The sequence below is a fragment of the Pinisolibacter sp. genome (genome assembly GCF_036782435.1).
In the GTDB taxonomy this organism is placed as follows: domain Bacteria; phylum Pseudomonadota; class Alphaproteobacteria; order Rhizobiales; family Ancalomicrobiaceae; genus CALBKH01.
The window spans coordinates 1-56383 of sequence record NZ_DAIPZB010000015.1; the positions used below are offsets into that span (position 1 = coordinate 1).

General features: G+C 68.4%; 49 protein-coding genes and 1 tRNA gene (1 of these 50 cut by a window edge). 13 read left to right on the forward strand and 37 right to left on the reverse strand.

The window, feature by feature from the left end; genetic code table 11:
- Positions 1–1072: 1072 nt before the first annotated feature.
- The 5 genes from guaA to V7Q42_RS08395 form a co-directional block, all read right to left on the reverse strand.
- Complete coding sequence (gene guaA, locus V7Q42_RS08375) at positions 1073–2638, reverse strand: glutamine-hydrolyzing GMP synthase (protein WP_333823522.1); 1566 nt, start codon at positions 2636–2638, stop codon at positions 1073–1075.
- 379 nt (positions 2639–3017) lie between these two features.
- Positions 3018–4331 carry an RsmB/NOP family class I SAM-dependent RNA methyltransferase gene (locus tag V7Q42_RS08380; RefSeq protein WP_333823523.1) on the reverse strand — a complete coding sequence of 438 codons (1314 nt, stop codon included), beginning with the start codon at positions 4329–4331 and terminating at the stop codon, positions 3018–3020.
- On the reverse strand, positions 4328–4864 hold the full coding sequence (locus V7Q42_RS08385; RefSeq protein ID WP_333823524.1) for a hypothetical protein: 537 nt from the start codon (positions 4862–4864) through the stop codon (positions 4328–4330). The genes V7Q42_RS08380 and V7Q42_RS08385 overlap by 4 nt, the downstream gene beginning before the upstream one ends.
- Before the next feature lie 302 nt (positions 4865–5166).
- Positions 5167–6669: an IMP dehydrogenase gene (guaB, locus tag V7Q42_RS08390; protein ID WP_333823525.1), complete on the reverse strand. Its 1503-nt coding sequence runs from the start codon at positions 6667–6669 to the stop codon at positions 5167–5169.
- Positions 6670–6885: 216 nt separating this feature from the next.
- The gene (locus V7Q42_RS08395; RefSeq protein ID WP_333823526.1) at positions 6886–7302 is read right to left on the reverse strand and encodes a bacteriohemerythrin; all 417 of its coding nucleotides are present in this window, start codon (positions 7300–7302) and stop codon (positions 6886–6888) included.
- A 229-nt stretch (positions 7303–7531) separates the two neighbouring features.
- Between V7Q42_RS08395 and V7Q42_RS08400 the strand changes: the two genes are divergently transcribed.
- Entirely contained in the window at positions 7532–7906 is a 375-nt protein-coding gene (locus tag V7Q42_RS08400) for a hypothetical protein (RefSeq protein ID WP_333823528.1), read from the forward strand.
- Between the two features lie 13 nt (positions 7907–7919).
- Here the strand turns inward: V7Q42_RS08400 and V7Q42_RS08405 are convergent, their stop codons facing one another.
- Positions 7920–8705, reverse strand: coding sequence for an RlmE family RNA methyltransferase (locus tag V7Q42_RS08405; protein ID WP_333823530.1), 786 nt, complete (start codon positions 8703–8705; stop codon positions 7920–7922).
- Positions 8702–10225: a Ppx/GppA phosphatase family protein gene (locus tag V7Q42_RS08410; protein WP_442958178.1), complete on the reverse strand. Its 1524-nt coding sequence runs from the start codon at positions 10223–10225 to the stop codon at positions 8702–8704. The genes V7Q42_RS08405 and V7Q42_RS08410 overlap by 4 nt, the downstream gene beginning before the upstream one ends.
- 346 nt (positions 10226–10571) lie before the next feature.
- Here V7Q42_RS08410 and V7Q42_RS08415 point away from each other — a divergent pair.
- Positions 10572–10645: transfer RNA gene (locus tag V7Q42_RS08415), tRNA-Gln, on the forward strand.
- Between the two features lie 66 nt (positions 10646–10711).
- Here the strand turns inward: V7Q42_RS08415 and V7Q42_RS08420 are convergent.
- Positions 10712–11395, reverse strand: a complete 684-nt coding sequence (locus tag V7Q42_RS08420) for a TetR/AcrR family transcriptional regulator (RefSeq protein ID WP_333823531.1) — start codon at positions 11393–11395, stop codon at positions 10712–10714.
- Between the two features lie 1060 nt (positions 11396–12455).
- Here V7Q42_RS08420 and V7Q42_RS08425 point away from each other — a divergent pair.
- Entirely contained in the window at positions 12456–13673 is a 1218-nt protein-coding gene (locus V7Q42_RS08425) for an HlyD family secretion protein (RefSeq protein WP_333823532.1), read from the forward strand.
- The gene (locus V7Q42_RS08430; protein ID WP_333823534.1) at positions 13670–15253 is read left to right on the forward strand and encodes a DHA2 family efflux MFS transporter permease subunit; all 1584 of its coding nucleotides are present in this window, start codon (positions 13670–13672) and stop codon (positions 15251–15253) included. Before V7Q42_RS08425 ends, V7Q42_RS08430 begins: the two co-directional genes overlap by 4 nt.
- 31 nt (positions 15254–15284) lie before the next feature.
- On the opposite strand, the gene V7Q42_RS08435 is transcribed toward V7Q42_RS08430, so the two are convergent.
- A complete protein-coding gene (locus tag V7Q42_RS08435; protein WP_333823536.1) occupies positions 15285–15686 on the reverse strand; it encodes a flagellar basal body rod protein FlgC in 402 nt (133 codons plus the stop codon).
- A gap of 234 nt (positions 15687–15920) precedes the next feature.
- On the opposite strand from V7Q42_RS08435, the gene serA reads away from it, so the two are divergent.
- A complete protein-coding gene (gene serA / locus V7Q42_RS08440; RefSeq protein ID WP_333823538.1) occupies positions 15921–17159 on the forward strand; it encodes a phosphoglycerate dehydrogenase in 1239 nt (412 codons plus the stop codon).
- Between the two features lie 65 nt (positions 17160–17224).
- Here the strand turns inward: serA and V7Q42_RS08445 are convergent, their stop codons facing one another.
- The 7 genes from V7Q42_RS08445 to ilvD all read right to left on the reverse strand — a co-directional run bounded on the left by V7Q42_RS08445 (position 17225) and on the right by ilvD (position 26333).
- Entirely contained in the window at positions 17225–19693 is a 2469-nt protein-coding gene (locus V7Q42_RS08445) for a glycosyl hydrolase 2 galactose-binding domain-containing protein (RefSeq protein WP_333823540.1), read from the reverse strand.
- Between the two features lie 331 nt (positions 19694–20024).
- Positions 20025–21011, reverse strand: coding sequence for a DUF1839 family protein (locus tag V7Q42_RS08450; RefSeq protein WP_333823541.1), 987 nt, complete (start codon positions 21009–21011; stop codon positions 20025–20027).
- A gap of 320 nt (positions 21012–21331) precedes the next feature.
- On the reverse strand, positions 21332–22282 hold the full coding sequence (locus V7Q42_RS08455; protein ID WP_333823542.1) for an amino acid--[acyl-carrier-protein] ligase: 951 nt from the start codon (positions 22280–22282) through the stop codon (positions 21332–21334).
- 7 nt (positions 22283–22289) lie between these two features.
- Complete coding sequence (locus V7Q42_RS08460) at positions 22290–23477, reverse strand: acyl-CoA dehydrogenase family protein (protein ID WP_333823544.1); 1188 nt, start codon at positions 23475–23477, stop codon at positions 22290–22292.
- Positions 23478–23481: 4 nt separating this feature from the next.
- Complete coding sequence (locus V7Q42_RS08465; RefSeq protein WP_333823545.1) at positions 23482–23727, reverse strand: acyl carrier protein; 246 nt, start codon at positions 23725–23727, stop codon at positions 23482–23484.
- A 239-nt stretch (positions 23728–23966) separates the two neighbouring features.
- Complete coding sequence (locus V7Q42_RS08470; protein WP_333823546.1) at positions 23967–24404, reverse strand: VOC family protein; 438 nt, start codon at positions 24402–24404, stop codon at positions 23967–23969.
- Between the two features lie 72 nt (positions 24405–24476).
- Positions 24477–26333: a dihydroxy-acid dehydratase gene (gene ilvD, locus V7Q42_RS08475; protein ID WP_333823547.1), complete on the reverse strand. Its 1857-nt coding sequence runs from the start codon at positions 26331–26333 to the stop codon at positions 24477–24479.
- A gap of 240 nt (positions 26334–26573) precedes the next feature.
- Here ilvD and V7Q42_RS08480 point away from each other — a divergent pair, with 240 nt between their 5' ends.
- From V7Q42_RS08480 to V7Q42_RS08490, 3 genes are all read left to right on the forward strand, one after another.
- Positions 26574–27518 carry an AEC family transporter gene (locus V7Q42_RS08480; protein WP_333823548.1) on the forward strand — a complete coding sequence of 315 codons (945 nt, stop codon included), beginning with the start codon at positions 26574–26576 and terminating at the stop codon, positions 27516–27518.
- Between the two features lie 95 nt (positions 27519–27613).
- On the forward strand, positions 27614–28720 hold the full coding sequence (locus V7Q42_RS08485; protein WP_333823549.1) for an ATP-dependent DNA helicase: 1107 nt from the start codon (positions 27614–27616) through the stop codon (positions 28718–28720).
- A gap of 255 nt (positions 28721–28975) precedes the next feature.
- The gene (locus V7Q42_RS08490; RefSeq protein WP_333823550.1) at positions 28976–30667 is read left to right on the forward strand and encodes a methyl-accepting chemotaxis protein; all 1692 of its coding nucleotides are present in this window, start codon (positions 28976–28978) and stop codon (positions 30665–30667) included.
- Between the two features lie 109 nt (positions 30668–30776).
- Here the strand turns inward: V7Q42_RS08490 and V7Q42_RS08495 are convergent, their stop codons facing one another.
- The 3 genes from V7Q42_RS08495 to V7Q42_RS08505 form a co-directional block, all read right to left on the reverse strand.
- Complete coding sequence (locus V7Q42_RS08495) at positions 30777–30941, reverse strand: Flp family type IVb pilin (protein WP_333823551.1); 165 nt, start codon at positions 30939–30941, stop codon at positions 30777–30779.
- Positions 30942–31100: 159 nt separating this feature from the next.
- Entirely contained in the window at positions 31101–32015 is a 915-nt protein-coding gene (gene puuE / locus V7Q42_RS08500; RefSeq protein ID WP_333823552.1) for an allantoinase PuuE, read from the reverse strand.
- A gap of 304 nt (positions 32016–32319) precedes the next feature.
- Entirely contained in the window at positions 32320–32745 is a 426-nt protein-coding gene (locus V7Q42_RS08505; RefSeq protein WP_333823553.1) for a hypothetical protein, read from the reverse strand.
- A 189-nt stretch (positions 32746–32934) separates the two neighbouring features.
- On the opposite strand from V7Q42_RS08505, the gene V7Q42_RS08510 reads away from it, so the two are divergent.
- Positions 32935–33180, forward strand: a complete 246-nt coding sequence (locus V7Q42_RS08510; RefSeq protein WP_333823554.1) for a hypothetical protein — start codon at positions 32935–32937, stop codon at positions 33178–33180.
- A 21-nt stretch (positions 33181–33201) separates the two neighbouring features.
- Here the strand turns inward: V7Q42_RS08510 and V7Q42_RS08515 are convergent, their stop codons facing one another.
- The 3 genes from V7Q42_RS08515 to V7Q42_RS08525 form a co-directional block, all read right to left on the reverse strand.
- Complete coding sequence (locus V7Q42_RS08515; RefSeq protein ID WP_333823555.1) at positions 33202–34044, reverse strand: CDP-alcohol phosphatidyltransferase family protein; 843 nt, start codon at positions 34042–34044, stop codon at positions 33202–33204.
- 28 nt (positions 34045–34072) lie between these two features.
- Positions 34073–34777: a phosphatidylserine decarboxylase gene (locus V7Q42_RS08520; RefSeq protein WP_333823556.1), complete on the reverse strand. Its 705-nt coding sequence runs from the start codon at positions 34775–34777 to the stop codon at positions 34073–34075.
- Between the two features lie 365 nt (positions 34778–35142).
- Positions 35143–37035 (reverse strand): ABCB family ABC transporter ATP-binding protein/permease, encoded by a 1893-nt coding sequence (locus tag V7Q42_RS08525; protein WP_333823557.1) that lies wholly within the window; start codon positions 37033–37035, stop codon positions 35143–35145.
- 295 nt (positions 37036–37330) lie between these two features.
- Here V7Q42_RS08525 and V7Q42_RS08530 point away from each other — a divergent pair, with 295 nt between their 5' ends.
- Entirely contained in the window at positions 37331–37936 is a 606-nt protein-coding gene (locus tag V7Q42_RS08530; protein ID WP_333823558.1) for a TIGR00730 family Rossman fold protein, read from the forward strand.
- An 11-nt stretch (positions 37937–37947) separates the two neighbouring features.
- Positions 37948–38793 carry an AraC family transcriptional regulator gene (locus tag V7Q42_RS08535; protein WP_333823559.1) on the forward strand — a complete coding sequence of 282 codons (846 nt, stop codon included), beginning with the start codon at positions 37948–37950 and terminating at the stop codon, positions 38791–38793.
- A 10-nt stretch (positions 38794–38803) separates the two neighbouring features.
- On the opposite strand, the gene V7Q42_RS08540 is transcribed toward V7Q42_RS08535, so the two are convergent.
- From V7Q42_RS08540 to V7Q42_RS08575, 8 genes are all read right to left on the reverse strand, one after another.
- On the reverse strand, positions 38804–39238 hold the full coding sequence (locus V7Q42_RS08540; protein WP_333823560.1) for a DUF2000 domain-containing protein: 435 nt from the start codon (positions 39236–39238) through the stop codon (positions 38804–38806).
- A 92-nt stretch (positions 39239–39330) separates the two neighbouring features.
- A complete protein-coding gene (gene cimA, locus V7Q42_RS08545) occupies positions 39331–40929 on the reverse strand; it encodes a citramalate synthase (RefSeq protein ID WP_333823608.1) in 1599 nt (532 codons plus the stop codon).
- An 83-nt stretch (positions 40930–41012) separates the two neighbouring features.
- Positions 41013–41483: a GFA family protein gene (locus V7Q42_RS08550; RefSeq protein WP_333823562.1), complete on the reverse strand. Its 471-nt coding sequence runs from the start codon at positions 41481–41483 to the stop codon at positions 41013–41015.
- Entirely contained in the window at positions 41480–42256 is a 777-nt protein-coding gene (locus V7Q42_RS08555) for an endonuclease domain-containing protein (RefSeq protein WP_333823563.1), read from the reverse strand. Before V7Q42_RS08555 ends, V7Q42_RS08550 begins: the two co-directional genes overlap by 4 nt.
- Positions 42257–42404: 148 nt before the next feature.
- Positions 42405–43799, reverse strand: coding sequence for a cysteine--tRNA ligase (cysS, locus tag V7Q42_RS08560; RefSeq protein WP_333823610.1), 1395 nt, complete (start codon positions 43797–43799; stop codon positions 42405–42407).
- A gap of 226 nt (positions 43800–44025) precedes the next feature.
- Positions 44026–44499, reverse strand: a complete 474-nt coding sequence (locus V7Q42_RS08565) for a type II toxin-antitoxin system VapC family toxin (RefSeq protein ID WP_333823564.1) — start codon at positions 44497–44499, stop codon at positions 44026–44028.
- A complete protein-coding gene (locus tag V7Q42_RS08570; protein WP_333823565.1) occupies positions 44496–44813 on the reverse strand; it encodes a FitA-like ribbon-helix-helix domain-containing protein in 318 nt (105 codons plus the stop codon). Before V7Q42_RS08570 ends, V7Q42_RS08565 begins: the two co-directional genes overlap by 4 nt.
- A gap of 81 nt (positions 44814–44894) precedes the next feature.
- Complete coding sequence (locus V7Q42_RS08575) at positions 44895–45410, reverse strand: CreA family protein (protein ID WP_333823566.1); 516 nt, start codon at positions 45408–45410, stop codon at positions 44895–44897.
- 206 nt (positions 45411–45616) lie between these two features.
- Between V7Q42_RS08575 and V7Q42_RS08580 the strand changes: the two genes are divergently transcribed.
- The gene (locus tag V7Q42_RS08580; protein WP_333823567.1) at positions 45617–46846 is read left to right on the forward strand and encodes a DUF2865 domain-containing protein; all 1230 of its coding nucleotides are present in this window, start codon (positions 45617–45619) and stop codon (positions 46844–46846) included.
- Here V7Q42_RS08580 and gltX read toward each other — a convergent pair.
- The 6 genes from gltX to V7Q42_RS08610 form a co-directional block, all read right to left on the reverse strand.
- Entirely contained in the window at positions 46809–48143 is a 1335-nt protein-coding gene (gene gltX / locus V7Q42_RS08585; protein ID WP_333823568.1) for a glutamate--tRNA ligase, read from the reverse strand. The two genes, V7Q42_RS08580 and gltX, sit on opposite strands and share 38 nt — an antisense overlap.
- 389 nt (positions 48144–48532) lie before the next feature.
- Positions 48533–50257, reverse strand: coding sequence for an NAD+ synthase (locus tag V7Q42_RS08590; RefSeq protein WP_333823569.1), 1725 nt, complete (start codon positions 50255–50257; stop codon positions 48533–48535).
- 64 nt (positions 50258–50321) lie between these two features.
- On the reverse strand, positions 50322–50765 hold the full coding sequence (locus V7Q42_RS08595) for a hypothetical protein (protein ID WP_333823570.1): 444 nt from the start codon (positions 50763–50765) through the stop codon (positions 50322–50324).
- Positions 50762–51541: a PAS domain-containing protein gene (locus tag V7Q42_RS08600; protein WP_333823571.1), complete on the reverse strand. Its 780-nt coding sequence runs from the start codon at positions 51539–51541 to the stop codon at positions 50762–50764. The genes V7Q42_RS08595 and V7Q42_RS08600 overlap by 4 nt, the downstream gene beginning before the upstream one ends.
- A 220-nt stretch (positions 51542–51761) precedes the next feature.
- Entirely contained in the window at positions 51762–52562 is an 801-nt protein-coding gene (locus V7Q42_RS08605) for a DODA-type extradiol aromatic ring-opening family dioxygenase (RefSeq protein ID WP_333823573.1), read from the reverse strand.
- 185 nt (positions 52563–52747) lie between these two features.
- Positions 52748–54148, reverse strand: coding sequence for a class II 3-deoxy-7-phosphoheptulonate synthase (locus V7Q42_RS08610; protein ID WP_442958179.1), 1401 nt, complete (start codon positions 54146–54148; stop codon positions 52748–52750).
- A gap of 962 nt (positions 54149–55110) precedes the next feature.
- Between V7Q42_RS08610 and V7Q42_RS08615 the strand changes: the two genes are divergently transcribed.
- A complete protein-coding gene (locus V7Q42_RS08615) occupies positions 55111–55818 on the forward strand; it encodes a GntR family transcriptional regulator (protein ID WP_333823574.1) in 708 nt (235 codons plus the stop codon).
- A gap of 229 nt (positions 55819–56047) precedes the next feature.
- Here the strand turns inward: V7Q42_RS08615 and V7Q42_RS08620 are convergent, their stop codons facing one another.
- Positions 56048–56383, reverse strand: the final stretch of a protein-coding gene (locus V7Q42_RS08620; protein WP_333823576.1) for a formate--tetrahydrofolate ligase. 1338 nt of this gene lie beyond the right edge of the window; only the last 336 of its 1674 coding nucleotides appear in the window; the start codon falls outside the window, past its right edge; it ends in the stop codon at positions 56048–56050.

A 56383-nucleotide genomic window follows, 5' to 3' on the forward strand; every position in this document is an offset into this window, starting at 1 on the left:
CACATTCGGACGCCGACGGGAATCGCCGGGCGCGAATTTCAAAACGGCCTCTAAGAAGGCTGCGAAGCGGCTTGCTTCAGGCCTTGGCGTCGCGTTGCACTCTGGTCAACGCGCTGTAGCTCGGGCTTGTGGTTTTCGAGACTGGCACGACCTCGAGCAACGGTTCGCTTCCGGGCAAGCGTTCACACTCGATCAAGCGCTCGGCTCGAACGAGTTCGTCGAACGCCAGACTGCTGTTGTCCTATCCATCGCGAGCGATCTGAGTATTGCGGATGGAGATGTCCAATTTGCGCTCGCTTCTGCGGGCTTCACTGGCGATCGATCCCCGCAGCTCAAAGAACAAATAGCGATACGACTTGAGTGTTACCGTGCAACTTCGTTGCATCTCTCCGACGTTCGCCAACCAGGAGCGATTGGTCGCCTCAGAACAGCCGGGCGGAACGGAGAGGTGGTGATTCTACGAAATTTCGGCCGCCCAACCGAAGTCCTTTCGCATAGGGCGGTTTCGACTGTCGCAGACTTTGAATATGTCTCGCCACGCAAGAAATTAGGCCTGTTCATACCTGACAGACTCCACCTCCCATATGGTTATTTGATGGAGGCAAATGGATCACGGGTGTTGTTTTCACGTGACTACAAGCCGATGTGGCGCCTACGAGTAAATGGAGAGATCGAGCGACCGGAACCGTGGCCGGGGATACATCCCACTGGTGCGACCTACCTATGGTCGGACAGCGAGATCCCTTGGAATTCACCCACGCTTAAAAGCCGCATGCTAGAATTTCTAACCGAAAACAGAATATTCTGGCTACCTATACTTGCCGACGCACTTCCACTTCTGATTAACGCCCCTTCGAGTGAACGATTGTCGTATTCGGACGGCGCGTCTCTGCTTCAAGTCAACAGGACAGGAATGCAGCCGTAGGATTTGAATTTGCGAAGGACGTGAGCGCCAATTCACCGGGGTTTCCCCCGCCCTGCGCTCGCGCTCCGGGCGTTCGTCGCTCGTGAAGCTCCACCGGAGCTTCGCGTTTCGGGTCGTCTCACGACGACCCGAAGCCGCTCCCCACCCTCACTCCCACTCGATCGTGCCCGGCGGCTTGCTCGTCACGTCGTAGACCACCCGGTTCACCCCCCGCACCTCGTTGATGATCCGGGTCGCGGTGCGGCCGAGGAAGGGCATGTCGTAGGGGTAGAAATCCGCGGTCATGCCGTCGACCGAGGTCACGGCGCGCAGGGCCAGGACGTAGTCGTAGGTGCGATAGTCGCCCATCACGCCGACGGTCTGGACCGGCAAGAGAACCGCGAAGGCCTGCCAGATGACGTCGTAGAGGCCGGCTTTGCGGATCTCGTCGAGATAGATCGCGTCGGCCTTGCGCAGGATGTCGAGCTTGTCGCGGGTGATGCCGCCCGGGCAGCGGATGGCGAGGCCGGGGCCGGGGAACGGGTGGCGGCCGATGAAGGCCTCGGGGAGGCCCAGTTCGCGGCCGAGCGCCCGCACCTCGTCCTTGAAGAGCTCGCGCAGCGGCTCCACCAGCTTCATGTGCATGCGCTCGGGCAGGCCGCCGACGTTGTGGTGGCTCTTGATCGTCACCGACGGGCCGCCGGAGAAGGAGACGCTCTCGATCACGTCCGGATAGAGCGTTCCTTGCGCCAGGAAGGTCGGGGCGCCCTTGCCGTCGGCGGCGAGTTTCCTCGCCTCCGCCTCGAAGGTCTCGATGAACAGGCGGCCGATGATCTTGCGCTTGGTCTCGGGGTCGGAGACGCCTTCGAGTTCGGAGAGGAACACTTCCGAGGCGTCCACGTGGACGAGCGGGATGTGGTAGTGGTCGCGGAACATGCCGACCACCTGCTCGCTCTCACCCTGCCGCATCAGGCCGTGGTCGACGTAGATGCAGGTGAGCTGATCGCCGATCGCCTCGTGGATGAGGACGGCCGCGACCGACGAATCGACGCCGCCGGAAAGGCCGCAGATCACCCGCTCGGAGCCGACCTGCGCCTTGATCTTGGCGATCATCTCGGCGCGGTAGGCCGACATGGTCCAGTCGGACTTGAGGCCGCAGACACCGTGGACGAAGTTGGCGAGGAGCTTGCCGCCGTCCGGCGTGTGGACCACCTCGGGGTGGAACATCGTGGTGTAGTAGCGGCGCTTCTCGTCGACGGCGATGGCGAAGGGGGCGTTCTCGGAGGTGCCGACCACCTCGAAGCCCTCGGGGAGCACCGTGACGCGATCGCCGTGGCTCATCCACACCGGATAGCGCTTCCCCACCTCCCACAGCCCATCGAACAGGGGCGAAGCCTTCAGGATCTCGACGTCGGCGCGGCCGAATTCGGCGGCGTGGCCGCCCTCGACCCGCCCACCGAGCTGAGTCGCCAGCGTCTGCTGGCCGTAGCAGATGGCGAGGATCGGCACGCCGGCGTCGAACACCGCCTGCGGGGCACGCGGGCTGCCCTCGCGGGTCACCGAATCCGGACCGCCGGAGAAGATCACGCCCTTGGGCTTCAGCTTCGAGAAGGCGACATCGGCCGACTGATAGGGGTGGATCTCGCAGTAGATGCCGGTCTCGCGGACGCGGCGGGCGATCAGCTGGGTGACCTGGGAGCCGAAGTCGATGATGAGAATGGCGTCGTGCAGCATGGCGGGCTCCGAGGTCGGGCGGACGGCGAGCGAGGTTCGTCGCCCGGGTTCTAGATCAGCCGGCCGGCCGCGCCAAGCGCGACGGCCGCCGTAAAGGGCGAGATCGCGAAGCCATCCGATAGCTCGGATGGATCGAGACATCGCCGCGACGTCCCCCTTCTCCCCTTGCGGGAGAAGGTGCCCGAAGGGCGGATGAGGGGTCGGGCCTCGCCGCGCGCTCCGGCGTATTCCATTTCGCCCCGATTGCCGCTTCGCGGCGCCCCCTCATCCGACCGCTTCGCGGCCACCTTCTCCCGCGAGGGGAGAAGCGAGAGGGAGGCCGGGACTCGGCTTCCATCGATCACGCACGCCGCGCCGAGCGGGCCGTCCGTCGATCGGATCAATCCACCCGCTCGAGCACGGCGACGAAGAAGCCGTCGGTGCCGGCGGTGGCGGGGGTGAGGCGGAGCGCCGGGGTGCCTTCCGGCCCACGGCGGACGAAGGGGGCGAGCTTCGCGGCCATCCCCGGCGCGAGGCGGGCCGTCGGATCGCCGAGGCGCCAGCCGGGGTGACGGGCGAGGAAGGCGGCGACGCGGTCCTCGTCCTCCTCGGGCAGAATCGAACAGGTGATGTAGACGATGCGGCCGGTCGGGCTCGCGAAGCGGGCTGCCTCGTCGAGGACGTGGTCCTGGTCCTTCATCCGCGCCGCCAGTGCGTTGGGACGCAGCCGCCACTTGGCGTCGGGGCGGCGGCGCCAGGTGCCGGTGCCGGTGCAGGGGGCGTCGACCAGGACGAGGTCGATGGTGCCCTCGAGATCGGCCAGCGCATCGCCACCGTGAACGGGCGGGCGCAGCTCGATCGAGGTCGCGCCGGCGCGCGCCGCCCTGTCGCGGAAGTCGCCGAAGCGGCGCTTGTCGGTGTCGTAGGCGTAGATGCGGCCGGAATTGCCCTGCGCGGCCGCCAGAACCAACGACTTGCCGCCACCGCCGGCACAGAGATCGAGGATGCGGATGCCGGGCTCCGGCGCGGCGAGGAGCGCGGCGAGCTGCGAGCCCTCGTCCTGGATCTCGACGAGCCCCTCCTGATAGGCGGCCTCGGAGGGGACGTGCGGCGGCTTGGCCGTCGGCCCACCCTCGGGCAGGCGCAGGCCGAAGGGCGAGAGGTCGGTCGCGACGGGGCCCATGGCGGCGAGCGCCGCGAGCGCGGCATCACGGTCGCCCTTCAGGGCATTCACCCGCAGATCGACCGGCGCGCGCTCGGCGAGTGCCGCCATCTCCGCCTCCAGGCGTTCGCCGAACAGGGCGGCGAAGGAGGGCGCGAGCCATTCGGGGAAATCGCCGCGGACGTGGGCGGGAGCGTCGGCAAGAAGCGTCACGGGATCGGCTTCGAGCCGTTCGCGTTCACTCTTCGTCAGTTTCGCCGGGGCATGGGGGTGGGACAGCGCCTCGTCGAGAGCGGGAAGCCCCCTCCCCCAGGTCTGCGCGTAGGTGACGAGTACCGCGGCGCGCGACGTCGCCTCGCCCATGATCCAGGCGGCCGAGGCCTTCTTGCGCAGGGCGTCGAAGACGAGACTGCCGATGGCGGTGCGGTCGCCGGATCCGGCGAAGCGGTGAGAGAGGCCCCAGTCCTTCAGCGCATCGGCGACCGGGCGCTTGCGCTTGTCGATGTCGTCGAGCACCTCGATCGCGGCCTGCAGCCGTCCGCCGTCCTTCATCGCGCTGCTCCGGTGAAGCGTCGGGCGAGTGCCACGACGGCGCCTGCGGCGGCGATCGTCACGCCTTCGAGCGCCGTCAGCCATTTGGTGGTCGAACAGGCCGAGGCCCAGGAGACGAGGTCCGGCGTCAGCGCGTCGGGTCCGAGGCGGAGCATCTCGCGGATCGCGGCGTTCTCGGCGAAATCGAGCAGCGTCGGCACCGCCACCACGATGCAGGCGACGACGACCCGCCCGATACCGGCGAAGCCGGCCCAGCCGAAGATCGACGCGAGGAGCCACGAGAGCGAGACGAAATAGAGGAGCGGGAAGGCCGTATCGAGCCGGAGCTGGACGTTCGCGTAGAAGCTCGCACCCTGCGGTCCCAGGGCCTTCAGGAAGGCGATCGCCTCGGCGTGGTCGTAGCCGAAGAAGCGGAGGTCGAAAGGCTGACCGCCGCCGATGGCGACGAGCCGGGGGACGGACCAACCGAGCATGGTCGCGGAGACGGCGACCATGGCGACGGCGCAGGCGACGAGGATGGTGCGCAGGGTCATCGATACCTCCTCACGGCCGGGGCCGGATGCTCGCACGGAAGCGCCACACGCTCCCCCTTCTCCCCTCGCGGGAGAAGGTGCCCGAAGGGCGGATGAGGGGGCGCGTACGCGAGTACGCATCCCGGTCGCGGGACCGCCGCCGCCCAGACGGAGGTCCGCCACGGACGGTCGGACCGCCGGAGCCGCTTCGCGGCGCCCCCTCGTCCGACCACTTCGCGGCCACCTTCTCCCGCGAGGGGAGAAGGGCGCCGGGCTGCGCCCGGTGAGAGTCGGCGCCCCGACGATCGGCAGCTGCCCTCCGATCACACGTTGCTCGGATAGTTCGGGCTCTCGCGGGTGATCTGGACGTCGTGGACGTGGCTCTCGCGCAGGCTGGCGCCGGAGATGCGGACGAACCGCGCCTTTTCGGTGAAGTCCGGCAGCGACCGGGCGCCGACGTAGCCCATGGCGGCGCGCAGGCCCCCGGCGAGTTGGTGCAGCACCGCGCCGAGCGGACCCTTGTAGGGCACCTGACCCTCGATGCCCTCGGGCACCAGCTTCAGCGTGTCGCGCACTTCCGCCTGGAAGTAACGATCGGCCGAGCCGCGCGCCATGGCGCCGACCGAGCCCATGCCGCGATAGGCTTTGTAGGAGCGGCCCTGGTGGAGGTAGACCTCGCCCGGGCTCTCGTCGGTGCCGGCGAGCAGCGAGCCGATCATGGCGACCGAGGCGCCGGCGGCGAGCGCCTTGGCGAGATCGCCGGAGAACTTGATGCCGCCGTCGGCGACGACCGGCACGCCGGCGTCGCGGGCGACCGAGACGGCGTCCATGATGGCGGTGAGCTGCGGCACGCCGACACCGGCGACGATGCGGGTGGTGCAGATCGAGCCGGGGCCGATGCCGACCTTGATGGCGTCGGCGCCGGCATCGATCAACGCCTTGGCGGCGTCGGAGGTGGCGATGTTGCCGGCCAGCACCTGGGTGGCGTTGGAGAGGCGCTTGACCCGCTCGACCATGGCGAGAACGTGCTGGGAATGGCCGTGGGCGGTGTCGACGACGATCAGGTCGCAGCCGGCGTCGATCAGCCGCTCGGCGCGCTCGAAGCCCTTGTCGCCGGTCGTGGTGGCGGCGGCGACGCGCAGCCGACCCTGGGCGTCCTTCGACGCGTGCGGGTGATGCTGGGCCTTCTCGATGTCCTTGACGGTGACGAGGCCGGTGCAGCGATAGTGCTCGTCGACCACCACCAGCTTCTCGATGCGGTGCTTGTGGAGGAGGCGCTTGGCTTCCTCCTGGCCGACGCCCTCCTTGACCGTCACGAGATTCTCGCGGGTCATCAACTCGTAGACGCGCTGCTCGGGGTTGGAGGCGAAGCGGACGTCGCGGTTGGTGAGGATGCCGACGAGGCGGCCGAGATGGGAGCCGCCGACGCCGCCGTTCTCCACCACCGGAATGCCGGAGATGTGGTAGCGGGCCATCAGGCCGAGGGCGTCGGCGAGGGTGGCATCTGGCCCGATGACGATCGGGTTGACCACCATGCCGGACTCGAACTTCTTCACCTGACGGACCTGCTCGGCCTGCTCGTCGGGCTCCATGTTGCGATGGACGACGCCGATGCCGCCGGCCTGGGCCATGGCGATGGCGAGGCGGGCCTCGGTGACGGTGTCCATGGCCGAGGAGAGGATCGGCAGGTTGAGCTCGATCTCCTTGGTGACGCGCGACCGGATGTCGACCTCACCCGGCATGACCTCGGAATGGCCGGGGAGCAACAGGACGTCGTCGAAGGTGAGAGCTTCGCGGGAATTGCCGGGTTCGTAGAAGGTCGCCATGGGCCAACGTCCTCTCGGGAGAATGCGGGACGACCGGCCGGCGGGCCTTCGGGCACCCGCGACCGGTGGGAAAGATCGTCCATCGGAGTTGGCGGCGGTCGATAACACGGAAATGACGGCAGGGGAAGAGATGCTCGACATGTCGCGGGCGCGGAGCCGCCGTGCACGAAATGTTGGGCCGCGGCGAGCGCGCGCCCGGCTCTCGCCCCGCCGATCTCAGCCGTCGACGACGGCGGGATCGGGGCTCGGGCGTGCGAGCTTCACCACCCGCGCCACCTCGCTGTCGAACATCAGGACGTGGCGGCGGAACCAGTCGGGGACCATCTCGGCGACATAGGCCCGCGCCATCACGGTGCGGCCGGCGCGCGCCTGGTCGAGGAAGCGGTGCGCCTCGCCGAGCGTGCGGGCGTGTTCGGCGACGTGATGGGCGATCTCCTTGTAGGCGACGGCACGCATCAACGCCTCCTCGCGGGCGAAGTGCTCGCCGAGATGCTCGACGAAGGCGGCGAGGCGCTCGACGAACTCGGCCGGCCCTGCCGCCGCGGCGGCGCGCCAGAGCTCGACCGAGGCGGCGTGGTCCTCGTCGATCTCGGGAAGCGACAGGGTGAGCGCAGAAAGATCGATGTCGGCCATGTCGGAAACCTCACGTCGGAAGACCACCGAGGAGGAGCGCAGCAAGGCGCGTGCCGCTCGTCGAACGCGGCGCGGCGAAACGATCGATCGAATTCGAACGATCCCGCTCACTCTCCGCTCACCGCCTTCGCGAAGAAAGGCCGCCCCTCCCCCTGCGTCTCACCCGAAGGAAACCTTCCGCGTGTCAGGGTCCTCGCACGATTTCGACGTGAGAACGGGGGCAGGAGAGATGTTGGACAAGACGATCGTGTCGATCGGCCTCGCCGCGGCGCTGGCCGCCACCGCCATGAGCCTGCCGGCCAAGGCCGAACCGGTCACCGGCATCTTCGCCGCCGGCTTCGTCGGCGCGGTCTTCGGCGCCGGGCTCGCCTCGACGAACCATCGCCGCGACATCCGCTACTACGACGGATATGCCGCGTGGGATTACGGCGTCCCCGGCTATCAGCGCCCGCGTCCGGCCGTGGCGCCGATCTCGGCGTCGGGCTACGCGCTGGTCGAGGCCCCCGGCCCCGGCCGCCATCGCGTCTGCGCCCGGCAGGACCGTTTCGACCGCCGCGAACACTACATCGGCTCGCGCCGCATCTGCTGGATCGAGGCGCGCTGAGACGCCCTTCCCCTCACGCGTCCTTGAGCGGCGGCATCCAGGCGTGGGTGTCGCGCGGATCGCCGTCGTCGGTGGGGTCGCTCGGCGCCTCGGAGGGACCGCGATAGCCCTTGGCGATGACGTAGAGCTCGGCCGAATCGGCGCGGCTCGCCGGCGGCTTGATGTGCATCACCTGGGCGAAGTCGCGCTTGAGGTTGGCGAGCAACTCGTTCTCGGTGCCGCCGCGCAGCACCTTGGCGAGGAAGTGGCCGCCGGGCTTCAATACCGTGCGGGCGAAATCGATCGCCACCTCGGCGAGATGCATGATCTTCAGGTGGTCGGTCTTCTTGTGGCCGGTGGCCGGCGCCGCCATGTCGGAGAGCACCACGTCGGCCTTCTCGCCGCCGAGAGCTTCGACCAGAACGGCGGGCGCATCGTCGTCGAGGAAGTTCTTCTGCAAGAAGACGACGCCCGGCAGGGTCGCCATCTCGAGATAGTCGATGCCGACGACGCGCGGGCTCTGATCGGTCGACTTCACGCGGCTCGCCGCCACCTGACACCAGCCGCCGGGCGCACAACCGAGATCGACGACCCGCATGCCCGGCTTCAGCAGGCCGTATTTGTCGTCGATCTCGATCAGCTTGTAGGCGGCGCGCGAGCGCCAGCCCTCCTTCTTGGAGAGGACGACATAGGGGTCGTTGAGCTGGCGCGCCAGCCAGCGGTTGGACGAGGCGGTGCGGCGCTTGGCCGTCTTCACCTTGACGTGGAGCGCCCGCGGCGCGCCGCCGCCCTTGCCTCCGCCCTTGCCGGTGCCGCTCATCGTTCGCGTCCCTCGTCGTTCGGCCGGCGCGGCCAACGGTTCGGCCGGCGCCAGACGCCGTCACCGATCATCAGTTCGGTCAGCATACCCTCGCGCAACCCGCGATCGGCGACCCGCAGGCGGCCACAGCGCCAGCGGCGGCGGATCGCCTCCAGGATGGCGCAGCCGGCGAGCACCAGATCGGCACGATCACCGCCGATGCAGGGGTTGGCGACGCGGTCCTCGAACTCCATGGCGAGCAGGCGATCGATCATGGCGCCGACCTCGTCGTCGGAGAGCCAGGTGCCGTCGACCCGGCGGCGATCGTAGCGCTTCAGCCCGAGATGGACACCGGCGAGGGTCGTCACCGTGCCCGAGGTGCCGAGCATGTGGTAGCGGCCGGTGACGAGGCGTTCGGCGAGAGGCGCCCAATCGGGCAGGACGGAGAGTAGCGCGTCGACGTCGGCGACCATGTCCTCGAACACCGCCGGGCCGACGGCGACGCCGCCGTGGCGCTCCGACAGGGTGACGACGCCGACGGGAAGCGAGGTCCAGGCGCGGATGTGGCGGGTGGGGTCGCCGCCGGCGCGACGGCCGTCGCCGAACTCCATCCACACCAGTTCCGACGACCCGCCGCCGATGTCGAAGAGCAGCACGCCGTCGGCCGTCCAGTCGACGAGATTGGCGCAGCCGGTGACGGCGAGGCGGGCTTCCGTCTCGCGGGTGAGGATCTCCAGTGTCAGCCCGGCTTCGCGGCGGACGCGCTCCAGGAACTCGACACCGTTCTCGGCGGCGCGACAGGCCTCCGTCGCCACCAGACGGGCGCGGACGATGCCGCGGGCGTCGAGCTTGGAGCGGCAGACGCGGAGCGCGTCGATGGCGCGGCTCTGCGCGGCGTCCGACAGTCGGCCGGAGCGCGACAGCCCTTCACCGAGACGGACGATGCGGGAGAAGGCGTCGACGACGCGGAAGCCCTGGCGCCACGGTTCGGCGACGAGCAGGCGGCAGTTGTTGGTGCCGAGATCGAGCGCCGCATAGAGCGGCCCGGAGGTGCGCGGCCGGCCGGGCTCGACATGGGGCACATGGTGGCCGGGTTCGCGATGGCGTTCGACCGGGTGATGGCGCGGACGCAACGACGGTTCGTCGGCGCGGCGCGGATGTTGCCGATCGCCGTGGCGATCGGATTGACGACCGCCCTCGCCCGCCGGTGGTTCGGAGCCGTCGCACTCCTCGCGACGCTCCGGCCGGTCGCGATCACGGCCGTCGCCGGGGGACGCGCCGGGTGAAGCCGGTGCCGAGGTCGCGGGACCGGCGCGATCGGCGACGCACGGCGCGGCGGGCGCGTTCGCACCAGACGCGGCGTTCGGTGCGAGCCCGACGTTCCGCGCCGAGGCGGCGTTCGGCGTGGATGCGGCGCTCGTCGCCGACGCGACATTCTGAGCGGGGGCGACGCGTTGCGCGGCGACGGACCCGGACTGCGCGGCTCCCTGTGGAACCGGCACGCCATCGCTCCCGGCTCCGTTGGAGACGGGCTTGGCCACGGAGGCCCAACGGGTTCTCTTGCCCCGACGCTTCCGGCGCCGGCGTTTGGCCGGCGGCGCGGAGCGGTCGGCGGGGGTTGGACGATCCGCCTCCGGCGGCTCGTCACCTCGCCTCCCCAATTTTCCATCCTCGCACCGGCAGGCGGGACACGAGTCCCGCGCGGCGCCTCAGAGTTTCGCGTTGTGGGACAGTCTACCAGCGCTTCGACGGCTGACAAGCACCGGCGTCACTCGACGGAAGTGGTGCACGGACGGTTCGAGGGATTGCGACGGGAGGCTTGAAACCCGTCCGACGATCGGTTAGACGGGTGCCCATCGGCGACGGGCGGTCCACCGCCCGGCCCGCTGGGGGATAGTTTAACGGTAGAACAGCGGACTCTGACTCCGTTAGTCTTGGTTCGAATCCAGGTCCCCCAGCCAACTCCTTCTTCCTATTTCACCGCTGCAGCACCCGCCGACGCCGAAAAGCCGGCGACGGGAGAGGCGTCATCTGCGGCCGTAGGCGGCGAGGAAGACGTGGACGGCGGACGCGACGACCGCGTCGGTTTCGAACCTCGGATTCCCGTCGTCGACGCAGAACATCAGACGACGGACGAAGTCCGACTGGCAGAGATTGAGGAACTGCACCGCCGCCATATGGGTGTCGGCGATGTCGAGCTCGCCGGCGGCGACGAGTCGATCGAGCAGGCCGGCCAATCGTGCGGCGCCGTATTGCGGCCCGGCTTCGTAGAAGGCCCGACCGACGCTCGGGAATTTCGGCGCTACGGCCATGACGGTGCGGACCAGCGCGACGTGTTCGGGGCGGGCGAACATGGCGATCAGGGTGCGGCCGATTCGTCCGAGCGTCTCGGCAGCGGTCTCGCCGGGGCGTTCACCCCACATGCAGGTGCGCTCCGCCTGCTGGCGCTTGTCGTGGCGGATGAAGGCGACGAACAGTTCCTCCTTGGAGGGCCAGTAGGCGTAGAGGGTGCCCTTGGAGACGCCGGCGGCGCGCGCCACGTCGGCCACCGAGGCGCCGTCGAAGCCGTCGCGCAGGAACACCGTGCGGGCGCCGTCGAGGATCTGGCGCGCCTTCTCGTCGGAGTGACCGACACCGAAGACACCCGCCTCCTCGCCGACCGTTTCGGTCTCGCGCGGATCCACGTTCCGGCTCTGGAGCCTCGTCGACATTCGTTCCTCTCTTCGATCGGCCGTCATGCGACTCGACTTCGGCGATCGTAGGTCACGGCGACATCGAGAGCGATCCCATCCGGCCTCGCCACCGTCGGACGCCCGTCCACCGCCTCCGCCACGATCGACCACAGCCGAAGTGCCGGCTCACCCCGGAGCACCGAAGATGCCGGCGGCCGACCGAAGGCCGGAGGCTCCGACCCGCCCGGCCGTCGACGACGCGCGGATTTCTCCGTCGCCTCGGCGGCACGAGAACTTCGCGCCAGGTATGCCGTCGGTCGCTTTCGATGGCCGATCGTATCCCCGGAAGCACCGGGCCACCGGCTGCCACCGACCACCGACCTCGCCCGGACATCGGTGCCGAGCGGGCGCGGTCGATATCCGCATCACCGTCCACGCGCCGTCGCCGCGACGACCGTCACGGAAAAGTGACCGAACCGTTCGGTTCGATCTTGTCTAGAGCGGGCGGCTGCGCTAAGTCAAGTTTCATGACCGAACCGTTCGGTTCGATCGTACCGTTTCCTCGGGTGGCCCGGACGGGCGGCCGGTGGAAGGGTCGAAGCATGTTCTGCTTCGGATCTCCGAAGTGTCCACCGCTCCGGTCGGTCGCAGCGCCGCGTGCGTCGGCTGTCCGAGGACTCCTCGATATCGGATACACGGGGCGCCCCCTGCCTCGGACGTCCGAAGCGGCTCCGGTCCGGAGATCCATTCGACCGCCGGGCGGCCCGCGTCGGGTGTCCTCGGCGCCCACGCCCCGCATGGGCGAGGCCCCCTCCCCGGTCGGTCGCGGGTCGCTCGTTTCGGTTCGACCGGAACGTCGCGGCGGATGCGGACCGGGCGACCGGCGAGCGTCACCGGCGACGGGCTCGGGCGCGGTCTCGACGGGACGTCCCGGCTCGGGCACCGTGAGCACGATCTCCCGTCGGTTCACCGTTTCGGCGCGTCGCCCGGCGTCGCCGCTCATGTTCAACGCTCGCCGACGGCGCCTCCGTGGAGGGACGGGCGAGCGACAGATCCCGCCGATCGCCGGCGATGACGGGGCACGAAAGGTACGAAGGTCATGGCCAAGGGCGAACTCTCCCTCGAGACCGGCGGCACCGCCGCTTCGACGCCGGCGATGCGGGGCGAGACGGTCACCCGGCTCGATCGCGGGCAACCCACCGCCGACGCCCGTCCGGCCGCAAGCGAAACGGCTGCCGTCCCGCCCGCCGCGGCGACGCCGCCGAAGGGCGGACGCAAGCGGCGGGTGTTCCTGGTGATCGGCCTCCTCGCCCTCGGTGCGGTGGGATGGAAGGGCTGGGACTGGTGGACCCACGGCCGCTTCGTCGTTTCCACCGACGATGCCTATGTGAAGGCCGAGACGGCGGTCGTGGCGGCGCGGACCGCCGGCACCATCGTCGCCACCCCGTTCGCCGACGGGGCGCGGGTGAAGGCCGGCGACGTGCTGGTCGAGATCGACCCGGTCGACACCCGCCTCGCTGTCGCCTCCGCCGAGGCGAAGATCGCCACACAGACCGCGACGATCGCCCGGATCTCCGCGCAGATCGAAGCCGCGAAGGCTCAGGTCGCCCAGGCCGAGGCCCAGGTCGTGGCGGCGCGGGCGGCGGCGGACAACGCCGAAGTCGAATTCGATCGAGCCTCGAAGCTCCTGGAAGCGGCGGCCGGCACTCGTCAGCGGGTCGACGCGACGCGCAGCGCCCGTGATCAGACGAAGGCGGCGGTCGCGGCGGCCGAGGCCGGCGTGGCGGCGGCGCGCGGGGCCGAGGCCGTCTACGAGGCGCAGAAGACCGAAGCCGAACGTCAAGCCGGCGAGCTCGCCGTGGCGCTCGACAAGGCGCAGCGCGAAGCGAGTTTCACCCGCGTGATCGCGCCGTTCGACGGCGTCGTCGGCAATCGTGCGGCGCAGGTCGGCGCGCTGGTGCAGCCGGGCACCCGCCTCATGGCGCTGGTGCCGCTCGACCGGGTCCACATCGAAGCGAACTTCAAGGAGACCCAGCTCGCCCGCATCCGTCCCGGCCAGCCCGCGACGATCGAGGTCGACGCGCTCGGCGGGGCGACGGTCGAGGGCCGGGTGATCGGCGTGTCGCCGGCGACGGGGGCGCAGTTCTCGCTGCTGCCGCCGGAGAACGCCACCGGCAACTTCACCAAGATCGTTCAGCGCGTGCCGGTGCGCATCGAGGTTTCGGGCGAGGCGGTGACCAGAGGACTGCTCAGGGCCGGCCTGTCGGTCGTCGCCGAGGTCGACGTGCGCGAGGCGACGAAGGACGCGGCGCCATGAGCGACACCGCCACACCGGCGGCCCCGCGGCGCGTCGTCGAGCCGAATTTCGAGCCGCGGCGCGTCTTCGCCTTCATGAGCATGGTCTTCGGCATGTTCATGGCGATCCTCGACATCCAGATCGTCTCGGCCTCGCTGTCCGAGATCCAGGCGGGTCTGTCGGCCTCGGCCGACGAAGTGGCCTGGGTGCAGACCAGCTATCTCGTCGCCGAAGTGGTGATGATCCCGCTCTCCGGCTTCCTGTCGCGGGTGCTGTCGACGCGGATCCTGTTCGCGATCTCCTGCGCCGGTTTCACGGTGATGTCCTTCGCCTGCGCCATGTCGTCGACGATCGAGGAGATGATCGTCTGGCGGGCGCTGCAGGGCTTCATCGGCGGCGGCATGATCCCGACCGTCTTCGCCTCGGCCTACACCATCTTCCCGCGCAGCAAGATGCCGCTGGTGACCCCGATCATCGGTCTCGTCGCGACGCTCGCCCCGACCATCGGACCGACGCTCGGCGGCTATCTCACCGACCTCTTCTCCTGGCACTGGCTGTTCCTGATCAACATCGTACCGGGTGTCCTGGTCACCGCGGCGGTGTGGATGCTGGTCGATTTCGACGATCCCGATCTGTCGCTGCTCGACGCCTTCGACTACGCCGGGTTGGTCGGCATGGCGCTCTTTCTCGGGGCGCTCGAGTATCTGCTCGAAGAGGGGCCGGCCAAGGGCTGGTTCGATGCCGAGGAGATCGTCCTGGCGACTGTCGTCTCGGCGACCGGCGCGGTGTTGTTCTTCTGGCGCGCCTTCACGGCGCGACAACCGATCGTCGATCTCGGCGCGTTCCGCGACCGCAATTTCTGGACCGGATCGCTGTTCAGCTTCATCATGGGCATCGGCCTCTACGGCCTGACCTACCTCTATCCGGTCTATCTCGCCCGGGTGCGCGGCTATTCGGCGCTGATGATCGGCGAGACCATGGCGGTCACCGGCGTGTGCATGTTCGTCGCGGCGCCGATCGTCGGGCGGCTCCTCACCAAGGTCGACCCGCGCTACATGATCGCCGTCGGCTTCGCCGGCTTCGCGCTCGGCACATGGCAGGTGCATTTCGTCACCAAGGACTGGGACTTCTGGGAACTGCTGGTGCCGCAGATGCTGCGCGGCTTCTCGCTGATGACCTGCATGGTGCCGATCAACAATCTGGCGCTCGGCACCCTGCCGCCGACACGGATCAAGAACGCCTCCGGCCTCTTCAACCTCACCCGCAACCTCGGCGGCGCGGTCGGGCTGGCGCTGATCAACACCTTGATGAACCAACGCATGGACCTGCATCTGGCGCGGTTGCGCGAGAACGTCGCCTGGGGCCACGCCAAGGCCGAGGAGATGCTCGTCTCGCTCACCGCGGCGATGGCGCCACGCGGCTCGGACGCCGATCTGGCGGCGCTGTCGAAGCTCGCCGGCATCGTCCGGCGCGAGGCGCAGGTTTGGGCGATCGGCGACGTCTTCCTGGCGCTCACCGTGCTCTTCGTCGGACTGGTCGTCCTGGTGCCGCTGATGCGCCGGCCGTATCCGATGGGCGCAGCCGGCGGCGGCGGTCACTGACCGGCGAGACCGGTGCCGCCGGCGGTCCTCGTCAGACGAACATGTCGGTCGCGGTCTTCTGCATGTCGTCGGCGACCTTCATCACCTTGGCGGCGGCGGCATAGCCGATGCGGGCCATCAGGAGATCGGAGGTCTCGGTGACGATGTCGACGTTCGGCGCGGCGACGAGACCACGCTCGTCGGCATTCGGATCGCCGGGTCCGGGTTCGACGGTCCAGCCGGGGCTGCGCGGGACGATCTCGGTCCGTACGCCACCGCCGGGTAGATCGGTCTCACGAACGGCCAGCGCGCGATAGGCGGTCGTCGCTCCGTCGGCGCCGGGCACTGGGCCGGTCGTCCGCTGGTTGGCGATGTTCGAGGCCGCGGCCTCGAGCCGGCGCGTCGAGGCGTCGAGACCGGAGCGGGCGATCGACATCGCCGAGAAGAGAGACATGGTCGACCTCCGAGGAGCGCACCGGCGGTTTCGCCCGGAAGATCGATGATCCGGTCGAGCGGTTGCGGAAGGCTCTCGGAATTCGTCGGCATCGTAATCATCGGGTGGAATTCCGGTCACATCTCCGGCGGAAGGCCCGACGGAGTGCTCTCGTGCCGCAGGTGGCTTCGGGAGGGTTGAACACCGGACGTTCCCGGCCTAGAGCTTCCGCCTCTCTTCCATCGGGACCTCACCATGACCGTTCGTCTCTCGCTGCCGCGCGACCGCATCTCCGTCCTTCTTCTCGAAGGCATCAGTCAGACCGCGGTCGGTCTGATGAAGGCGGCCGGTTACACCAACCTCGTCCACCTGCCCAAGGCGCTCGAGGGCGACGCGCTCAAGGAGGCGGTCGCCGGCGTCCACATGATCGGCATCCGCTCGCGCACCCAACTCACCGAAGAGGTGTTCGCAGCGGCGGACAAGCTGATGGCGGTCGGCTGCTTCTCGGTCGGCACCAATCAGGTCGACCTCGGCGCGGCGCGCAAGCGCGGTGTTCCGGTGTTCAACGCGCCCTTCTCCAACACCCGCTCGGTCGCCGAACTGGTGATCGGCGAGATCGTCATGCTGATGCGGCGCATCTTCGATCGCTCGGTGTCGGCGCATCAGGGCGGTTGGGACAAGTCGGCCGACCGCTCCTTCGAGGTGCGCGGCAAGACGCTCGGCATCGTCGGCTACGGCAACATCGGCTCGCAGCTCTCCAACCTCGCCGAGAGCATGGGCATGCGGGTCATCTTCTTCGACCTGACCGACAAGCTGCGCCACGGCAACACCGAGCCGACCGAGCGGCTCGACGAGCTCCTCGCCGTCTCCGACGTCGTCTCGTTGCACGTGCCGCAGACCGACCAGACCCGGAACATGATGGGCGCGGCCGAGTTCGCGAAGATGAAGAAGGGGTCCTACTTCATCAACAACGCCCGCGGCACGGTGGTCGATCTCGACGCGCTCGCCGCGGCGATGAAGAGCGGCCACATCGCCGGCGCCGCCGTCGACGTCTTCCCCAAGGAGCCGAAGTCGAACGCCGAGAAGTTCGTCTCGCCGCTGCAGGGCCTGCCGAACGTCATCCTCACTCCGCACATCGGCGGCTCGACCGAGGAGGCGCAGGAGCGCATCGGCGCGGAGGTGGCGCGCAAGCTCGTCGACTATTCCGACATCGGTTCGACGATCGGTGCGGTCAACTTCCCGCAGGTGCAGCTGCCGCCGCGCCCGAACGGCACGCGCTTCATCCACGTGCACGAGAACCGGCCGGGCATGCTCAACAAGCTCAACAACCTGATCTCGGACCGCGGCCTCAACATCGGTTCGGAGTTCCTCCAGACCGAGGGCGAGGTCGGCTACGTGGTGATCGAGGCGGACGGCGCCGGCGACCATGCCGACGACATCCTCACCGCCATGCGGGCGATCCCGGGAACGATCCGGGCGCGGCTGCTCTACTGAGAGCGGCGTGGGATCATAGGGTGCAAAGAGCCGAAGGCGAATTGCACCCGACCATCAGAGGTCATTCACCAACGATAGGTCGCCCGTTCGCGGGCGTCCAATGCGCGGACGTGGCCGTCCGGTACCGCGTCGGCCGGCGCTTCCGGCCGCCGCGTCAGGCGCAGGCGCTTTTCGCCGGGGGCCATGTGGAAGCCGTCGGCGCACGTGAAGTTCTCGTCAGAGACGACGACCGAGGTCACGGCCTCGTCGCAGGCGACCACCAGATCCCAATCGTCACCACTGCGCTCGACCCGCGCCGCGAGGCCGGTGCGCTTCTTCGCGATCGGTCGGCCGGGCGGCCGGTGGAAGGCTTCCGCCAGGATCTCGCCGTCGGAACCGACCAGTTTCGCATGGGTGAGGTCGTGCGCCGCCGGGCCGAAGCGGTAGGCGCGTGTCGTGTCGAAGAAGGCGCCGAAGAGATCGGTCGCGGCGAACGACAGTGAACCGCGCGGCGGGATCTCGACGTCACGGGTGCCCGAGACCACCGGGCGGTGGCCGTCGGCCAGCGCCACGAGTTCGAGCCGGCCACGAACCGCGACAGCGGTGTCGTTGACGAGGTGGACGTCGAGGCCGTTCACCCCCTCGTCCGACAGGATCACGGCGATCGGGGCCGAGGCGCGCGCCAACGCGTGGAACGCCGACTTCGGCCGGCCGAGGGCATCGACGAGGCCCCAGCCGGCGCCGTTCTTCGGATCGCGATGGGTGAAGACGAGCGCGCCGCGGCAGGTGGACCCGGGGCGGCGCCATTCGCGCAGCGTCTCCTCGATCACATGGGCGACGGTGGCGCGGGCGACATCGAGATGACGCTCCGGATCGTCGTAGCGCAGCGCCGCCGGATCGACGCCGAAGACCATGCGCTCGTAGATCTCGCGCACGTCCTCGAAGTCCCAGCCGGCCCCCATGTCGCGCGGCACGCCGGCCTTCCAGGCGGGCGAATGAACCGGCGGCACTGCGAGGCGCTCGGCGACCGTCTTCTCCTCCGGCACACAGGCGAAGGCGAGGCATTCGGCGGCGAAGCGGACGTTCGCCCGCCGCGCGTCGTCGAGCGGGCGGCCATAGGCGCCGACGCCGTAATAGTGGGTGACGCCGGTGTCGGCGACGAAGGGCATGGACCCGCCGTCGGGAGTCGAGCGGACCCAGGGAAGGCCGGGCGCCTGCGCCGCGACCACCGCAGGCAGGATGTCGTCGAAGAGGGCGTTGCCCCAGGACGCCGGCGGCAGGCCCATCATCGCCGCCTGCTGAGTGATCTCGGAGCCGCCGCAGACCACGGCACTCGACGGATGACCGGCGAGGCGGCGGGCCACCTGCGCCCCCTCGGTGCGGGCGAGGGCGACGAAGTCGGGATCGGCGGCGGGATAGTCGAAATTGGCGAACATCAGGTCCTGCCAGACGAGCAGGCCGAGTTCGTCGCAGAGGTCGTGGAAGGCGTCGCTCTCGTAGGTGCCGATGCCGGGGACGCGGACCATGTTGAGCCCGGCGTCGCGGACGCGGGTGAGTTCGTCCTCGTAGATGGCGCGGTCGCCGGCGAGGCCGACCATGTCGGTCGGCACCCACACCGAACCGCGGACGAAGACCGGCACGTCGTTGACGACCAGACCGAAGCCCTTGCCGTCGGGGCCACGATCGACGGTGATGGAGCGGAAGCCGACGCGGCCGAGCGCGAAGCGGACGCCGTCGATCTCGGCCTCGACCTCGTGCAGGGTCGGCGAGCCGTGGGTCGCCGGCCACCACGGCTCGATGCCGGCGAGCGCCACCTCGCCGACGAGGGCGCCGTCGGCGTCGAGGGTCAGGCGGGTCTCGCAGCCGGCGCAGAGGAGGCGCGCGGTGGCGGGCGCGGTCGGTTCCTCGAAGACGAGGCGGGCCTTCAGGTAACCGTCGAGACCGTCCCAGGTGGCGTCGAGGCGGACGTCGCGGATCGGGTCGGTCGACGGGTCGGAGATCGTGATCGGGCGGAACGGCCCGACCATGTCGATCGGCGGGCACCAGCCGGGCATGTGGCCGAGGAGCGTGGTGCGGACGGCGCGCAGCCGCTGTTCGGGGATCAGGCGCGGACGCCAGCGGGCGCGCTTCGGCTTCAGGCGATCGAGGGCCCGGGTCAGCGAACGGAAGACGATCGCCAGTTCCATGCCGGGTGCGAGATCGACATCGACCTCGTGGGCGAGGAACATCGAAGATACGCGCAGGATCTCGACGCCGTCGAGGTAGACCTCGGCGAAGGTGGCGAGCCCGTCGAAGCGCAGGCGGCGGCGGCCAGCGATGTCCAGCGCCAAGCGATACCAATGGTCCCGATCATGGAGCGGCGTCGGCTCGTCCTCCGACCACAGCCCATGAGCGCGGAGCGTCGCGGCGACGGTGCCGGGGACGATCGCCTCACACCACTCGCCGGCGGGGTCGATATCGGTGGGAGTGGCCCAAGCGCCCGGCACGGTCGAGGCCATGCGCCATCCGGCATCGAGAGCGCGGCGGGAGGCGTCGATCGGCAGCGGCTGTGTCACGAGGGGGCTCCGGGGAATCGCAGGCGAGAGATCATCGCATGGAACGCGGAAGAGACGGGTGGCGCGGGATCGACGAACGAGGCAGGAGATATGGGACGGGCGCGGCGGCGCCCTCCCCCTTCTCCCCTTGCGGGAGAAGGTGCCCCGCAGGGGCGGATGAGGGGGCGCGCGCGTGAGCGCGCGACCGGACGCAGGCTGCGGGCACGGAGCGAGACGAGAGGCCCAGACCCCTCATCCGGCCTTCGGCCACCTTCTCCCGCAAGGGGAGAAGGAAGAGGCGCCTTCGGCGCGGAGCGGCAGCCGCTCGCCCCTGCGATCATGGGATCGCCACTCACGCCGCGCGGCGGGCCGCCTCGCCGAGGTACTTCGCCGCGAGCGTGCCCATGCAGCGCTCCCAGGCGACGGCACAGGCGTCGATCATCTCGGCGAGACCGTCGAAGCGCTTCTTCGCCATGGCGCGGGCGAGCTTGAACTGCATCACCTTCATGGTCTCGGCGATCTCCTCCGCCGCGAGGCGAGCGGGCTCGAGGCCGGTCTCGCCCTGCGCTTCGAGCCAGGCGAGATGGCTCGCCAGCAGTTCGAAGTCGGCGCCGTACTGGCGCATCAGGTTGAAGGCGTAGATGTGGAACCACTCCGGCGGCCGGGTCGCCAGATCCGCCGCGTGGCGCGGGAAATCGGCACTCCAGGCGGCGAAGGGGTTCGACGCCGGTCGGCGGGAGAGATGGCGCTTCAGAAGATCCACCGCCTCGCGGCGCAGGTCGACGACCGGTGCCCGCTCGGGGATCTTCAGGAACTCGACATAGGGGAAGAGCACCGCCGGATCGCGCGCCTCGCCGGGCGCGCCGAAGATGCCGTCGTAGTCCTCGCCCTCCAGCCGGAAGTAGCCGGCGTTGTGGAAGTAGTCGAGGCGGCGGGCGGTGGGGTCGATGGCGGTGATGCCGATCGTCGTCTTGGAATGGCCGGTGCGATAGGTCACGCCGAGCGTGTCGGGCAGGAAGTGGGCGTCGGCCTCGACCAGGACGATGCGATCACGGGCGACCTGCTCGACGACATGGGCCTCGAGCCGGTCGAAGATCGACAGCTCCAGAAGCTCCAGCCCGTAGAGGCGTTCGAGATCGGCGGGCGGCACCTTGAAGAAAGTCGCCTGATCGCCCTCGTAGCTCTGCGTCACGGTGAAGCCGAGCATGGCGGCGGGCTCCTGGCCGAGCGCCGCGACGATCTCGATCCACAGATCGGTCCAGCAATTGGTCTCCGGCCACCGCCGATCGGCCGCGTGCAGCGCATGGGGGCGATGGGAGGAGGGGTCGGGGAAACGCATGCGGGGGTCTCCGGAAGCTCTTTCACCGAGATGCCGAGGTCGGCGGCATCGCAGTTTCTTCGGACGTCATCCCCGGCCGGAGCGGGCTCGCCCACGGAGGGGAAGGGGAACCATCGGCCCGGCCGCGATCCGATCGGGCGAGGAGACACGAGGACCCGTCCATGGGTCCTCTTCCCTCGCCTTCGGCGCGCCGGGGACGACGGGCCATGGATATGGCGGCGTCGTTCCGGAGGAGTGGCCGAGCCCCCTCATCCGGCCTTCGGCCACCTTCTCCCGCGAGGGGAGAAGGGGTTCCGCGCCCGAGGGCGCGGCCCGAGACCTCACCCGAACAACACTTCGCGCACGCTCTCCGGCCACTTCGTCACGTCGTTGCCGTGGTGGCGGAAGAGGGCCAGCGCGATGCGCTCGAGGCCGAAGCCGACGCAGGCCGAGTGGGCCTCCTCGCCGTCCGCACGCTTCATTCCCCACAGCGAACCGAAGTGGTTCTGATGGTAGTTGAAGGACAGACAAGCGGTCGGATCGGCGCCGTCGTTGACCGGGATCAGCAGCTCGAACTTGAGCTGCTGGTCACGCTGGTTGCGCGCCATCAGCTTGCCGCCGCGGCCGAAGAACGGATCGTTGGCGACATCGAGCTCGCAGGGCAGGCCGAGCGAGGCGATCATCTTCGGACCGCGCTCGAGCCAACGCTCGCGGAACTCCCTCACCTGTTCGGGCGTGCCGATGCAGACGTTCTCCCGCATCCGGAAGAGCTGCATGCGGGTCGGCTCCTTCGACGGCTCGTGACGGAAGCAGTAGCTCTTCAGGTCGAAGAGGAGCCCCGCGTCCGGCACCGCGCCTCGTGCCGCGACCGTCGGATAGAGCGGATAGCAGGCGGCGGGCGTCAGAACCACATCGGTCGGCGACTGGTATTCGCTCCAGTCACGGCCCTCGGTGATCGCCGCGATCAGCTGACAGTGATCGGCATCCGACCCCATGAAGGAGTGGATCGATCCGGCGAGCTGCGGGAAGCTCTTGAGGTAGCCCGACTTCTCCATGTTCACCCGCGGCATCGCCGGGGGAAAATGGATCTTCATCGCGCCGTCTTCGCGGCTGAAGCGCTCGACGAGACGCTCGAAGCCGTCGATCACCTCCTCGAAGGCGCCGGAGCGACCGTAGAGGCCGTCGACACCGGTCGGCATCAGCACGCCGTCCTCGAACAGGCGATCGAGGAAGGTGGCGGCCGGCGCATCGGCGGCCGGAGCCGCTTTGATCTCGGGGGGAATGGCGTTCATTCTCACCTCACGCGACGGAGACGTCGATCTTGCTCATCAGGAGCAGATTCGACGTGTTGCCGAGGATGCGATCGTTGTTGATCATGATCGCGGCGGAGAGCAGATCGCGGTAGTTGCGGGCGATGGTCCACGGGCCGGCGTTGCGATAGCCGGCGAGGCCGAGGATCATCAGCGACTGCTGGGCGATGGCGATGCCGAGCTCAGACGCCGACACCTTGATGGTGTTGAGTTCGGCGATGAACGACAGGGTGTTCATCAGCGCCTCGTCGGCGAGCGCCTCCTCGTAGCGGCCGATGCCGGCGACGAGCAGCGACTTCATCTGCTGGAGCGAAGCCGACACCTCGGCGAGACGCAGCGCGCCCGGCGGCACGGTGCCCGGCCGCTTCTTGGCCTCGGCCTTCACGAAGGCCTGGGCCTTGACCACGGTGTCGGCGGCGATGCCGTACCAGGTGGCGGTCCAGATGATGTGCGCCATGGCGAGCATCGACTGGGCGGCGATCTCGGAGAAGGGCTGGACGAAGACCTGACGGGCGTCGCCCGACGAGACCAGCTCGAAGCCTTCCGAGCGGGTGCCGCGCATGCCCATCGTGTCCCAGTCGACGGTCTCGCGCAGGGTGTAGTCACCCTTCTTGCAGACGACCATGACCTGATCGGACGAGGCGGCCTCCGGGTTGCGGCGGCAGGTGGCGAGGATGGCGTCGGCGGCGCGGCCGTAGGAGATGCAGGTCGCCTGCTTGGTGAGGCGATAGCGATCGCCCTCGACTTCGACGGCGCAGATCGAGTTGCGCAGGTCGCCGCCGATGCCGCCTTCGGTCGTCGCCGAGCCGAGGAGGAGCTGATCGCGGGCGCACTCACGCATGTAGTCGATGTGCCAGTCGGAGCCGACCGAATGCTGGATCAGGCTCGACATCTTGATCTGATGCATGCCGTAGATCATCGCCGAGGAGCCGCAAGCCTGTCCGAGACGGGCGACCAGGGCGCAGATGTCGGTGAGGGTCAGGCCCTCGCCGCCGTACTCCTTCGGGATCCAGCAGCCGAGCAGACGTTCACGCTTCAAGGCGTCGAAGGTCTCGGCGGGAAAGCGGCCGGTCGCATCGACGTCGGCGGCGAATTTGGCGGCCACTTCGTCGGCGACGCGGGCCATGCGCTCGAGCGCGGAGGTGGTGAGCGAGGCGTGTTTCACAGCGACGTTCATCGGTTCAGGCCCTTCCCGAGACGAGTTCGGTGACGGAACGGTCGATCGCGGAGATCGAGGCGAAGGTCTTGCGGTTGAGCATGCGCTCGGGGAATTCGATGTCGAACGCCTCCTCCAGCGCCAGCATCAGCTGCACCGAGGCGAAGGACGTCATTCCCAGTTCGTAGAGATCGTCCTCGTCGCGAACCCGCTCCAACGGAACCGGCAAGATCTTGTGGTTACCAATGAGTTCACGGATCTGCGTAGCCATGACGCTCCCCTTCGTCTGCAATTCGGTGAGTGGAATATTGCAGACAAGTCGAAACATCGAGTGAAGGGACGCGGTTTATCGAATATTACTCGGAACCTTCAATTTCTACGGATGTGGGGCCGAGGAACGACGAAGGGCGGGGACCTTCCGGTCGCCCGCCCTCACGTTCATCGATCCCGACTGCCCGAGATTCCCGCTCGGCGATCGATCGCCGGTGTCCCGTCGTCTCGGTCCGGCATTCAGCCGAGTTCCTGGGCCAATCCGATGAGAATTCCTTCGGGCCCGCGGACATAGCAGAGCCGATAGGCGTCTCGATATCGCACCACGTCGCCCACCAGCCGGGCCCCGCGAGCGCGGAGCCTGTCGAGCGTTTCGTCGATGTCGTCGACGGTGAACATGACGCGCAGGTAGCCGAGCGCATTGACCGGGGCGTCGCGATGATCGGCGACGACCGCCGGCGTCACGAAGCGCGAGAGTTCGAGCCGACCGTGGCCGTCCGGGGTGCGCATCATGGCGATCTCGACGTGCTGATCGCCCAATCCGGTCACCCGACCGGCCCATTCGCCTTCGATCGAGGCCCGCCCTTCGAGGTCCAGGCCGAGGTCTCGGAAGAAGGCGATCGCCGCGTCGAGGTCCTCGACGACGATGCCGATATTGTCCATCCGCACGAGCGCCATGGGTCACGATCTCCGGGATCGCCGGGCAAGACCGGGCAGATGCCGCCCGGTCCCTGGTCTTCCGGCTGCCTCTCAGCGCTCGATCTGGCTGACGTCGCGCACCGCGCCCTTGGCGGCGGAGGTGGCCATGGCGGCGTAGGCGCGCAACGCGGCGGAGACCTTGCGGGCGCGCGGTGCCGTCGGCTTCCAGGCGTCCTTGCCCTTGGCCTCCATCTTCGCCCGGCGCGCGTCCATCTCCGCGTCGGAGATCAAGAGTTCGATCGTCCGATCGGGGATGTCGATGCGGATGCGGTCGCCGGCCTCGACGAGGCCGATGTTGCCGCCCTCCGCCGCTTCCGGCGAGGCGTGGCCGATGGAGAGACCCGAGGTGCCGCCGGAGAAGCGGCCGTCGGTGAGCAGGGCGCAGGCCTTGCCCAGCCCCTTCGACTTCAGATAGCTCGTCGGATAGAGCATCTCCTGCATGCCGGGGCCGCCCTTGGGGCCTTCGTAGGTGATGACGACGACGTCGCCGGCGACGACCCCGCCGCCGAGGATGCCGGAGACCGCGGCGTCCTGGCTCTCGAACAGCTTCACCGGACCTTCGAACTTCAGGATCGACTCGTCGACGCCGGCGGTCTTCACGATGCAGCCGTCGAGCGCGATGTTGCCGTAGAGGACCGCGAGGCCGCCGTCCTTGGAATAGGCGTTGTCGAGCGAGCGGATGACGCCCTTCTTGCGATCGACGTCGAGTTCGTCCCAGCGACGATCCTGGCTGAAGGCCTCGATCGAGGGGACGCCACCCGGCGCGGCGGCATAGAAGGTGCGCACCGCGATCGAGTTGGTCTGCATGACGTCCCACTGGGCGAGCGCCTGCTTCAGCGTCGCGGTGTGGACGGTCGGCAGATCGGTCGTCAGCAGGCCGGCGCGGTCGAGTTCGCCGAGAATGGCGAAGATGCCGCCGGCGCGGTGGACGTCTTCCATGTGGATGTTCGCCACCGCCGGCGCGACCTTGCAGAGACAGGGGACGCGGCGCGACAGCCGGTCGATGTCAGCCATCTGGAAGTCGACGCCGGCTTCTCGAGCCGCGGCGAGGAGATGCAGCACGGTGTTGGTCGAGCCGCCCATGGCGATGTCGAGGGTCATGGCGTTCTCGAACGCCGCCTTGCCGGCGATGGCGCGCGGCAGCACGCTCTCGTCGTTACCCTCGTAATACCGCTTGCAGAGATCGACGATCAGCCGGCCGGCCTCGAGGAACAGCGCCTTGCGGTCGGCATGGGTGGCGAGCATCGAGCCGTTGCCGGGCAGCGACAGGCCGAGCGCCTCGGTCAGGCAGTTCATCGAATTGGCGGTGAACATGCCGGAGCAGGAGCCGCAGGTCGGGCAGGCGTTGCGCTCGTAGGACTTCACGTCCTCGTCGGAGACGTTCTCATCCGCCGCGGCGATCATCGCGTCGATGAGGTCGACGGCCTTGGTGGTGCCGGTCGACAGAATGACCTTGCCGGCCTCCATCGGTCCGCCGGAGACGAAGACAGTCGGGATGTCGAGGCGCAGCGACGCCATCAGCATGCCGGGGGTGATCTTGTCGCAATTGGAGATGCAGACCATGGCGTCGGCACAGTGGCCGTTGACCATGTATTCGACGCTGTCGGCGATGAGATCGCGGCTGGGGAGCGAATAGAGCATGCCGTCGTGACCCATGGCGATGCCGTCGTCGATGGCGATGGTGTTCATCTCCTTGGCGACGCCGCCGGCCTTCTCGATCTCGCGCGCCACCAACTGGCCGAGGTCCTTCAGATGGACGTGGCCGGGGACGAACTGGGTGAAGGAGTTCACCACCGCGATGATCGGTTTGCCGAAGTCGCTCTCCTTCATGCCGGTGGCGCGCCAGAGGCCACGAGCGCCGGCCATGTTGCGGCCGTGGGTGGAGGTGCGGGAGCGATAGGCGGGCATGGGGAGCGTCCCTCTCATCCGGCGGCGAAAGCGGCCGTCTTGGCGGTCTTCGATCAGGGCAACCGACATAGCGGTTTCGGGCGCGCGAAACCAGAGGTCTGGGGTCGCATTGGGCATGCGGATGCGGCGGGCACGCCATGTGGTGCCCCCCCTGTCGCGCGGCGCGCTGCTCTGCTAGGCGAGGAGAGTGACCTTCCTCCCGCCGCGGACGCCGTGCCGCCGGCCGACCGCGCGGGCGACATGACCGAAGCCTTCGACATCGTCCTGCCGATCTTCGCCTTCGTGGCGCTCGGTTGGGCGTTGGCCGTCACCGGCATTCTGCAGCCGAGTGTCGGCGAAGGCTTGGCGACGTTCGCCGCTACCGTCGGTATTCCGCTGATGCTGTTCGAGACGCTGGTCAAGGCGGATCTCGGCGCGGCGTCGCCGTGGCAGGTGTGGGGCTGCTACTATCCGGCGGCGGCGGCTTCGTGGGTCCTCGGGCAGACGATCGCCGGGCGCGTCTTCCGGCTGCCGGCGAAGACGGCGGTCATCGCCGGGATGGGCGCGACCTTCGCCAACATCGGCTTCGTCGGCCTGCCGCTCTCCCAGCGCACTTTCGGCGATCACGGCGTCCTGATCGCCACCATGGTCATCTCGGTCCATCTGCCGCTGTGGATGACCACGGCGACCGTGCTGCTGCTGCGCGCCGAGGCGAGAGACGGCCAACCGGTGTCACCGCTCGCCGCGGTCGGCCGCATCGCGCTGGCGGTGCTGCGCAATCCGATCATCCTCGGGCTTCTGGCCGGCGTCGTCGCCCATTTCGTCGGGTTCCGCCCGAGCGGCATCCTGGAGCGGACGATCCATACACTCGGCGGCGTGGCGAGCCCGATCGCGCTCGTCTCGCTCGGCATGTCGATGCACGGGCAGAGCCTCGCCGGCGAGGTCGCCCCGGCGCTCTCCATCTCGGCGCTGAAGCTCCTGGCGTTGCCCGCCTTCGTGCTGGCGATCGGGCGGCTCGCCGGCGTCGACGACGACATCGTCGGGCCACTGGTGATGATCGGCAGCGTGCCGACCGGTATCAACGTCTATCTCGTCGCCACCCAGTTCGGGGTCGGCCGCACCATCGCCTCCAACGTGATCGCGGTGACCACGGTGACCGCGGCGGTGACGGCGAGCGCATGGCTCATGTGGATCGGCCATCCCTGAGACGGCGCCATTCGACGGATCGATGCTTGTTTTCTTTTTGTTCTCGTTGCAGTAGAAACGCACGACGACGCGATGGGTGAGTCACGGATCTCGGCATGGATTGGTCGAGCGAGCAGGATACGGCTCTGAAGGAGATCGCCCGTTGGCTGAAGACGGGCTCCCCGCAGGTGTTCCGCCTGTTCGGCTTCGCCGGGACGGGAAAGACGACGCTCGCCCGCCATCTCGCCGAGGGGATCGACGGCGACGTGCTGTTCGGCGCCTTCACCGGCAAGGCCGCCTCGGTGATGCGCGCGAAAGGCTGCGTCGACGCCTCGACCATCCATTCGATGATCTACCGGCCGAAACGGCCGCCGGAAGACGACGAGGAGGAGGAGACCTTCTCCTTCGCCCTCAACCGCCAGTCGGACGCGGCCAAGGCGTCGCTGATCGTCATCGACGAGTGCTCGATGGTCGACGAGGAGCTGGGCAAGGACCTCCTGTCCTTCGGCAAGCCGACGCTGGTGCTCGGCGACCCGGCACAGCTCCCCCCGGTCAAGGGCGGCGGCTTCTTCACCGAGGTCGAGCCCGACATCATGCTGACCCAGGTCCACCGGCAGGCGGCCGACAACCCGATCATCCGCCTGTCGATGGACATCCGCGAGGGACGGGATCTCTCGGTCGGCGACTACGGCGAGACGCGGGTGATCCGTCGGCGCGACATCACCGCCGACCGCATCCTCTCCGCCGATCAGGTGCTGGTCGGACGCAACAAGACGCGCCAGCTCTACAACGCCCGCATCCGCGAACTGCGCGGCTACACCTCCCCCACCCCGGAGGTCGGCGAGAAGCTGGTGTGCCTGAGGAACGACAAGACCAAGGGCCTGCAGAACGGCGGCATCTTCCGCGTCACCCGGGTCAAGGATCCGAAGAGCGGTTTCCTCAAGTTCGACCTGGCACCGGAGGACACGTTCGAACGGCGACGTATAGCCGCATCCGTCTGGCCGGCGTTCTTCGAGAGCGGCGCCGAGGCCCTGCCCTGGGCGGTCCGGCGCAAGTCGGACGAGTTCGATTACGGCTACGCCCTCACCGTGCACAAGGCGCAAGGGTCGCAGTGGGACGATCTGGTGTTGTTCGACGAGAGCTTCGCCTTCCGCGAACACCGCGCCCGCTGGCTCTATACCGGGGTGACGCGCGCCGCGGAACGGCTCACCGTCGTCTTGTGACGTCTCTGTGACGCCTCCCCGACCGTTTCTCCGGCACCGAATACATGCGTCGGTCGACACGATGACCGGCCACGTCAGCGGAACTCCACTCTCATTACGTTGCGTCACTTTTCTCTCTGGGTATTTCAGACGGAATTCGTACTTTTCGCGAGCTCGAAAACTCGAAACTTCGGGACGCCGCTTCGACTTTGTTAACCCAACGGTGCCTAGCTTCTTCGTGACAAAATGTCCCTCAGCGACGAGCCCGACACTGCGATGGCCAGCCCGAAATCCGGCTTCAACATGACGATCGGTCTGAGATTCCTCACGATCATCGCAATCGCCGTCACCATCATGAGTGCCGGCACGGTCTATGCGATCTGGCAGTTCCGACAATCGATGATCGAATTGCGCCAGGGCCAGGCGCGCAGCGTCGTCGAAGCGACGTCCTCCTACATCCAGGTCCTGCAGGCGCGGGTGAAGGCGGGCGAGATCGGCGACGCGGAGGCCGAGAAGCAGGCGCTCGCCACCATCGACTCGATCCGGTTCGAGGGCGACAACTACCTCTTCGCCTTCGATGCGCGCGGCAAGCTGCTCGCCTCCGGCGACACCGCCTCGAAGGTCGGCGACGACCTCGCTCGCTTCACCGTCGACGACGGCCGCACCTTCGCCGAGGCTCTCGTCTCGGCCGCGGAGAAAGGCGGCTACGTCTCCTACCACTGGACGAAGGCCGGGGAGAGTTCGCCATCGCGCAAGATCTCCTTCGCCTCGAAAGTCCCGGGCTGGAACTGGATGATCGGATCGGGTTCGTTCGTCTGGGACGTCGATCGCGGCATTCTGCAGACCGTCGCCTGGATCGCCGCCGGATGCACACCGGCGATGATCGCCTTCGTCCTCTATGCGCTGTGGCTCGGCCGCGGTGTCACCCGACCGGTCGATCGGCTCAATGCGGTGATGGGCGCGATGGCGTCGGGAACGACGGACGCGCACGTCCCCTATACCCGCCGCGGCGACGAGGTCGGGCAGATCGCCCGCGCCGTCGAGGTGTTCCGCCAGTCGATGATCGAACGCGACGCCCTCAAGGCCGAGGAGAGCCGCATCGCCGAGGACCGGCTGGCGCGATCGGCGCGGGTCGAGAAGGTGATCGCCGACTTTCGCGCCGAGGCTGCACAGATCGTCGGCTTCGTCCGCACCACCGCCGACGACATGAACAGTTCGGCCGAGACCCTCACCCGCATGGCCGAAGCCACGGGACGGTCGATGCGCGACGCGGAGAAACTCGCCTACGACGACGCCGAACACGTCGGTGCCGTCGCCCGGGCGACGCACGACCTGTCCGAGACCGTCAACGGCGTCGGCCGACAGATCACCGAGGCCGAACGGGTCACCGCGGCAGGGGCGGATCTCGGACGCGAGGCACGCCGCTCGGTGGCGACGCTGGCGGAGACCGCCGAGAAGATCGGCGCGGTCGTCGACCTGATCCGCGCCATCGCCGACCAGACCAACCTCCTCGCCCTCAACGCCACCATCGAGGCGGCGCGCGCCGGGGAAGCCGGGCGCGGCTTCGCCGTGGTGGCGAGCGAGGTCAAGCAACTCGCCACCCAGACCACCAAGGCGACCGAGGAGATCGCCGGCAACGTCGGCGCCATCCAGTCGGCGACGCGCGAGGCGGTGCACCAGATCGGATCGGTCACCGAGACGCTGGAGACGATCGAGAAGTCGAGCGCCACCATCGCCCATGCCGTCGAGGAACAGACGGTGATGACCTCGGAAATCTCGGCGCGCGGAACCCAGGTTGCGCACGACACCGAGAGCCTGACGAAGTCGATCTCGACCGTGGCCGGCGCGCTCGGCGAGACCTCGCGGGTCGCCGACGAGGTGACGTCGGTCGCCAAAGACCTCACGGAAGCCGCGATCTCCCTCGACGAGCGTATCCGCCGCTTCCTCGCCGACGTCGCGGTGGCGTGAGGCGACACGACACCAGAGCCATCGAGACGAAGACGCCGGCGACCAGGGTCGCCGGCGTCTTCGTCGCGAGCGGTGACACGACCGAGGAGCGGCGCGGCGGCCGCTCGGCTCACTTCATGTTGCCGGCGAGGTTGTTGAAGGTGTTGTTGAGGTTGTTGCCGAGTGCGCCGGCGCCGGCGATGATGGCCACCGCCACCAGCGACGCGATGAGGCCGTACTCGATCGCCGTGGCACCATCTTCACATGCGACAAAACGTCGAACCAGATTTTTCATGACGATCTTCCATCGATGAGTTTCGAAGGGCCCACGGATCCGCGAACCTCGACACTCATCATCGCACCGACCCGTTAACATACACTCTTGGATGACCCCTGGTTTGCCGGGCAATCGAGAATGGATCGGTAACCCTGCGTTCGCCCACCCAGTCCCGGCTCACGCCGGCTGGTGATGGGCGTGCCAGTGCCAGGCGATGTCGATGCGGCGGGCGACCCAGACACGGTCGTGGGCGGCGATGTGATCGAGGAAGCGCTTCAGCCCGGCGACGCGGCCGGGGCGGCCGGCGAGGCGGCAGTGCAGGCCGATCGACATCATCTTCGGCGCGGTCTCGCCTTCGGCATAGAGGACGTCGAACGTGTCCTTCAGATAGGTGAAGAACTGCTCGCTCTCGGTGAAGCCGGGGGCGTTGGAGAAGCGCATGTCGTTGGTCTCGAGGCTGTAGGGGATGACCAGATGCGGCCCCTTCGGCCCCTTCTCCCAATAGGGCAGGTCGTCGGCGTAACTGTCGCTGTCGTAGAGGAAACCGCCCTCCTCCTTGATCAGGTCGCGGGTGGCGGCCGAGGTGCGGCCGGTGTACCAGCCGAGGGGACGGGAGCCGGTCGTCTCGGTGTGGATGCGGATCGCTTCGGCGATGTGGGCGCGCTCCTCCTCGGGCGTGAAGTCGCGGTAGTCGATCCACTTCAACCCGTGCGAGGCGATCTCCCAGCCGGCTTCGTGCATGGCGGCGACGGCGTCGGGGTTGCGGGCGAGCGCGGTGGCGACGCCGTAGACGGTCACCGGCAGTTCGCGCTCCGCGAAGAGCCGCCACAGCCGCCAGAAGCCGGCGCGCGAGCCATATTCGTACATGCTCTCGACGTTCATGTGGCGCTTGCCCGGCCAGGGCTGGGCGCCGAGCACGTCGGAGAGGAAGGCCTCGGAGGCGGCGTCGCCGTGGAGGATGCAGTTCTCGCCGCCCTCCTCGTAGTTGACGACGAACTGCACCGCGACGCGCGCCTCACCCGGCCAATGCGGATGCGGCGGGTTGCGACCGTAGCCGATCAGATCACGGGGATAGGCGGGGGTCTCGGCCATGTCGGCTCCCTCCGAAGACGCGATGTCGGCGAAGAGTGCGCCGGTCGATCGCGGAATTTCAAGTGCGCCGGCGCCTCACCCTGCCGCGTGAGGTGAAGTCGAACGGCGGCTGAAGCTCGTGTGACGCTGCGAGACGGTCAAGCTCAGAATCCGATTCGGTCGCTTCACGCATCGATTCCGGCGGGGTGGAGAATCGGAGTCGGATCAGTCGCTTGCCCGATCCTGTGAGGATCGAGAATCGATCCGGCCCGGACCCCGGAGAGGGCGCGGGCCGTGATCACGGATCGACGGGGGAACCGCGGGGTCAGCGCAGCGGACGGCCTCGCGAAGACGAAGCGCCGGCCCGGACGGGCGCCAGGGCCGGCCCGAACTGCGGCAGTTTCAGAACCTCGAGCTTCATGCCGCCCCTGGGTTCGTCGTCGTCGTCGTCCTTCGGCAGGAACATGATCGCCGCTCCCATGGCCACCGAACACATGGTGACCATGAATCCGAAGAACAGCAGCAGGATCGGGATCCACGGTTCGGAGGACGAGAACATCAGGGTGCGCAGATGCGCCGTGTCGGTGATCAGGACCACCGCGGCGAGGGCGGCGGCGACGCCGGCACCGATCAGCCAGTTGATCGCGAGCAGGCGCAGAAGCGGGTCGTCGCGCAGACGTCGCGGCCCGCCCGCGGTCGCCAGATCCGGATCGAAAAGATCGAATTCCTGCCGGTCTTCCTCACCCGTCATCGCCGGTTCTCCCGATATCGACACGATCAACATAGTCCATCACCGCGGGACGGAAAGTGCGCGGATGGCAGCAGTGGTGTTTTTCCGATGGATGCCCGTCGGCGTGCACCGCGCCATGGCACGGCGTGTGCTTCCGAGGGGGCTATCCGATCGCGAGAGGCGACACGCAGAACAACGGGAGGACGTCCGATGTCGCGACAACTTCGAGAACAACCGAACCCGCCCTCGGACCGGCCGGAATCCGCCATTTCGTCAGTGTCCGGGCGCTACGACCAGGAACTCGAAATCCGGCTCATGGCGATGCGGGCGCTACTCCAACGGGTGAGGCCGGGAAGCCACGCGGAAGCGCTGCATGCGCTGCGTGCCGCATTTCCGGGCAGCAGTCTGGCGGAGCGCGTATCGGTGCTCAGTGGAGAGGCAGAGGGCTCGGCCTGATCTCCCGCGGTGCACACGAAATCAGGGCGTCGGCGGCGCCTGCGGATCGCCGTCCCGAGCCGGTGACGCGGCGTCGGCGGCGGCGAGAGTGCGATAGCGACGCCAGCCGAAGGGAATGAGCGCGAGATAACCGATCGTCACCACCGCCAGGATCTCGAAGGGGAAGCTGATCAGCGCCGCGATGCACAGCACGAAGCCGACCGAAACCGGGATGATCTGTTCGCGGGGGATGCGCATGCCGAGCTTCTTGCCGGACCACGTCGGGATGGTCGAGACCATCATGAAGGCGACGAAGAGGATGTAGATCGCCACGAGGACGGCGACGCCGCGATCGAGGTGGAAGGCGAAGATCTGCTGGAGATAGAGCGGCAGCAGCGCCGAGAGTGCGCCGGCCGGAGCCGGCATGCCGACGAAGAAGTTCTGTTGCCACGCCGGTTTCGGCGTTTCCAGCATGACGTTGAAGCGGGCGAGCCGCAGCACCGCGGCGATGACGTAGCCGAGCACCGCCAGCCAGCCGAAGGACGGGGCGAACTTCAGCACCCAGATGTGCAGCAGGAGGCCGGGCACGACGCCGAAGTTGACGAAGTCGGCGAGGCTGTCGAGTTCGGCGCCGAAGCGCGAGGTGCCCTTGAGCCAGCGCGCCATGCGACCGTCGACGGCGTCGAGCGTGGCGGCGAGCGCCACCGCGCCGACCGCCCATTCGAAGCGCCCCTCGAGACCCATGCGGATGCCGGTGAGACCGGCGCAGAGCGCCAGCAGCGTCACCAGATTGGGCAGGACGACCCGGAACGGCACCGAGCGTAGGCGAAAGCGATGGCCGGTCTTCACCGACTGGTGTTCGACGGGCGGGAAGAGATCGTCCATCGCCGGGCCTCCTGTGGCGCCACCACTCTCACGAAGCGCGGGTCGGGCGAGCCGCGCCGCCCACCTGCGTCAGGTCGGCGAGGATGGTCTCGCCGGCGAGCGTCGTCTGGCCGAGCGCCACCTGCGGCACCGTGCCGACGGGCAGGAAGACGTCGAGGCGCGAGCCGAAGCGGATCATGCCGAAGCGGCTGCCCGCCGCCAACTCCTCGCCGCCCTTCACCCAGGAGACGATACGCCGTGCCACCAGTCCGGCGATCTGGACGCAGGCCACCGTGCCGAGCGAATGGGTGATGACGAGGCCGTTGCGCTCGTTGTCGAGCGAGGCCTTGTCGAGCTCGGCGTTGAGGAACTTGCCGGGCGTGTAGACGACCCGGTCGATCTTCCCCGAGATCGGCATGCGGTTCACGTGAACGTTGAAGACGTTCATGAAGATCGAGATGCGCAGCATCGGCTCGGCCGGCAGGCCCAGCTCCGGCGGCGGCAGGACCTCGACGAGATGCGAGATGCGGCCGTCGGCCGGCGAGACGACCAGGCCCTCGCCCTGCGGCGTGACGCGGGTCGGATCGCGGAAGAAGGCGGCGACCCAGATGGTCAGGCCGAGGAGGATCCAGAACAGCGGCTGCCAGAAGGAGCCGATCACCAGGGTCAGCACCGCGGCGATGGCGACGAAGGGCCAGCCCTCGCGATTGATCGGCGGGAAGGCCCTGGTGATGGTGGAGAGCAGGCTGTCCATGGGGGCGTCTCGTCTTCTCGCGCGCGGCTCGGATCGAACGGCGCGGGCGTGTTTCATCTCGCCGATGACCTATACGGGATCTGCGGCGTTGGGAAGGCGGTGTGCTGACTTGCCTCTCTTCTCCCCTCAGGGAAATTTCGGGCAGTTCGGCCGATCGGAGTCGGTGCGCGATCCTTCGAGACGGGCCTTCGGCCCTCCTCAGGATGAGGGGTTCGAGATTCCCATCAAAAATCGAACGCCTCATGCCGAGGAAGCGTCCGAAGGACGCCGTCTCGAAGCATCTCGCACGAAGAGGTGGCCGGATCGGTCTCGTTTCGCCGCGTCCGACTCGTGAGAGATCGGGAGCCCTCGCCCCTCCCCTCCCCTCACTCCGCGGCGGGCGCACCACGTTTGACCACGCCGAAGGGATCGTCGGCCTCGGTCTTCTCGAGTTGCTCGCGGGCCTCGTCGGCGGCGCGCTGGCGGGTCCACATCGAGGCGTAGAGGCCACCCTGCGCCAGAAGCTCCTCGTGACGGCCACGCTCGGCGACGACGCCCTGGTCGAGGACCAGGATCTCGTCGGCGTTGACCACGGTCGACAGACGATGGGCGATGACCAGGGTGGTGCGGTTCCGCGACACGCTGTCGAGCGCGCCTTGGATCTCGCGCTCGGTGTGGGTGTCGAGCGCCGAAGTCGCCTCGTCGAGCATCAGGATCGGCGGGGCTTTCAGGATGGTGCGGGCGATGGCGACGCGCTGCTTCTCGCCGCCGGAGAGCTTCAGGCCGCGTTCGCCGACCTCCGTTTCGTAGCGCTTGGGCAGACGTTCGATGAAGTCGCCGATCTGAGCGAGACGGGCGGCTTCCTCGACCTCGGCGTCGGTCGCGTCGGGGCGGCCGTAGCGGATGTTGTAGGCCACCGTGTCGTTGAACAGCACGGTGTCCTGCGGAACCATGCCGATGGCGTGGCGCAGCGACGTCTGGGTGACGTCGCGCAGGTCCTGTCCGTCGATGGTGATGCGACCGCCGGAGACGTCGTAGAAGCGGAAGAGCAGTCGCGAGATGGTCGACTTGCCCGCGCCCGACGGGCCGACGATGGCCACGGTCCTGCCGGCCGGCACCTCGAAGGAGACGCCCTTGAGGATCTGCCGATCGGGGTCGTAGGAGAAGGTGACGTTCTCGAAGCGGACGGCCGCCTCGCCGATCGCCAGCGGCTTCGCGTCGACCTTGTCGGAGACCTCGGCCGGCTGATCGAGCACGGCGAAGAGGCTCTCGATGTCGACGAGGGACTGCTTGATGTCGCGGTAGAGCGTGCCGATGAAGTTGAGCGGAACGGCGAGCTGCAGCATCAGCGCGTTGATCATGACGAAGTGACCGACGGTCTGTTCGCCCTTCATCACCGCCCAGGCCGACAGCGCCATGCACGCGGCCATGCCGACGGAGAAGATCACGCCCTGGCCGAAGTTCAGCCAGGCGAGCGAGGTGTAGGTGCGGATCGCCGCGCCCTCGTATTTCGCCATGGCGCGGTCGTAGCGCGCCGCCTCGAGCTCTTCCGCCGTGAAGTACTTCACCGTCTCGAAGTTCAGCAGGCTGTCGACCGCCTTCGACATGGAGTCGGTGTCGGCCTCGTTCATCACGCGGCGGATGCCGATGCGCCACTGCGAGGCGGCGACCGAGAACCAGACGTAGGCGACCGTCGTGACGAGGATGACGCCGACGTAGATCCAGTCGAACTCCCACAGGATCACGCCCGCCATCAGCGCGAACTCGACGATGGTCGGCACGCCGGCGAGGATCGAGATGCGGACGATGGTCTCGATGCCCTTGGCGCCGCGCTCGACGATGCGGGAGAGGCCGCCGGTGCGGCGCGTCAGGTGATAGCGCAGCGACAGCGCATGGAGATGGCGGAAGGTCTGGGTGGCGAGGCCGCGCACGGCGTGCTGACCGACGGCGGCGAAGAGGGCGTCGCGCAACTGGTTGAAGGCGACCGAAGCGACGCGCACCACACCCCAGGCGACCACCAACAGCACCGGTACGGCGAGAAGCTGCACCTTCTCCGGCTGCGGCCCGACGGCGAGCAGGTCGGTCGACCACTTGTAGACGTAGGGCAGGAAGACGGTCAGCACCTTGCCCAGGACCAGGGCGAAGAGCGCCAGCACCACCGCCCGCTTCAGCTCGGGACGATCGGCCGGCCACAGGTGCGGCCACAGGTTCTTCAGCGTTTCGAGCGTCTTTCCTTCGTCGGCCGTGACGGGGCCGACGGGGCGATGGATACGTGACATGGGAAGAACCGGATCGGAGACAAGGAAACGATGGCGCGGGCGCCGTCTTCCTCAGATAGAGGCTCTTTCGAGGATTTCAAAGGCACCCCGCGGACATGGCCGCCCTCGGCGGGACGCATGAGGCATCCGGGTCACGGCCGGCCGCGGACATCCGGGTCGCGGACGCACGGGGTTTCGGCGTCACACGGAAGCGCTAGAGTGGCAGGGAACCCGACCGCCGACTCGACCGCCCCGCGGTCGCCGTCGGCGGGCCGGTCGGCGGCGCCGGCCGGACGCCACCAGAGGACTTCTCCCCGTGTCGAAACTCTCCGCCATCTGCATCTACTGCGGCTCCGGCGCCGGCGCCGATCCGGCCTTCGAGGGCGCGGCGATCGAACTCGGGCAACTGCTGGCGCGCGAGGGCATCCGCCTCGTCTACGGCGGCGGCTCGCTCGGGCTGATGGGTGCGGCGGCGCGGGCCTGCCTCGCCGACGGCGGCAAGGTCACCGGCATCATCCCGCAGTTCCTGGTCGACAAGGAGGTGATGCTGCCCGAGGTCACCGAATTGATCGTCACCGCCGACATGCACGAGCGCAAACGGCTGATGTTCGAGCACTCCGACGCCTTCGTGGCGCTGCCCGGCGGCATCGGCACGCTGGAGGAGGTGGTCGAGCAGATGACCTGGGCGCAGCTCGGCCGCCACGCCAAGCCGATCATGCTCGCCAACATCGCCGCGTTCTGGGATCCGCTGGTGACGCTCCTGCATCACATGCAGGAGAACGCCTTCATCCGACCGGGCTTCGAGCTTTCCTACGGCGTGGCCAACTCGATCGACGACATCCTGCCGAAGATGCGCAAGCGCCTCGCCCAGCTCGCGGCGCGGGGAAGGGAAGCCGGGGCGGTGGATCTCGGCAAGATGTGAGGAGGCGACGCATGGGCCGGGCGTCCGACGCCGTCCGTTCGAGCTTCTGGCGCAGCCCGACGCACGATGCGGAGTTCCTGGCCGGGCGCTTCGGCGATTTCGTCTACGATCCGCACACTCACGATCGTGCCTGCCTCGCGCTGATCACCCGGGGCGCCATCCACATCCGGATGCGAGACACCGACTTCGTGGCACGCGCCGGCGATCTCTACGCGATCGACGCGGAGGTGGTCCATGCCGGCGAGGCGGCGGCCGCGTGTGGCTGGTCGCAACGGACGATCTATCTCGACCCGGCACGCCTCGCCGAGCAACTCGCCGAAGGTGGACGACGCCGCGGCGAGGGGCACATTCGCGGCCCGGTGATCCGCGACGCGCGGCTGCTGTCGCTGTTCCTCGCCCTCCATCGCGGGACCGAAGCGGAGGCCGACGCTCTCGGGCTCGACGAGTGCTGGCTCACGTTCGGGGAACGCCTCGTCGCCGACCACACCACCACCGAGATCGCGGTGACCGAGCCGGGTCGCGAACCGCGGGCGGTCGGCCTCGCACGTGCCTTCCTCGATGCCGACCTCGCCCGGTCGGTCCGGCTCGGCGAGATCGCGACGGCGGCGGGTCTGCCGCCGTTCCGGCTGCTGCGCGCCTTCACGCGTCACACCGGCCTGACGCCGCACGCCTACCAGCGACAGGCGCGTGTTCGGGCCGCGGTCGAGTTGCTACGGCGCGGCGAAGCGCCGGCCGAGGTCGCCGCCGCCGTCGGCTTCGCCGATCAGGCGCATCTCACGCGGTGTTTCCGCCGGCGCATGGGGATCACGCCCGGCGCCTTCCGCAGCGCCCTCCGCGCCGCGCCGGCGACGACCTGACCGGCGACCCTCACCGCAGCAGCGGCAGACGACCGACGACCTTGCCGACCTCGCGGCGCGCACCGACGAGGCCGACGGCGACGTAGCCGAGGTCTCCCGCCGGCGTGCGGGCGACGGCGTCGCCGAAGGCGGCATAGTCGGTCGTCTCCTGGCCGGCAGTGGGGAAGTCGACGACGTCGATTCCGCGCGCGAGGGCCTTGCCGCGGACCGCGACGAGGTCCGCGGCGGTGGCGGCGAGGACGGAGATGCCGATCGGGATCAGTCCCGGGTGATGCCCTCCGCCGGCGTCGACGAGATCGTCTCCGACCAACCCGGGATGGCGGCGGCCGATGGTCAGGGCGACGACGGCAGCGGCGTTGGCCGCCCGGCCGACGGGCAGTGCCTCGTCGACGACGATCACGCAACGGTCGTTCGCCCCGTCGGGTCGCACGGTTTCTTCGGTCAAGAGGCCCTCCTTCGTCGGCGCTTCGGATGAGAGCACCCTTGCGGCGAAGGAGAGTCGCGGTCTTGTACGCGGTTGCGGATCGGAGCCGGCGCTCACGCCGCCTTCGAGGCGCCGTTCCGCACCAGCCGGTAGAAGATACTGTCCATCAGCGCCTGGAACGAGGCGTCGATGATGTTCTCCGACACACCGATCGTGGTCCAGGTGTTCTTGGCGCCGTCGCGGCTCTCGATCAGGACGCGGGTGGTGGCGCCGGTGCCGCCGTTGAGGATGCGGACCTTGAAGTCGACCAGCTCGAGATCCTCGATCATCTTCTGATAGGGGCCGAGGTCCTTGCGCAGCGCCGCGTCGAGGGCGTTGACCGGGCCGTTGCCCTCGGCGACCGAGAGGAACAGCTCGTCGCCGATCTTCACCTTCACGATCGCTTCCGACTGGGTGACCGTCTCGCCGTTCGACTCGATGCGGCGGCCGACGATGACGCGGAAGCTCTGCACCTCGAAGAAGCGCGGCACGTGACCGAGCGTGCGGCGCGCCAAGAGCTCGAGCGAGGCGTCGGCGGCCTCGTAGGAGAAGCCGCGGGCCTCGCGCTCCTTGACCTCGGCGAGCAGCTTGTCGAGGCGCGGGTCGGCGCGGTCGATCTCGATGCCGAAGCGGGCGAGCTCGGCGAGCAGGTTCGACTTGCCGGCCTGATCGGAGACCAGCACCCGGCGGCGGTTGCCGACGGTCTCGGGCGTGACGTGCTCGTAGGTCTTGGGGTCCTTGACGATCGCCGAGGCGTGGATGCCGGCCTTGGTGGCGAAGGCGTTGGCGCCGACGTAGGGCGCGTGGCGGTTGGGCGAGCGGTTGAGCACGTCGTCGAAGGCGCGGGAGACGTGGGTCAGCTCCTTCAGCATCTCCGGAGCGACGCCGGTCTCGTAGTGCTCGGCGTATTCCGGCTTGAGCGCCAACGTGCCGATGATGGTGACGAGGTTGGCGTTGCCGCAGCGCTCGCCGATGCCGTTGAGCGTGCCCTGGACCTGGCGGACGCCGGCGCGCACCGCGGTCAGCGAATTGGCCACCGCCTGGCCGGTGTCGTCGTGGACGTGGATGCCGAGGTGGCTGCCGGGGACCTCGACGGTGACCCGGCGGACGATCTCGTCGACCTCGTGGGGCAGCGTGCCGCCGTTGGTGTCGCAGAGCACGATCCAGCGGGCGCCGGACGCATAAGCGGTGCGGGCGACGTCGAGGGCGTAGTCGGGGTTGGCCTTGTAACCGTCGAAGAAGTGCTCGCAGTCGATCATCGTCTCGCGGCCGGCGGCGACCGCCGCCTCGACGGTGAGCTTCACGCAGTCGAGGTTCTCGGCGAGCGTCGTGCCCAGCGCCACGTCGACGTGGTAGTCCCAGGCCTTGGCGACGAAACAGTTGGCGTCGGCGTCGGCCTGCAAGAGCGCGGCGAGGCCGGGGTCGTTCGACACCGAGACGCCGGCCCGCTTGGTCATGCCGAAGGCGGTGAACTTGGCGCGCTTCGTCCGCTTCTCCTCGAAGAAGGTGGTGTCGGTCGGATTGGCGCCGGGATAGCCGCCCTCGACGTAGTCGACGCCGAGGTCGTCGAGCAGGCGGGCGATGCGCAGCTTGTCGTCGAGGGTGAAGTCGACACCGGACGTCTGGGCGCCGTCGCGCAGAGTCGTATCAAAGAGGTAGACGCGCTCTTTCATCTTCTTCACTCACCGATTCAAGTTCCGAATCCGCTCGTTCACGGGGGGATTCGGCTTCTTCACGTTCAGATTCCGATTCCGCTTCACGGCGCCTTCGGCGGCCATTCGGCGGTGTCGTGGTCGGGGTGCTGGTAGGAGACGATCTCGGCGAAGAACGCCTCGACCTTCGCCTGCTGTTCCGGGGTGCGACCGGGCAAGGTCGCCAGACGATCGAACCAGGGCATGCGGCTCTCGACGCCGACCTGGATCGCCGGGGGGATCTCGGCGGGCGCATCGAAGGCGCCGAGCGCCACCTCGACGTGCTCGTAGCCGTCGGGCTCGTAGGTCAGCGGCGTGCCGCAGTCGGAGCAGAAGCCGCGGCGGATCTTGTTCGACGAGCGGAAGCGCTTCGGCTCGCCGCAGGTCCAGGTGAGGCCGATGGCGGTGACCAGCGGCCCGTAGTGCCCGCCGAAGGCCTTCTGGCACATGCGGCAATGACAGATCGAAGCGCGCCCCAGTTCCTCGCAGCGGAACCGCACCGCCCCGCACTGGCAGCCCCCGGTGAGCGTGGTCATGGGGTGTCCCTCCCTCGTTTCGAGTCTCGATGCGCTTCGCGCGCCCCCTCATCCGACCGCTTCGCGAAGACCTCCGGTTGCGCTGCGCGCGCCCCCTCATCCGACCGCTTCGCGAAGACCTCCGGTTGCGCTACGCGCGCCCCCTCATCCGACCGCTTCGCGAAGACCTCCGGTTGCGCTGCGCGCGCCCCCTCATCCGACCGCTTCGCGGCCACCTTCTCCCGCGAGGGGAGAAGGGAGGGAGTGCGCGGAACCCGCATCCGCTTCTCGCCGCCGGCCGTCCGGCCGGCCATGCCGCGTGGCTCGTCGCCGAGGTCGTTCGAGGCCGAAACCACGGGCTCCCCCTTCTCCCCTCGCGGGAGAAGGTGCCCCGCAGGGGCGGATGAGGGGGCGCGGCGTGGCCGCATCGTCCCGCCTTCCGCATCGACCGCCGACAGCGCCGCATAGACCGCATCGAGCGCTGCGTGCTTCGACGTCAGAACCTCATGGTTCCACAGTCGCAGCACCCGGAATCCGTTATCCGCGAACCGGCGATCCCGCTCGGCGTCGCGGATGCTCTCGGCGTGCCCGCCCCCATCGACCTCGACGATCAGCCGAGCCTCGAAACAGAGGAAGTCGGCGATGAACGGCCCGACCGGCGTCTGCCGGCGGAACTTCCAGGCGAGGAAGCGCCGGCCACGCAGCGCGAGCCAGAGGGTGCGCTCGGCCTCCGTCGGCTCTCGCCGCATCCGACGGGCGAACCCCCGCTGCCGGTCTTCGACGAGCCCCATCATCAGATCAGCCCCTTCCAGCGCAGCATGGCGACGGCGAGGGCGGTGAGGACGACGAGTTTGATCGCGATGGCGATCACCACCTTGGTGACCGGGCTCATCTTCTCGCGGGTCTCGCTCATCGGTTCCCTCCCCTCGGGCGGCGTTCGCCTCAGCGGGCGACCTCCCAGGTGGTGCGCATCTCGCCCGTTCCCGGATCCTTGGCGTCCTTGATCACCAGACCCATGGCGGTCAGCTCGTCGCGGATGCGATCCGACTCGGCCCAGTTCTTGGCGGCGCGCGCCGCGAGGCGTTCGGCGATCAGCGCCTCGACCTCGGCCACGTCGACCTCGACCGACGACTTGCGCCGCGCCGCCCACTCCGCCGGGGTCTCGGCGAGGAAGCCGAGAAAGCGCAAGCTGCCGGCGAAGGCGTCGCGCGCGCCCTCGCCGCCGGCGCGCTGGCCGGCGTTGCGCAGACCGTGCAACTCGGCGATCGCCTTGGGCGTGTTGAGGTCGTCGGAGAGCGCCTCGACGATGCTCTTCGCCGGGGTCGAACCGGCCGCCTCGCCGGCGAACCAGTACCAGTCGTCGAGGGTCTTCCAGCTCTCCTCGAGGCTCTTCACCGTCCAGTCGATCGGCTGGCGGTAGTGCGTCTTGAGCATGCTCAGGCGCAGCACCTCGCCCGGCCAATCGGCGAGCAGCTCGCGGATGGTGAAGAAGTTGCCGAGCGACTTCGACATCTTCTCGCCCTCGACCTGGAGGAAGCCGTTGTGCATCCAGATGTTGGCCATGACGTCGTGACCGAAGGCGCAACGCGACTGGGCGACCTCGTTCTCGTGGTGGGGGAAGCACAGGTCGATGCCGCCGCCGTGGATGTCGAAGACCTCGCCGAGGTGCTTCCACGACATCGCCGAGCACTCGAGGTGCCAGCCCGGGCGGCCGCGGCCCCAGGGGCTCTCCCAGCCCGGCTCGTTGTCGGCCGAGGGCTTCCACAGCACGAAGTCCATCTCGCCACGCTTGTAGGGCGCGACGTCGACGCGGGCGCCGGCGATCATGTCGTCGAGCGGGCGCTTGGAGAGCTGGCCGTAGTCGGGCATCGAAGGGACGTCGAAGAGGACGTGGCCGTCGGCGGCGTAGGCGTGACCGGAGGCGATCAGCTTCTCGACGATGGCGATCATCTCGGCGATGTGCTCCGTGGCGCGCGGCTCGACGGTGGGCGGCAGCGTCAGCAGTTCGGCGACGTCGGCGTGGAACTGGTCCGCGGTCGAGCTCGTCACCTTGCGGATCGCCTCGTTGAGCGGCAGATCGGGGAAGTCGCGAGCCGCACGCGCGTTGATCTTGTCGTCGACGTCGGTGATGTTGCGCACGTAGGTGACGCGGCTCGAGCCGTAGATGTGGCGCAGCAGGCGGAACAACACGTCGAAGACGATGACCGGGCGGGCGTTGCCGATGTGGGCGAAGTCGTAGACCGTCGGCCCGCAGACGTACATGCGCACGTTCGACGGATCGATCGGCGTGAACACCTGCTTGTCGCGGGTCAGCGTGTTGTAGAGCTTCAGCACCACGGTCTTCTCCTCATCGAAACCCACCGCGCGCACGGCACGAGGCGAGACGCACGAAACCCCTCCAGCCCGCCGGCCGGGGTCTCATCTGATCTCTTCTTTCGACAAGGCAGACGGAACCGGGCCAGCGTGAGCGCTAGCCGCAAATAATGCCCGGAATGGCGCCGAGGGCGCGCGGGAGGGTTCTCGTCGTCATGGGGCGGAGAAGTGCCGGATTTCGGCGGCGACGTCAAGGGTGATGGAGCCCGCCTCGGGGTGCCCCATGGCTGCCCGACAGGATCTCGCGGGCCGCGACGTCGATCGACTGCGCATGCGGTTCGAGGTTCGTGCCGAGGAGCCGCGTGAGAAGGCGGTCGTCGGCGGTGATCATCGTCCAGCCATTGTCCACCGCCAAGGCAAGGTAGATACAGTCGTAGGCCGGATGATCGAGGGTCGTCGCAAGTTGCACCACACGAGACAGGAGCGGTTCACCGGCGATCACTTCGACACCCGCGCTTTCCAGCAGTTCGGCTGCGGTCCTGGCCTGCTCGGCGGAGATTTCGCCGCGCCGGACCTTCTTCCACAGGATGTTCGCGCATTCGGCGATCCACAGGTCGGGTGCGACGAGGCGGCCGGCCGCGCGGATCGCGAGCGCGTCGGCCGTTCCGGGCTCTTCGATCACCCATTTGATCGCGACACTCGCATCGACGACGAAAGTCGTCATCGTTCGTCGCGGCTTTCGCGCAACAGAACTTCCGAAGGTGTGTGTGTACGGGCAGCCGTTTCGTTACGCAGGCGAGCCGCACGTGCTTCGAAAGATCGATCACGGTGATTCCACGCGAGCGACGAGGCTCTGTGGCTCACTGCCGCCTCGCTAGCCAGCTGTTGCGTGAGTGCCGCCTGTTCCTCGATCAGGAGCGTAATGCGAAGGATCTCGCGAAGCTCTCCCTCCACGGTCCGGCCATGCCCGGCCGCCCGTTCGGCAAGACGCTCCAGGAGATCGTCGTCGAGATCGCGAATTCTCACTTCGCCGCCCATGATCCTCTCCACCGGGTTCTTCGCAGGCAGGATACTCGCGTCGGCCGGAGGTGCCAACCAGACAGCTCGAAAACCGCTCCGTCACTTCACGAAGTCGGCGCAGCGCGGCGGCGGCTCGGGGCCCCAGGGCATCAGCGGCACCGACGAGGTCGAGTTCTTCGGGCTGCCTTCGATGATGCGGTCGGTGTAGACCATGTAGACCAGCACGTTGCGCTTGGCGTCGCAGCCGCGGACGATCTGCATCTTCTTGAAGAACAGCGAACGACGCTCGCGGAACATCTCGTCGCCCTGGTCGAGCTGGCGCTTGAACTTGACCGGGCCGACCTGACGGCAGGCGAGCGAGACGTCGGAGGTCTCCTCGGCGACGCCGAACATGCCCTTGACGCCGCCACGTTCGGGCACGGTGAAGTGGCAGGCCACACCTTCGACCTCCGGATCGTCGATGCCGTAGACGGCCAGCTTGTCGTCGGGGGTGAGCAGCTTCCACACCGTCGACTTCTTGAAGATGAGGTCCGGCTCCTGCGCCGAGGCGACGGGAGCGGCGAGCGCGGCGACGGCGAGGCCGAGGGCGGCGAGAGCGAAGCGGACGGATTTCATGGGACGCGGTCTCCTTCGATTGCCCCTCATATGAGGTCGGCTGCCGCGAATGGGTAGGGGGCGTCACGGTGTTCGACGCGCGATCGGACTTTCACCACGGAACCATCGGTGTGTAACCTGTCGTAAACCTTTTCCGAGAGATTCGAATGATGTACCCGGTAGGCCCACCGCGCCGAACCCGGGCGGGACGGAAACGAGGGCAGAACATGACGGCCGCGCGTCGGCTCGGAACCGCGAGGCGTGCCACCGCCGCCGTCAGGCGTGCGGCGACGATCGTCGGCGCCGTCGTCGCGGTCGCCCTGTCGGCGGCCTCCGCCGAAGCGCAATCCTACGTCTGCAACGATCTCGCCGCCAAGCTCGCCTCGCTCGAAAAGCGGGCGTCGTCGTCGCCGGCCGACCGCTGGGCCGCGGCCATCGCCGAGCAGAAGCAGGCGATCACGCAGAACCGCGCGTCGCAGGCGCGCTGTGGCAACCCGTTCGATCCGCGCTGTGCCGCGCTCGTCGAACGCGGGCAGAAGATGGCGGCCAATCTCGCTTCGCTCGAGCGCCAACATGCGCGGATGGGCGGCGGCGGGGGGGCGTCGAACGAACAGGCGCGCCTGCGCACGCTGATGACGCAGCTGCGTTGCGGCGAGCGCCAGCAGCCGGGCGCCCAGCCGATCACCGCCACCTTCGACGGCACCCGTTCGCGCGTCACCATCAACGGAGCCGCCCCGGGTCAGTCGGGGGTCACCTATCGCATCGCCCAGCCCGGCGAAACACCGCCGGGGGTCAGGACCGAGCCGCGGCAGGAGAACCGTGGTCTCTTCGGTTTCCTCTTCGGCGGCGGCGGCAACTCCGCCGGTGATCCGGAACCGAGTCAGGAACAGGTGATCGATCCGACGACGGCGCAGATGCTCTCCGGCAGCTACCGGACGCTGTGCGTGCGCACCTGCGACGGCTACTTCTTCCCGATCTCCTTCAACGCCTCGCAAGGACGGCTCAGAACCGACGCCAACGTCTGCAAGGCGCTGTGTCCGGCGGCGGAGACGCGGCTCTACTATCACCACAACCCGGGTCAGGAGGCCGAGCAGGCGATCGCCGCCGACGGCACCGGCGACCCTCTGACCCGGCTGCCCAACGCCTTCCGTTACCGCACCGAGGTGGTGCCGGACTGCACCTGCGGCAAGCCGGATCTGCGGCTGCTGCCGCCGGGCGCCGGCGGGCTGCGGGGGACGCGTGAGGCGGGGCTGGCGACCGGCGACCTGCCGCTGCCGCGGGTCAAGCCCGACATGGACGAGGACCCGGAGACCCAGGCGGTGACCGTCGCCGGCCTCACCGTCGAACCGGTGTCGCCGCAGCCGCAGAGCGAGACCGTCGCCGACGCCTCGTCGGGCGATCCGGGGGCGCCGCCGAAGGTCAGGATAGTCGGGCCGCAGTATTTTTCCGACCGATGAGCGGCAGCAGCTTCTTCATCTCCGGGCCGTGATCGAGGCCGGTCAGCGCCAGACGCAGCGGCAGGAACAGCGCCTTGCCCTTGCGGCCGGTGGCGCTCTTCACCGCGTCGCACCACGCGCCCCAGGTGGTCTCGTCCCACGGGGCGGGCGGCAGCAGGGCGGCGGCTTCCGCCAGGAAGGCGCGATCCTCCTCGGCGACCTTCGGCGTCATCTTGGCCCCGACGATCTTCGCCCAGCGCGTCGCGTCGGCGACCTTCTCCAGATTGTCACGCACCGCGTACCAGAAGGCCTCGCCGAGATCGGCGCGCATCGCCTTCAGCCGCGACGCCACCACGGCGTAGGGCAGGCCATGGACGAGGCGGGCGTTCATCAGGTCGAGTTCGTGCGGATCGAACTTGGCGGTCGAGCGCGACATGCCGGAGAGGTCGGCGTGGGGGGCGAGGCTGGCGAGATCCGGATAGGCGTGGATCTCCTCGGACGAGCCGACGAGGACGGCGAGCGAGGCGACGGTCATCGCTTCGTAGCCGGCGTCGCGGAGCCCGGCGATCGACAGTGAGCCGAGCCGCTTCGACAGTGCCTCGCCGGTGGTGGCGGCGAGCAGATTGTGATGGGCGAAGCAGGGCGGCGGCGCGCCCAGCGCCTCGAAGATCTCGATCTGCACCGCGGTGTTGGTGACGTGGTCCTCGCCGCGGATGATGTCGGTGACGGCGAAGTCGACGTCGTCGACGACGGAGGTGAAGGTGTAGAGGAACGAGCCGTCGGCGCGGATCAGCACCGGGTCCGACAGACCGGCGGTGTCGACCACCTGATGGCCGCGGATCCCGTCCTCCCAGGCGACCTTGCGGCCGTCGAGCTTGAAGCGCCAGTGCGGCACCCTGCCCTCGGCCTCGAGCACGGCGATCTCTTCCGCCGTGAGTTTCAACGCGGCTCGATCGTAGACGGGGGGAAGGCCGCGGGCGAGCTGGCGGCGGCGGCGGCGGTCGAGCTCCTCGGTGGTCTCCCAGGCCGGATAGAGCCGCCCCGACGCCTTCAGCCGCGCCGCCACCTCTTCGTAGACGGCGGTGCGCTCCGATTGGCGCTCGACCCGGTCGGGGCGGATGCCGAGCCAGTCGAGATCGTCGGCGATGGCGTCGGCGAACTCGCGGCGCGAGCGCTCGAGGTCGGTATCGTCGAAGCGCAGGATGAAGGAACCGCCGCGCGTCGTGGCATAGAGCCAGTTGAGGAGCGCGGTGCGGGCGTTGCCGATGTGGATGAGGCCGGTGGGCGACGGGGCGAAGCGGACGACGGGGGCGGACACGGGAGCCTCACGGGAATTCGGGATGCGTCGGCGAGGTTGTCGCAGGTTCGCTCGGCGAGCGCCAGTGCGCAACGGCCGTGCGCGATGGTTCGAGACGAGCGGCGTCGCCGCTCTCCACCATGAGGCACCTGAAGACCTTTTCGACAGCCCCTCATCCTGAGGAGCGCCGCAGGCGCGTCTCGAAGGATCGCGCACGAGGCGCTCCCTTTTCCCCCCGGAGGAGAAGGTGCCCTCGAAGGGGGCGGATGAGGGGGCGCCGCGAAGCGGCATCGCGGCGGGTGTGGAGGAGGCAGAGTTGCGCGCCGAGGCGCGCGCCCTAATCCGACCCTACAGGCCACCTTCCCCCGCGAGGGGGGAAGGACGCCGGCCGGAGCTGGTGTCTCCCCGCCTCAGAAATCCACCACGTCGGTCTGTGGTTTCACCGGGACGGGCGCGGTGGGCAGGTCGACCTTGCGGCCGGGGTCGCGGAAGCCGTTGGTCACGGGATAGCGGCGGTCGCGGCCGAAGTTCTTCCTTGTGATCTTCACCCCCGGCGCGGCCTGGCGGCGCTTGTATTCGGCGATGTAGAGCAGCCGCTCGACCTTCTTCACCGTCGCCTCGTCGTGGCCGAGGGCGAGCACGTCGGCGAGCGCCATCTCCTTCTCGACCAGACATTCGAGGATGTCGTCGAGGATGTCGTAGGGCGGCAGGCTGTCCTGGTCGGTCTGGTTCTCGCGCAGCTCCGCCGTCGGCGCCTTGGTGATGATGTGTTCGGGGATGACCACCGTCGCCGGACCGAGGGCGCCGAAGGGCAGGTTTTCGTTGCGCCAGCGCGAAATGGCGTAGACCTCGGTCTTGTAGAGATCCTTGATCGGATTGAAGCCGCCGTTCATGTCGCCGTAGAGGGTGGCGTAGCCGACCGACATCTCCGACTTGTTGCCGGTGGTCAGCACCATCGGGCCGAACTTGTTGGAGATCGCCATCAGGATGGTGCCGCGGGCGCGCGACTGGAGATTCTCCTCGGTGATGTCCGGGGCGCGATCGGCGAAGACCGGAGCGAGCAGCGACAGGAAGCCCTCGACGGCGGGCGCGATCGGCACGGTGTCGTAGCGGATGCCGAGCGCCTCGGCGCAGGCGGCCGCGTCGGCGAGGCTGTCGGACGAGGTGTAGCGGTAGGGCAGCATCACCGCGTGCACCCGCTCCGGTCCCAGCGCATCGACCGCCATCGCCGCGACCAGCGCCGAGTCGATGCCGCCGGAGAGGCCGAGCACGACGCCCGGGAAGCGGTTCTTGTTCACATAGTCGCGCAGGCCGACGACGCAAGCGGCGTAATCTGCGGCGAGGCCTTCTTCGACCACCGCCTTGTCGCCGGCGACGAGGTCCCAGCCGTCCGGCCCACGCACCGCCTCGACGATCGTCACCGTCTCGCGGAAGGCGGGCAGCAGGAAGGCGAGCGAGCCATCGGCGTGGAGGCCGAAGGAGGCGCCTTCGAAGACCAGTTCGTCCTGGCCGGACATCTGGTTCAGGTAGACGAGCGGCAGGCCGCTCGCCTTCACCCGGGCAACGGCGACGGCGAAGCGTTCGTCCATGACGGCGCGGCGATAGGGCGAGGCGTTGGGGACGAGCAGGATCTCGCCGCCGGTCTCGGCGATGCAGTCGACGACGTCGGGACCCCAGATGTCCTCGCAGATCGGCACGCCGATGCGCACACCGCGGAACATCACCGGGCCGGGCAGATCGCCGGGGGTGAAGACGCGCTTCTCGTCGAAGACGCCGTAGTTGGGCAGGTCGACCTTGTAGCGGATCGAGGCGATCGCGCCGCCGTCGAGCAGGATGTGGGCGTTGTGGAGCCGACCGGCGTCGCGCCAGGGGCTGCCGATCAGCACCGCCGGACCGCCGTCGGCGGTGTCCTTCGCGAACTCGGCCACCGCCGCCATGCAGGCGGCCTGGAACGAGGGTTTGAGCACCAGATCCTCCGGCGGATAGCCGGCGACGTAGAGCTCGGAGAAGAGGATCAGATCGGCGCCGAGGGCGCGGGCTCGCGCACGCGCCTCGCGGGCGCGGACGAGGTTGCCGGCGACGTCGCCGACGGTCGGGTTCACTTGCGCGAGGGCGATCTTCAGGCGGTCGGTCATGGCCCGAGATCTAGCCCATTTCGGCGAAACCCGGGAGGCGTCGCGGCGAGAAAAATCGGGCGTATCACCGGGCGGCGTGATGGACCGCCGGCGCGACGACGCGCGGGTGCGGCACCTCTTCGTGGTATTCGATGAACAAGAGATCGTCGTCGTAGTCGAACATACGGCCGACGCGGGCGCCGAGCTTCAACCGCAACACGTGGCCGCCGGCGGCGACGATGGCGAGCGGGTCGGGATCGCAGGAAAAGCCCGAGACGTCGTAGAGGTTCTCGACGAACCAGCGCTTGCCCGGCGGCAGATGATAGAGTTCGCGGGCGTGGCGATTGGCGAAGGCGATCTCGCCGGTGGCGATCGACACCAGGACGATCGGATGCTTCACCCATTCGAGGGCGCGGTGGCGCGTCTCGGGCGGCTCGTCGGTGCGGGCGGCGGGCGGCGGCGGCAAGGTGGGAGCGGCGGCGAAGGCGGTGGGAGCGGCAGCCGGTGCGGCGGCTGCCACCGACCTCACCTTCTGCACCTCGATTTCGGCGAGGTCGGCGACACGCGACAGACGCTTGCGATCGAACACCATGACGACGCCGGAGGCATCGCCCGAGCCGTCGCCCAGGGATTGGCACGCCAAACCAGTCGCGGGCTACCGAGGCCGCCGAGCGACAAGGTGCCGGAGACGGCCGAGGACGTCTCGATCGCCTCCTTCAACAGATCGCGGGTCTTGGCCGGCAGCTTCGCCTCGATGGCGGCGGAATAGTTGCCGTCGGCCTCGTCGGCGTCGGAGATGGCGAAGAGCTCGAGGGCGTTGCGGTTGAGGCGGCTGACCCTGAGCTCGGAATCGAACAGGACGATGCCGGCGTCGGAGGAGATGAACAGCGCCTCGACGATGTGACCGAGGCTCCTGGCGAGACGTTCGGTGTCCTTCCAGTGGGTGACCACTTGGAGAAGCCCGATGATGCGGGTCTCCTTGGCGGAACCGACCTTGCAGCCGGCGAGCCGGACCCGGACACGACTGCCCCAACTGGCGGTGACGCCGATCTCGATCTCGCGCTCGGCACCGTCGGCGGTGAGAATGTCGGCGAGGAAGCCGCGGAAGCGACCCTGATCGGCCTCGTCGACCATGGAGAGGATGCGATCGAGCGAGGTGGCGTGATAGCCGCTGTCGCCGGGGATGTCGGCAGGGCGGCCGAGGCCCTTCGGCCAGTAGACGACCCGCGTTTCGACTTCGATCAGCCAATAGCCGATGTCGAGCGCATAACCGACCTTCTGGATGATCTCGGAGAGATCGGGCATCGAGACAACTCCGCGGAGGTCGCCCGCCGGATCATCTTTCCGGTCCGGTGTTCGCCATCGTCACGCCGGCAGTTTCTATCGCTTGTCGCAACAAACCGTTAATAGAGGAAATATCCGAAATCGAATTCACCTCGAACAGTGTGAATACGTAATAGAGAATGTCGAATTGAATTAAAATTCTAAGCGATCGACTTGACGCTCCGTCATCTTCATCTCGACATCAGGCGGAGAAGCGATAGGCATCCATGGCGAGGACGCCGAAATCGTAGGCTTCGTGGATGCGGACGCCGGCGCCGCCGGCGCCCAGAGCGACGAAGAGCGGCAGGAGATGTTCGTCGGTCGGGTGGTTGCGCTCGGCATAGGGAGCGCGGGCGCGATAGTCGAGCAGCGCCTCGACGTCGTTCGCCGCCACCTTCTCGGCAATCCAGGTGGCGAAGTCGGCAACCCAGGCGGGCGGCGCGACCCGACGGGAACGCGGCGCCCGGCCGCCGGCGAAAGCCTCGTGGAGATTGTGGGTGAGCGCGCCGGAGCCGAGGATCAGGACGCCCTCGTCGACGAGCGGCGCCAGCGCCCGGCCGATCGCCCAGTGATGCGCCGCATCGCGGCGCGGCTGCACCGAGAGCTGGACGACGGGGACATCGGCATCCGGATACATCAGCTTCAACGGCACCCAGGTGCCGTGGTCGTAGCCGCGGCCTTCGACGAGCAGGGTGTCGTGACCGGCGGCGACGAGCATGTCGCCGATGCGCCGGGCGAGCGCCGGCTCGCCGGGAGCCGGATAGACCATCTCGTAGAGCGCGGGATCGAAGCCGCCGAAATCGTAGATCATCGCCGGCGCAGCATCGACCACCACCGCCGGGCGCAGCGAGGCGAAATGGGCGGAGACCGAGACGATCGCCTTCGGCCGCGGCATCGAGGCGGCGATATCGGCGAGGAAGTCGCGGGTCGGGTTGTCGTGGACGATGAGGTCGGGGGCACCGTGCGAGATGAACAGCGGCGGCACGGGAACGACGGCGGACATCGGCGATCTCCTGGAGGCGCGGACGAGGGAGCGGCAGCGGGCGCCGTTCGTCGCGCCCTGGGGTCCCTTCAGAGATCGGGCGCGATCGGCCGTTCGTCAACTCTCCACCAATGACGAAAAAGAGAAAGGATCGTTCGATATTCTCGAACGATCCTTTCTCGCATATCCAGATCGTCGTGGCGGCCTCACTCGGCAGCGGCGCGGACGGTCGGCGCCCGGCCGGCGCGATCCTTCTTCAGTTCCTCGGCCACCAGGAAGGCGAGTTCGAGCGACTGCGCGGCGTTGAGGCGCGGGTCGCAGGCGGTGTCGTACTGGACACCGAGATCGGCCTCCTGGATCGCCACCGCGCCGCCGAGGCATTCGGTGACGTTCTTGCCGGTCATCTCGAGATGGACGCCGCCGGCCCAGGTGCCTTCGGCGCGATGCACCTCGAAGAACGACTGGACCTCGGAGAGCACCTTGTCGAAGGGCCGGGTCTTGTGGCCGGTCGCCGAGGTGATGCCGTTGCCGTGCATCGGGTCGCAGGACCACACGACGTTGCGGCCCTCGGCCGTCACGGCACGCAGCAGGCCCGGCAGATGCTTGGCGATCTTGTCGGCGCCGAAGCGGGTGATCAGCGTCAGACGGCCGGCCTCGTTCTTCGGATCGAGCATGTCGATCAGGCGAAGCAGGCCGTCGGCGTCGAGCGAGGGACCGACCTTGAGGCCGATCGGGTTGGCGATGCCGCGCATGTATTCGATGTGGGCGTGATCGATCTGGCGGGTGCGATCGCCGATCCACACGAAGTGGGCGGAGGTGTCGTACCAGCCGCCCTGGACCGAGTCCTCGCGGGTCAGCGCCTCCTCATAAGGCAGCAGCAGCGCCTCGTGCGAGGTGTAGAAGTCGACGCCCTGGAGCTGCGGCACGGTCTCGGCGGTCAGCCCGCAGGCGGCCATGAAGGCGAGCGCCTCGGTGATGCGGTCGGCGACCTCCTGGAAGCGCTCGGCGACCGGCGAATCCGTCAGGAAATCGACCATCCAGCCGTGGACACGCTCGAGCTTGGCGTAACCGCCGTAGGCGAAACCGCGCAGCAGGTTCAAGGTCGCCGCCGACTGGCGGTAGACCATGCGCATGCGCTGCGGATCGGGGATGCGCGCTTCCGGCGTGAAGTCGATGCCGTTGATGATGTCGCCGCGATAGGACGGCAGTTCGATGCCGTCACGCTTCTCGATGTCCGAGGAGCGCGGCTTGGCGAACTGACCGGCGATGCGCCCGACCTTCACCACCGGCAGGCCGGCGGAGTGGGTCATGACGACCGACATCGACAGGAAGATCTTGAAGAAGTCGCGGATCTGATTGGCCGAATGCTCGGCGAAGCTCTCGGCGCAGTCGCCGCCCTGGAGCAGGAAAGCCTTGCGCTCGGCGACGCGCGCCAGATTGCGCCGAAGCGAGCGGATCTCGTCGGCGATGACCAGCGGCGGCCAGGTGCCGAGATCGTCTTCGACGGCCTTCAGCATCGCCTGATCGGCATAGGCGGGCACCTGGACGATCGGCTTTCCCCGCCAGCTGGCGGGCGACCAGTCGCGCATGTCGCCGGACTTCGTCATCTCACGCATTCCCTCGCCCCACTGGTCCGCACCCCTCGATCGCATCGACCGAAGCGACGCAGCCGTCCCGCGAGCGCCGAGGGGCATCACGGCGGCGGGACGAGGCGGCGTTTATACACGCCACCTCTCCGCTTGGCCACCGAGGAACGAAGCTCCCGCCCGCTCCCTTCGACCGAGACGCGGAGGCGCTGCGAGCGCGTGACGGGGCGGCCGACACGACAACGCAACAATCGCAACACGGGGATCGACGCGGCGGAAACGAACCGAAGCGCGGAGCGACGACGCCGGTTCCATCGGCGCCGGCGCTCGCCGACCGGCGCGCCGCCGTCGCCGGCCGTCAACCCGTCGATACGGGCGGCACCGCGGCGACCTAGATCACCTATCCGCCGACCGGCCTCGTCTCCTTCCGGAACACGCCGAGCAGCGGCGTCGGGCGACTGCCGGGCCGGATACGACCAAGCGGCCACCGCCGCGGCCGGCAACGTTGCGCCGAAGCCTTTCGACCGGTGGAACGACACCGGGGCTTCGCACGGCCGGGAATACACCACCTCCGACCCCGACGACGCCGCCCGGATCGACCGGCGCTCCAAGCTCACCGCCTTCGCCGTGTCGCTGAAACGAGGTCGTCGAACAGATCTCGCCGAAGAAAGACCACACCCGGGGCGCCGTTCGAACGGGTGCACCATTTCGTCGGGCATCCGGTCGAGCCGCGGCTCGTTGATGTCGTATGGTAGTATGCATTGTATTCCGCCGTGAAATCACGCAAGTTGGTGCGCTCATCTGCCGCGACACGCGCCCATCCACACCCGAAAGGTGTGCAACATCTGTAATGAAGCCAATTCCGAAAGGGCGTGCGACGAGCTAGCATGTTTCACTAGGGCAGGAAGCGATGGTGGCGACCGAGTCACCCCGGGGAGAACCGCACGAAGATGCGGCGACGGGCGGTACACAGGGAGGATGCCATGCTGAGAGGAGCGCGCGAAGCGACCAAGGCGGAGGACGACAATCATCAGGTCGTCCGCAAGTCCGAACGAGTCTACCAGTGGCTGAGGGACGAGATCCTGTCGTTCCGCATGCAGCCGGGAATGTTCATCGACAAGGTCGAGATCTGCGACAAGCTGGGCGTATCCAAGCAGCCGGTGACGGCTGCGCTGACACGGCTCGAGCAGGAAGGGCTGGTCGAGATCTATCCCCAGCGAGGATCCTATGTGGCGCGGCTCCGTCTCGGTGCCATGTCCGAGAGTCTCTTCATCCGGGGTGCGCTGGAATCCGCGGCGCTCCGCCGGGTCGCCGGGGAAGGCAACGAGATCCTGATCCGCGGCCTGCAGAAGAACCTCGAGGCCCAGGATCTGGCGCTCACCGGTGACAACCTCGCCCGGTTCTATCAGCTCGACATGGAGTTCCATTCGGCCATCGCCCGCGCGGTGCCCTATTCGCAGGTGGCGCGGCAGGTCGACATCGGGCTGGCGACCGTCAAGCGCTGCCACGAGCTGTTCAGACCCGACGTCGCGTCGCTGAAGCAGTCCTTCGAACGGCATCGTCGGATCGTCGCGGCGCTGGCCGCCGGGGACGGCGCGGCGGCGGCGGCCGAGATGGACGCTCACGTCGCCGACTACTCGGTGATGCTGAGGGACTTCGCCGAGGCGCGGCCGGAACTCTTCGTCGGATGAGACGGAGCCCACGGTCCATCCGAGTGATGGATCGTTGACGACGGTGGAGAGGACGCCCTCCCTCCTCTCCTCGCCCGGGTGGCGGGGCGATGCCGGTCGCATGGCCGTGTCGCGACGGACGAGGTTCGGAGACAAGCTCGCGACCCGGAGCGGTGACCCCGACGACCCGGGGCGGTGACCTCACCGCGCCGGGTCTTCTTCGTTCGCGACCGAACGACCCTCCCGCCGCTCAGAAGAGACCGACCGTTTCGCCGTCTTCGCCGATGCGGATCTGTTCCGCCGCCGGCCGCTTGGGCAGACCCGGCATGGTCATGACGTCGCCGCAGATCGCCACGACGAAGCCGGCGCCGGCGGACAGACGCACCTCGCGCACCGCGACGCGATGGCCCTCGGGCGCACCGAGCTTCGCCGGATCGGTGGAGAAGGAATACTGCGTCTTGGCCATGCACACCGGCAGTGCGCCGTGGCCGGCGGCCTGCCATTCGGCGAGCAGTTCCTTCGGGCGCGGCGCGAACTCCACCGTGCCGGCGCCGTAGATGTCCTGGGCGATCGAGCGGATCTTGTC

Excerpts from the sequence above, each read along its gene's own strand:
- guaA (WP_333823522.1), bottom strand. The coding sequence starts at position 2,638 with ATGCTGCACGACGCCATTCTCATCATCGACTTCGGCTCCCAGGTCACC.
- V7Q42_RS08380 (WP_333823523.1), bottom strand. The coding sequence starts at position 4,331 with ATGAAGGACGGCGGACGGCTGCAGGCCGCGATCGAGGTGCTCGACGAC.
- V7Q42_RS08385 (WP_333823524.1), bottom strand. The coding sequence starts at position 4,864 with ATGACCCTGCGCACCATCCTCGTCGCCTGCGCCGTCGCCATGGTCGCC.
- guaB (WP_333823525.1), bottom strand. The coding sequence starts at position 6,669 with ATGGCGACCTTCTACGAACCCGGCAATTCCCGCGAAGCTCTCACCTTC.
- V7Q42_RS08395 (WP_333823526.1), bottom strand. The coding sequence starts at position 7,302 with ATGGCCGACATCGATCTTTCTGCGCTCACCCTGTCGCTTCCCGAGATC.
- V7Q42_RS08400 (WP_333823528.1), top strand. The coding sequence starts at position 7,532 with ATGTTGGACAAGACGATCGTGTCGATCGGCCTCGCCGCGGCGCTGGCC.
- V7Q42_RS08405 (WP_333823530.1), bottom strand. The coding sequence starts at position 8,705 with ATGAGCGGCACCGGCAAGGGCGGAGGCAAGGGCGGCGGCGCGCCGCGG.
- V7Q42_RS08420 (WP_333823531.1), bottom strand. The coding sequence starts at position 11,395 with ATGTCGACGAGGCTCCAGAGCCGGAACGTGGATCCGCGCGAGACCGAA.
- V7Q42_RS08425 (WP_333823532.1), top strand. The coding sequence starts at position 12,456 with ATGGCCAAGGGCGAACTCTCCCTCGAGACCGGCGGCACCGCCGCTTCG.
- V7Q42_RS08430 (WP_333823534.1), top strand. The coding sequence starts at position 13,670 with ATGAGCGACACCGCCACACCGGCGGCCCCGCGGCGCGTCGTCGAGCCG.
- V7Q42_RS08435 (WP_333823536.1), bottom strand. The coding sequence starts at position 15,686 with ATGTCTCTCTTCTCGGCGATGTCGATCGCCCGCTCCGGTCTCGACGCC.
- serA (WP_333823538.1), top strand. The coding sequence starts at position 15,921 with ATGACCGTTCGTCTCTCGCTGCCGCGCGACCGCATCTCCGTCCTTCTT.
- V7Q42_RS08450 (WP_333823541.1), bottom strand. The coding sequence starts at position 21,011 with ATGCGTTTCCCCGACCCCTCCTCCCATCGCCCCCATGCGCTGCACGCG.
- V7Q42_RS08455 (WP_333823542.1), bottom strand. The coding sequence starts at position 22,282 with ATGAACGCCATTCCCCCCGAGATCAAAGCGGCTCCGGCCGCCGATGCG.
- V7Q42_RS08460 (WP_333823544.1), bottom strand. The coding sequence starts at position 23,477 with ATGAACGTCGCTGTGAAACACGCCTCGCTCACCACCTCCGCGCTCGAG.
- V7Q42_RS08465 (WP_333823545.1), bottom strand. The coding sequence starts at position 23,727 with ATGGCTACGCAGATCCGTGAACTCATTGGTAACCACAAGATCTTGCCG.
- V7Q42_RS08470 (WP_333823546.1), bottom strand. The coding sequence starts at position 24,404 with ATGGCGCTCGTGCGGATGGACAATATCGGCATCGTCGTCGAGGACCTC.
- ilvD (WP_333823547.1), bottom strand. The coding sequence starts at position 26,333 with ATGCCCGCCTATCGCTCCCGCACCTCCACCCACGGCCGCAACATGGCC.
- V7Q42_RS08480 (WP_333823548.1), top strand. The coding sequence starts at position 26,574 with ATGACCGAAGCCTTCGACATCGTCCTGCCGATCTTCGCCTTCGTGGCG.
- V7Q42_RS08485 (WP_333823549.1), top strand. The coding sequence starts at position 27,614 with ATGGATTGGTCGAGCGAGCAGGATACGGCTCTGAAGGAGATCGCCCGT.
- V7Q42_RS08490 (WP_333823550.1), top strand. The coding sequence starts at position 28,976 with ATGGCCAGCCCGAAATCCGGCTTCAACATGACGATCGGTCTGAGATTC.
- V7Q42_RS08495 (WP_333823551.1), bottom strand. The coding sequence starts at position 30,941 with ATGAAAAATCTGGTTCGACGTTTTGTCGCATGTGAAGATGGTGCCACG.
- puuE (WP_333823552.1), bottom strand. The coding sequence starts at position 32,015 with ATGGCCGAGACCCCCGCCTATCCCCGTGATCTGATCGGCTACGGTCGC.
- V7Q42_RS08505 (WP_333823553.1), bottom strand. The coding sequence starts at position 32,745 with ATGACGGGTGAGGAAGACCGGCAGGAATTCGATCTTTTCGATCCGGAT.
- V7Q42_RS08510 (WP_333823554.1), top strand. The coding sequence starts at position 32,935 with ATGTCGCGACAACTTCGAGAACAACCGAACCCGCCCTCGGACCGGCCG.
- V7Q42_RS08515 (WP_333823555.1), bottom strand. The coding sequence starts at position 34,044 with ATGGACGATCTCTTCCCGCCCGTCGAACACCAGTCGGTGAAGACCGGC.
- V7Q42_RS08520 (WP_333823556.1), bottom strand. The coding sequence starts at position 34,777 with ATGGACAGCCTGCTCTCCACCATCACCAGGGCCTTCCCGCCGATCAAT.
- V7Q42_RS08525 (WP_333823557.1), bottom strand. The coding sequence starts at position 37,035 with ATGTCACGTATCCATCGCCCCGTCGGCCCCGTCACGGCCGACGAAGGA.
- V7Q42_RS08535 (WP_333823559.1), top strand. The coding sequence starts at position 37,948 with ATGGGCCGGGCGTCCGACGCCGTCCGTTCGAGCTTCTGGCGCAGCCCG.
- cimA (WP_333823608.1), bottom strand. The coding sequence starts at position 40,929 with ATGAAAGAGCGCGTCTACCTCTTTGATACGACTCTGCGCGACGGCGCC.
- V7Q42_RS08550 (WP_333823562.1), bottom strand. The coding sequence starts at position 41,483 with ATGACCACGCTCACCGGGGGCTGCCAGTGCGGGGCGGTGCGGTTCCGC.
- V7Q42_RS08555 (WP_333823563.1), bottom strand. The coding sequence starts at position 42,256 with ATGATGGGGCTCGTCGAAGACCGGCAGCGGGGGTTCGCCCGTCGGATG.
- V7Q42_RS08565 (WP_333823564.1), bottom strand. The coding sequence starts at position 44,499 with ATGACGACTTTCGTCGTCGATGCGAGTGTCGCGATCAAATGGGTGATC.
- V7Q42_RS08570 (WP_333823565.1), bottom strand. The coding sequence starts at position 44,813 with ATGGGCGGCGAAGTGAGAATTCGCGATCTCGACGACGATCTCCTGGAG.
- V7Q42_RS08575 (WP_333823566.1), bottom strand. The coding sequence starts at position 45,410 with ATGAAATCCGTCCGCTTCGCTCTCGCCGCCCTCGGCCTCGCCGTCGCC.
- V7Q42_RS08580 (WP_333823567.1), top strand. The coding sequence starts at position 45,617 with ATGACGGCCGCGCGTCGGCTCGGAACCGCGAGGCGTGCCACCGCCGCC.
- V7Q42_RS08590 (WP_333823569.1), bottom strand. The coding sequence starts at position 50,257 with ATGACCGACCGCCTGAAGATCGCCCTCGCGCAAGTGAACCCGACCGTC.
- V7Q42_RS08600 (WP_333823571.1), bottom strand. The coding sequence starts at position 51,541 with ATGCCCGATCTCTCCGAGATCATCCAGAAGGTCGGTTATGCGCTCGAC.
- V7Q42_RS08605 (WP_333823573.1), bottom strand. The coding sequence starts at position 52,562 with ATGTCCGCCGTCGTTCCCGTGCCGCCGCTGTTCATCTCGCACGGTGCC.
- V7Q42_RS08610 (WP_442958179.1), bottom strand. The coding sequence starts at position 54,148 with ATGACGAAGTCCGGCGACATGCGCGACTGGTCGCCCGCCAGCTGGCGG.
- V7Q42_RS08615 (WP_333823574.1), top strand. The coding sequence starts at position 55,111 with ATGCTGAGAGGAGCGCGCGAAGCGACCAAGGCGGAGGACGACAATCAT.